53 protein-coding genes, 1 tRNA gene, 1 other RNA gene and 2 pseudogenes (2 of these 57 cut by a window edge) are annotated in these 57,671 nt (G+C 39.3%); 32 read left to right on the forward strand and 25 right to left on the reverse strand.

The window, feature by feature from the left end:
- Positions 1-36: the 5' portion of a phosphoribosyltransferase gene (locus tag HG567_RS03450; RefSeq protein ID WP_202140159.1), read on the reverse strand. Its footprint begins 426 nt before the window's first position; the window shows 36 of its 462 coding nt (coding positions 1-36); its start codon is at positions 34-36; its stop codon lies beyond the left edge, outside the window.
- Between the two features lie 8 nt (positions 37-44).
- The gene (locus tag HG567_RS03455; protein ID WP_202140160.1) at positions 45-1,154 is read right to left on the reverse strand and encodes a pyridoxal-phosphate-dependent aminotransferase family protein; all 1,110 of its coding nucleotides are present in this window, start codon (positions 1,152-1,154) and stop codon (positions 45-47) included.
- 148 nt (positions 1,155-1,302) lie between these two features.
- On the opposite strand from HG567_RS03455, the gene HG567_RS03460 reads away from it, so the two are divergent.
- From HG567_RS03460 to HG567_RS03485, 6 genes are all read left to right on the forward strand, one after another.
- A complete protein-coding gene (locus HG567_RS03460; protein WP_202140161.1) occupies positions 1,303-1,779 on the forward strand; it encodes a phosphatidylglycerophosphatase A family protein in 477 nt (158 codons plus the stop codon).
- A 77-nt stretch (positions 1,780-1,856) separates the two neighbouring features.
- Complete coding sequence (locus HG567_RS03465) at positions 1,857-2,900, forward strand: D-alanine--D-alanine ligase (RefSeq protein ID WP_202140232.1); 1,044 nt, start codon at positions 1,857-1,859, stop codon at positions 2,898-2,900.
- Positions 2,901-3,626, forward strand: coding sequence for a lipase EstV (gene estV, locus HG567_RS03470; protein WP_128078240.1), 726 nt, complete (start codon positions 2,901-2,903; stop codon positions 3,624-3,626).
- Positions 3,613-5,094, forward strand: a complete 1,482-nt coding sequence (locus HG567_RS03475) for a Mur ligase family protein (RefSeq protein ID WP_202163998.1) — start codon at positions 3,613-3,615, stop codon at positions 5,092-5,094. The genes estV and HG567_RS03475 overlap by 14 nt, the downstream gene beginning before the upstream one ends.
- A 9-nt stretch (positions 5,095-5,103) precedes the next feature.
- Positions 5,104-5,589, forward strand: a complete 486-nt coding sequence (locus HG567_RS03480) for an HIT family protein (protein ID WP_202163999.1) — start codon at positions 5,104-5,106, stop codon at positions 5,587-5,589.
- Positions 5,590-5,653: 64 nt separating this feature from the next.
- Positions 5,654-6,610: a ribose-phosphate pyrophosphokinase gene (locus HG567_RS03485; protein WP_000647456.1), complete on the forward strand. Its 957-nt coding sequence runs from the start codon at positions 5,654-5,656 to the stop codon at positions 6,608-6,610.
- A 22-nt stretch (positions 6,611-6,632) separates the two neighbouring features.
- On the opposite strand, the gene HG567_RS03490 is transcribed toward HG567_RS03485, so the two are convergent.
- From HG567_RS03490 to HG567_RS03505, 4 genes are all read right to left on the reverse strand, one after another.
- A tRNA-Ile gene (locus HG567_RS03490) sits at positions 6,633-6,709 on the reverse strand.
- Positions 6,671-7,816, reverse strand: coding sequence for an FtsW/RodA/SpoVE family cell cycle protein (locus tag HG567_RS03495; RefSeq protein ID WP_202164023.1), 1,146 nt, complete (start codon positions 7,814-7,816; stop codon positions 6,671-6,673). Before HG567_RS03495 ends, HG567_RS03490 begins: the two co-directional genes overlap by 39 nt.
- Positions 7,817-7,834: 18 nt before the next feature.
- A complete protein-coding gene (locus HG567_RS03500; RefSeq protein ID WP_202164000.1) occupies positions 7,835-8,584 on the reverse strand; it encodes a YcjF family protein in 750 nt (249 codons plus the stop codon).
- Complete coding sequence (locus HG567_RS03505; RefSeq protein ID WP_202140165.1) at positions 8,578-9,006, reverse strand: GTPase; 429 nt, start codon at positions 9,004-9,006, stop codon at positions 8,578-8,580. The genes HG567_RS03500 and HG567_RS03505 overlap by 7 nt, the downstream gene beginning before the upstream one ends.
- A gap of 135 nt (positions 9,007-9,141) precedes the next feature.
- Here HG567_RS03505 and HG567_RS03510 point away from each other — a divergent pair, with 135 nt between their 5' ends.
- The 15 genes from HG567_RS03510 to HG567_RS03580 all read left to right on the forward strand — a co-directional run bounded on the left by HG567_RS03510 (position 9,142) and on the right by HG567_RS03580 (position 22,888).
- Entirely contained in the window at positions 9,142-10,125 is a 984-nt protein-coding gene (locus HG567_RS03510; RefSeq protein ID WP_202140166.1) for an RluA family pseudouridine synthase, read from the forward strand.
- On the forward strand, positions 10,088-11,335 hold the full coding sequence (locus tag HG567_RS03515) for a fibronectin type III domain-containing protein (protein WP_202164024.1): 1,248 nt from the start codon (positions 10,088-10,090) through the stop codon (positions 11,333-11,335). Before HG567_RS03510 ends, HG567_RS03515 begins: the two co-directional genes overlap by 38 nt.
- Positions 11,336-11,345: 10 nt before the next feature.
- Positions 11,346-12,524 (forward strand): tRNA (guanosine(46)-N7)-methyltransferase TrmB, encoded by a 1,179-nt coding sequence (gene trmB / locus HG567_RS03520; protein ID WP_202164001.1) that lies wholly within the window; start codon positions 11,346-11,348, stop codon positions 12,522-12,524.
- Positions 12,524-13,195, forward strand: a complete 672-nt coding sequence (locus tag HG567_RS03525; RefSeq protein WP_202140168.1) for an ABC transporter ATP-binding protein — start codon at positions 12,524-12,526, stop codon at positions 13,193-13,195. Before trmB ends, HG567_RS03525 begins: the two co-directional genes overlap by 1 nt.
- A complete protein-coding gene (locus HG567_RS03530; RefSeq protein WP_202140169.1) occupies positions 13,182-13,988 on the forward strand; it encodes an FtsX-like permease family protein in 807 nt (268 codons plus the stop codon). Before HG567_RS03525 ends, HG567_RS03530 begins: the two co-directional genes overlap by 14 nt.
- Positions 13,981-15,183, forward strand: coding sequence for a murein hydrolase activator EnvC family protein (locus HG567_RS03535; RefSeq protein WP_202140170.1), 1,203 nt, complete (start codon positions 13,981-13,983; stop codon positions 15,181-15,183). The genes HG567_RS03530 and HG567_RS03535 overlap by 8 nt, the downstream gene beginning before the upstream one ends.
- 98 nt (positions 15,184-15,281) lie before the next feature.
- Complete coding sequence (locus HG567_RS03540; protein ID WP_001876599.1) at positions 15,282-15,641, forward strand: FlaG family protein; 360 nt, start codon at positions 15,282-15,284, stop codon at positions 15,639-15,641.
- Between the two features lie 16 nt (positions 15,642-15,657).
- Positions 15,658-17,715 carry a flagellar filament capping protein FliD gene (gene fliD / locus HG567_RS03545; protein ID WP_202164002.1) on the forward strand — a complete coding sequence of 686 codons (2,058 nt, stop codon included), beginning with the start codon at positions 15,658-15,660 and terminating at the stop codon, positions 17,713-17,715.
- Between the two features lie 45 nt (positions 17,716-17,760).
- Positions 17,761-18,141, forward strand: a complete 381-nt coding sequence (gene fliS, locus HG567_RS03550; protein ID WP_001199081.1) for a flagellar export chaperone FliS — start codon at positions 17,761-17,763, stop codon at positions 18,139-18,141.
- The gene (locus tag HG567_RS03555; RefSeq protein ID WP_202140172.1) at positions 18,128-18,367 is read left to right on the forward strand and encodes a hypothetical protein; all 240 of its coding nucleotides are present in this window, start codon (positions 18,128-18,130) and stop codon (positions 18,365-18,367) included. Before fliS ends, HG567_RS03555 begins: the two co-directional genes overlap by 14 nt.
- Positions 18,368-18,419: 52 nt before the next feature.
- Positions 18,420-19,079, forward strand: coding sequence for a tRNA threonylcarbamoyladenosine dehydratase (locus HG567_RS03560; RefSeq protein ID WP_202140173.1), 660 nt, complete (start codon positions 18,420-18,422; stop codon positions 19,077-19,079).
- Positions 19,080-19,104: 25 nt separating this feature from the next.
- Complete coding sequence (locus tag HG567_RS03565) at positions 19,105-19,251, forward strand: hypothetical protein (RefSeq protein WP_000656207.1); 147 nt, start codon at positions 19,105-19,107, stop codon at positions 19,249-19,251.
- A gap of 3 nt (positions 19,252-19,254) precedes the next feature.
- Positions 19,255-20,136: a carbon-nitrogen hydrolase gene (locus HG567_RS03570; RefSeq protein ID WP_202140174.1), complete on the forward strand. Its 882-nt coding sequence runs from the start codon at positions 19,255-19,257 to the stop codon at positions 20,134-20,136.
- 122 nt (positions 20,137-20,258) lie between these two features.
- The gene (locus tag HG567_RS03575) at positions 20,259-21,572 is read left to right on the forward strand and encodes a Na+/H+ antiporter family protein (RefSeq protein ID WP_202140175.1); all 1,314 of its coding nucleotides are present in this window, start codon (positions 20,259-20,261) and stop codon (positions 21,570-21,572) included.
- A complete protein-coding gene (locus HG567_RS03580; RefSeq protein ID WP_272928046.1) occupies positions 21,572-22,888 on the forward strand; it encodes an MATE family efflux transporter in 1,317 nt (438 codons plus the stop codon). The genes HG567_RS03575 and HG567_RS03580 overlap by 1 nt, the downstream gene beginning before the upstream one ends.
- Here HG567_RS03580 and rny read toward each other — a convergent pair whose 3' ends face one another.
- Both rny and HG567_RS03590 read right to left on the reverse strand, forming a co-directional pair.
- A complete protein-coding gene (gene rny / locus HG567_RS03585) occupies positions 22,889-24,400 on the reverse strand; it encodes a ribonuclease Y (protein ID WP_237392974.1) in 1,512 nt (503 codons plus the stop codon). It abuts the gene before it with no gap.
- A complete protein-coding gene (locus HG567_RS03590; protein ID WP_202140236.1) occupies positions 24,378-25,049 on the reverse strand; it encodes a 5-formyltetrahydrofolate cyclo-ligase in 672 nt (223 codons plus the stop codon). The genes rny and HG567_RS03590 overlap by 23 nt, the downstream gene beginning before the upstream one ends.
- Positions 25,050-25,146: 97 nt before the next feature.
- Between HG567_RS03590 and HG567_RS03595 the strand changes: the two genes are divergently transcribed.
- Together HG567_RS03595 and ftsY are read left to right on the forward strand one after the other, a co-directional pair.
- The gene (locus tag HG567_RS03595) at positions 25,147-25,704 is read left to right on the forward strand and encodes a hypothetical protein (RefSeq protein WP_202164003.1); all 558 of its coding nucleotides are present in this window, start codon (positions 25,147-25,149) and stop codon (positions 25,702-25,704) included.
- Between the two features lie 5 nt (positions 25,705-25,709).
- Positions 25,710-26,591 carry a signal recognition particle-docking protein FtsY gene (gene ftsY, locus HG567_RS03600; protein WP_202140178.1) on the forward strand — a complete coding sequence of 294 codons (882 nt, stop codon included), beginning with the start codon at positions 25,710-25,712 and terminating at the stop codon, positions 26,589-26,591.
- Between the two features lie 8 nt (positions 26,592-26,599).
- Here ftsY and HG567_RS03605 read toward each other — a convergent pair whose 3' ends face one another.
- The 4 genes and pseudogenes from HG567_RS03605 to moaA form a co-directional block, all read right to left on the reverse strand.
- Positions 26,600-26,914, reverse strand: a complete 315-nt coding sequence (locus HG567_RS03605; RefSeq protein WP_202140179.1) for a YkgJ family cysteine cluster protein — start codon at positions 26,912-26,914, stop codon at positions 26,600-26,602.
- 58 nt (positions 26,915-26,972) lie between these two features.
- Positions 26,973-27,862 (reverse strand): annotated as a pseudogene (locus HG567_RS03610) (sortase).
- 11 nt (positions 27,863-27,873) lie between these two features.
- Complete coding sequence (locus tag HG567_RS03615) at positions 27,874-29,424, reverse strand: hypothetical protein (RefSeq protein ID WP_202140180.1); 1,551 nt, start codon at positions 29,422-29,424, stop codon at positions 27,874-27,876.
- Between the two features lie 246 nt (positions 29,425-29,670).
- Entirely contained in the window at positions 29,671-30,636 is a 966-nt protein-coding gene (gene moaA / locus HG567_RS03620; RefSeq protein ID WP_202140181.1) for a GTP 3',8-cyclase MoaA, read from the reverse strand.
- A gap of 86 nt (positions 30,637-30,722) precedes the next feature.
- On the opposite strand from moaA, the gene mobA reads away from it, so the two are divergent.
- Both mobA and flhB read left to right on the forward strand, forming a co-directional pair.
- Positions 30,723-31,328: a molybdenum cofactor guanylyltransferase MobA gene (gene mobA / locus HG567_RS03625; RefSeq protein ID WP_202140182.1), complete on the forward strand. Its 606-nt coding sequence runs from the start codon at positions 30,723-30,725 to the stop codon at positions 31,326-31,328.
- Positions 31,321-32,397 (forward strand): flagellar biosynthesis protein FlhB, encoded by a 1,077-nt coding sequence (flhB, locus tag HG567_RS03630; RefSeq protein WP_202140183.1) that lies wholly within the window; start codon positions 31,321-31,323, stop codon positions 32,395-32,397. Before mobA ends, flhB begins: the two co-directional genes overlap by 8 nt.
- 83 nt (positions 32,398-32,480) lie before the next feature.
- Here the strand turns inward: flhB and HG567_RS03635 are convergent, their stop codons facing one another.
- From HG567_RS03635 to HG567_RS03670, 8 genes are all read right to left on the reverse strand, one after another.
- Positions 32,481-33,218, reverse strand: a complete 738-nt coding sequence (locus HG567_RS03635) for a hypothetical protein (protein WP_202164004.1) — start codon at positions 33,216-33,218, stop codon at positions 32,481-32,483.
- Between the two features lie 18 nt (positions 33,219-33,236).
- Positions 33,237-34,658, reverse strand: coding sequence for an N-acetylmuramoyl-L-alanine amidase family protein (locus HG567_RS03640; RefSeq protein ID WP_202140185.1), 1,422 nt, complete (start codon positions 34,656-34,658; stop codon positions 33,237-33,239).
- A gap of 6 nt (positions 34,659-34,664) precedes the next feature.
- Positions 34,665-35,756, reverse strand: a complete 1,092-nt coding sequence (gene fabX / locus HG567_RS03645) for a decanoate oxidase/trans-2-decenoyl-[acyl-carrier protein] isomerase FabX (protein WP_000255218.1) — start codon at positions 35,754-35,756, stop codon at positions 34,665-34,667.
- Between the two features lie 10 nt (positions 35,757-35,766).
- A complete protein-coding gene (tyrS, locus tag HG567_RS03650) occupies positions 35,767-36,975 on the reverse strand; it encodes a tyrosine--tRNA ligase (RefSeq protein WP_202140186.1) in 1,209 nt (402 codons plus the stop codon).
- Between the two features lie 23 nt (positions 36,976-36,998).
- Positions 36,999-39,326 carry a RelA/SpoT family protein gene (locus HG567_RS03655; protein ID WP_202140187.1) on the reverse strand — a complete coding sequence of 776 codons (2,328 nt, stop codon included), beginning with the start codon at positions 39,324-39,326 and terminating at the stop codon, positions 36,999-37,001.
- Positions 39,313-39,537: a DNA-directed RNA polymerase subunit omega gene (locus HG567_RS03660; protein WP_000712202.1), complete on the reverse strand. Its 225-nt coding sequence runs from the start codon at positions 39,535-39,537 to the stop codon at positions 39,313-39,315. The genes HG567_RS03655 and HG567_RS03660 overlap by 14 nt, the downstream gene beginning before the upstream one ends.
- Before the next feature lie 41 nt (positions 39,538-39,578).
- On the reverse strand, positions 39,579-40,301 hold the full coding sequence (pyrH, locus tag HG567_RS03665; protein ID WP_001148049.1) for a UMP kinase: 723 nt from the start codon (positions 40,299-40,301) through the stop codon (positions 39,579-39,581).
- A gap of 108 nt (positions 40,302-40,409) precedes the next feature.
- Positions 40,410-41,093, reverse strand: coding sequence for an MqnA/MqnD/SBP family protein (locus HG567_RS03670; RefSeq protein WP_202140188.1), 684 nt, complete (start codon positions 41,091-41,093; stop codon positions 40,410-40,412).
- Positions 41,094-41,222: 129 nt separating this feature from the next.
- Here HG567_RS03670 and acnB point away from each other — a divergent pair, with 129 nt between their 5' ends.
- From acnB to hofE, 4 genes and pseudogenes are all read left to right on the forward strand, one after another.
- Positions 41,223-43,781: a bifunctional aconitate hydratase 2/2-methylisocitrate dehydratase gene (gene acnB, locus HG567_RS03675; protein WP_202140189.1), complete on the forward strand. Its 2,559-nt coding sequence runs from the start codon at positions 41,223-41,225 to the stop codon at positions 43,779-43,781.
- Between the two features lie 80 nt (positions 43,782-43,861).
- A pseudogene (locus HG567_RS03680) lies at positions 43,862-44,129 on the forward strand (hypothetical protein).
- Positions 44,130-44,391: 262 nt separating this feature from the next.
- Positions 44,392-45,681 carry an IS701 family transposase gene (locus HG567_RS03685; protein WP_202164005.1) on the forward strand — a complete coding sequence of 430 codons (1,290 nt, stop codon included), beginning with the start codon at positions 44,392-44,394 and terminating at the stop codon, positions 45,679-45,681.
- Positions 45,682-45,774: 93 nt separating this feature from the next.
- The gene (gene hofE / locus HG567_RS03690) at positions 45,775-47,142 is read left to right on the forward strand and encodes an outer membrane beta-barrel protein HofE (protein WP_202140191.1); all 1,368 of its coding nucleotides are present in this window, start codon (positions 45,775-45,777) and stop codon (positions 47,140-47,142) included.
- A 6-nt stretch (positions 47,143-47,148) separates the two neighbouring features.
- On the opposite strand, the gene HG567_RS03695 is transcribed toward hofE, so the two are convergent.
- The 3 genes from HG567_RS03695 to lolA form a co-directional block, all read right to left on the reverse strand.
- Positions 47,149-47,676 (reverse strand): hypothetical protein, encoded by a 528-nt coding sequence (locus HG567_RS03695; protein ID WP_001168785.1) that lies wholly within the window; start codon positions 47,674-47,676, stop codon positions 47,149-47,151.
- A gap of 41 nt (positions 47,677-47,717) precedes the next feature.
- Positions 47,718-48,103: a transfer-messenger RNA gene (gene ssrA / locus HG567_RS03700) on the reverse strand.
- Positions 48,104-48,168: 65 nt separating this feature from the next.
- Entirely contained in the window at positions 48,169-48,723 is a 555-nt protein-coding gene (gene lolA / locus HG567_RS03705) for a LolA-like outer membrane lipoprotein chaperone (protein ID WP_202164006.1), read from the reverse strand.
- A gap of 147 nt (positions 48,724-48,870) precedes the next feature.
- On the opposite strand from lolA, the gene secA reads away from it, so the two are divergent.
- The 3 genes from secA to hofF all read left to right on the forward strand — a co-directional run bounded on the left by secA (position 48,871) and on the right by hofF (position 54,471).
- Positions 48,871-51,468, forward strand: coding sequence for a preprotein translocase subunit SecA (gene secA / locus HG567_RS03710; RefSeq protein ID WP_202164007.1), 2,598 nt, complete (start codon positions 48,871-48,873; stop codon positions 51,466-51,468).
- Entirely contained in the window at positions 51,458-52,690 is a 1,233-nt protein-coding gene (locus tag HG567_RS03715; protein WP_202164008.1) for an ABC transporter permease, read from the forward strand. Before secA ends, HG567_RS03715 begins: the two co-directional genes overlap by 11 nt.
- A 281-nt stretch (positions 52,691-52,971) precedes the next feature.
- Positions 52,972-54,471: an outer membrane beta-barrel protein HofF gene (gene hofF / locus HG567_RS03720; protein WP_202164009.1), complete on the forward strand. Its 1,500-nt coding sequence runs from the start codon at positions 52,972-52,974 to the stop codon at positions 54,469-54,471.
- A gap of 438 nt (positions 54,472-54,909) precedes the next feature.
- Here hofF and HG567_RS03725 read toward each other — a convergent pair whose 3' ends face one another.
- Together HG567_RS03725 and HG567_RS03730 are read right to left on the reverse strand one after the other, a co-directional pair.
- Entirely contained in the window at positions 54,910-56,031 is a 1,122-nt protein-coding gene (locus HG567_RS03725; protein ID WP_202164010.1) for a restriction endonuclease subunit S, read from the reverse strand.
- A gap of 90 nt (positions 56,032-56,121) precedes the next feature.
- Positions 56,122-57,671 carry the 3' portion of a heavy metal translocating P-type ATPase gene (locus HG567_RS03730; protein WP_202164011.1) on the reverse strand. The gene runs 511 nt beyond the window's last position, so 1,550 of the gene's 2,061 nt are visible here — the last part of the coding sequence; its start codon lies off the right edge, out of view; its stop codon occupies positions 56,122-56,124.

Below are 57,671 nucleotides of genomic sequence, written 5' to 3' on the forward strand. Positions count from 1 at the left end.
GCTGTCTTTCAAAAAGGCTTCATAAGAATAATGCATTATAATCCTTAAATTTCATGATATTGCTTCAAAAAGGTTGTATTCGTCGCACCGTCAAATCCCCTTAAATCCAAGTCGTTTAGGGCTAATTCTAGGGCGTTTAAAGCGTAAGCGGTTTTATAAACAGGAATGATCCCCATGTGGTTGATACGAATGAGTGTGTCTTTATAAGGCTCTTGACCGCCCGCAAATTGCACCTGGTATTTTTCTTTTAAAAGGTTTCTCAATTCTTTGGCATGCTCGCTAATAATCGTTGTCATGCTCAAGCTCGGGCTTTTAGGGAAAATCTTTAAACCTAGCGCTAAAACGGCTTTTTGAGTGGCTAAAGCGACTCTTTTAGTCTCCTTATAGAGCGCTTCAAAGCCCCCTAAATTTTGCACCAATTCAAAATAGCGTTGCAACCCTAAAGTGTGTAAAATAGGAGCGGTGTAGCTTGTGGTGTTGTTTCTTTGGTTTTTCAATTCGCTCTTCAAATTGAAATAAAACCCCACATCGCGTTCTTCTATGCGTTCAATCGCCTTTTGGCTCAATGCGACTAGGCTCATCGCAGGAGGCAACATGAACGCTTTTTGACTCCCTCCAATGAGCGCATCAACATGCGTTATTTCTAAAGGCTCAACCCCTAAAGCGGTGATAGCATCTACTATCACAAAAACATTCGGGTTAGTTTCTTTGATCGCTTGAGCGATTTTTTCTACAGGGTGTCGTAACCCCCCACTAGACTCGCATGCTTGAATGCAAAACGCATCAATGTTAGGGTTGGCTTTAAGCGCGTTTAATATCCCATCCACTTGGGCCGGCGTGTCCCATTCATAGACTAATTCATGAGCTTTGATAGAATGGGCTTTAGCGATCTTGCCAAACCTTTCGCCAAACTTTCCCGCATTAACAAAAAGCAACTCTTTTTGACACAACGAAACCACGCTCGCTTCCATAGCCCCCGTCCCGCTACTATTTAAAAGCAAAACTTCTTCTAAACCGGTCATTTTTTTTAAATTTTCTCGCACGCTTTGGAAAATCTTTTCAAAATCTTTGGTGCGGTGGTGGGGCATTGGCTGAGAAAAGCTTGAGCGCATCTCTTCGCTAATGGCTACAGGGCCTGGAGTGAAAAGCAACATGTTAAAATTAACCTTTAATTTTTGAGAGAATTTAAAAGGTATCATACTAAAACGCGCTTAAAATTAAGCCTTATTGTTTAAGAAAATCGCTTTTTAATGCAAATAAAATGCTAGAATGCCATGATTTAAAAAGAATTTAAGGCAATGATTGAATAAATTTAGTCTTCGCGCGTGTTTTCTAACCCTTTTTTTTAGCGGGTATTCTAAAAAAGCTCCTGGAACGATAGGGAGTTTAGTAGCGTTATTGCTAGGCTTACCTGTTTTAATTTTTTCGGCTAACACTTTGTTTTTAGCGGCAATTTTCATTGGGCTTATCGCTATCGCTCAAATAGATAAAGAAGAAGAAGAGAGTAAGATCCATGACAGCTCTTATATTGTGATAGACGAATTAGTGGGCATGTGGTTGGCGATGGCGATTAGCGGGTTATCGTTAGCGGGCGTAATTTTGAGTTTTATCTTTTTTAGGATCTATGATATTACTAAGCCCTCACTCATTGGCAAGATAGACAAAGAAGTTAAAGGGGGCTTAGGGGTTGTGGCTGATGACGCTTTAGCGGGTGTTTTAGCCGGATTGAGCGCGTTATTAGCCATCAGTATTTTGGGATTTTTTAACATTAAACTTTAATTGTAAGAAAATTCAAAAGCCTTTTTTTAGGTAAATATAGATAGACTTTATTGCAATCGTTTTTAGGGAGTTTGATCGTGGAATTTTGCGTTTTATTTGGTGGGGCGAGTTTTGAGCATGAAATCAGTATTGTGAGCGCGATCGCGCTTAAAGAAGCGCTAAAGGATAGGATTAAATATTTTATTTTTTTAGATGAAAACCATCATTTTTACTTGATTGAAGAATCTAACATGCATTCAAAATACTTCGCTCAAATCAAAGAAAAAAAATTACCTCCCCTAATCCTTACGCACAATGGCTTGCTTAAAAACTCGTTTTTAGGCACTAAAACGATAGAATTGCCTTTAGTGATCAATCTTGTGCATGGGGGCGATGGCGAAGATGGGAAATTAGCGAGCTTGTTAGAATTTTATCGTATCGCTTTTATAGGCCCTAGGATTGAAGCGAGCGTATTGAGTTATAACAAATATTTAACCAAGCTTTACGCCAAAGACTTAGGGGTAAAGACTTTAGATCATATTCTTTTGAATGAAAAAAACCGCGCTAACGCTCTAAATTTGATTGGCTTTAATTTTCCTTTCATAATCAAGCCCAATAATGCCGGGAGCTCTTTAGGGGTGAGCGTTGTGAAAGAAGAAAAAGAATTGATTTACGCTTTAGACGGCGCGTTTGAATATTCTAAAGAGATCTTAATAGAGCCTTTCATTCAGGGAGTGAAAGAATACAATTTAGCCGGCTGCAAGATCAAAAAGGATTTCTGTTTTTCCTATATTGAAGAGCCTAACAAACAGGAATTTTTAGATTTCAAACAAAAATATTTGGATTTTTCACGCACCAAAGCCCCTAAAGCGAACCTTTCTAACGCCCTAGAAGAACAACTAAAAGAAAATTTTAAAAAACTCTATAACGATTTGTTTGATGGCGCGATCATCCGTTGCGATTTTTTTGTCATAGAAAATGAAGTGTATCTTAATGAGATCAACCCCATTCCTGGCAGTTTGGCCAATTATTTGTTTGATGATTTTAAAACAACGCTAGAACATTTAGCGCAATCGTTACCCAAAACCCCTAAAATCCAAATCAAAAACTCTTATTTGTTGCAAATCCAAAAGAATAAATGAATGGCTAAACGCAGTATCGCTTATTTGGATAGCGTTTTTGACATTTCCTACACTTTTATAGACCACCATAGCCCTTTAAACGCCTTGTTTTTGCATGGCTGGGGGAGTTCTAAAGAAATCATGCAACAAGCGTTTCAAAGCTGTTTTTTGAATTACAATCATTTGTATGTGGATTTGCCCGGCTTCAATCAAAGCCCCAACGATGAAAAAGTCTTAGAGACTAAAGATTATGCTAATATCATCAATTTATTCTTAAAAAGCGTGGATAAAAAAGCGCATGTCGTTTTTGGGCATAGCTTTGGAGGGAAAGTAGCGATCTTGTGTGAAAACGAACGGATTGTTTTATTGAGCAGCGCTGGGATCTTAGAGCCAAAACCCTTAAAAGTGCGTTGTAAAATCCTTTTAGCTAAAATCTTTAAAAAATTAGGCTTGAATTTAGGGTTTTTGAGGAGTAAGGACGCTATGGGGCTTAATCAAGTCATGTATGAAACCTTTAAAAAAGTGATTAGCGAAGACTTTAGCGAGCATTTCAAACGATGCGAGAAGGAAGTTTTATTATTTTGGGGTAAAGATGATAAAGCAACCCCCTTAAGCTCCGCTCAAACAATGCGAACCTTATTGAAAAAGAGCGAATTATTCGTTTTAGAAGGGGATCATTTCTTTTTTTTAAACCAAGCAAAAGAGATTGAAAAACTAGTGGAGAATTATCATCATGCAAAGTCTTAGTTGGCTGAATTTAGCGTTTCGTTGGCTCTTTATAACAGGGCTTGGCTATTATATAATGACTTTATTGCAATGGTATCATTACAGCGTGTTTAGGATCTTAACCAAGCACCACAAAATGCGTTGGCATGGGATTTATTTTTTATTGCCTTTAGGGGTGTTTATCCTATCGTATGCTTTCAAAATGCCGTTTGTTTTTGATTTCTTTTGTGGCGTTATTCAAATGCCCATACTCATTATCTGGGCCAAACGCAACGACAAGCCTTTAGTTTTCACGCCAAGGGTGAAGCGCTTTTTTATTTTCTTATTACTCTTTTTAATCTTGCATGAAATCTTAAATATAGAACTAGTCCCTTTGAACGGGATTTCGCTCGCGCTAGGCTATTGGTGTTTGTTTATATTCGTTTTGAGCGCTTCTTTAATCTTTGAAAAAGTCCTATCCAAGCGGTATTTGCAAACCGCTAAAGACAAAATCGCTTCTTTAAAAAACTTAAAAGTCATCGCCATTACCGGAAGCTTTGGGAAAACCAGCACCAAAAATTTCTTGCTTCAAATCTTACAAACCACATTCAACGCGCATGCAAGCCCCAAAAGCGTCAATACCCTTTTAGGGATTGCGAATGATATTAACCAGAATTTAGACGATAAGAGTGAAATCTATATCGCTGAAGCCGGGGCAAGGAATAAGGGCGATATTAAAGAAATCACCCGCCTTATTGAACCGCACCTTGCCGTGATCGCAGAAGTGGGCGAACAGCATTTAGAATATTTTAAAACTTTAGAAAATATTTGCGAGACTAAAGCGGAATTATTGGATTCCAAGCGCTTAGAAAAAGCCTTTTGTTACTCTGTGGAAAAAATCAAGCCCTATGCCCCTAAAGATAGCCCCTTAATAGATGTTTCTAGCTTGGTTAAAAACATCCAATCCACTTTAAAAGGCACTTCTTTTGAAATGCTTATAGATAGCGTTTGGGAAAGCTTTGAAACAAAGGTTTTAGGGGAGTTTAGCGCTTATAATATCGCTTCAGCTATTTTAATCGCTAAGCATTTAGGATTAGAGACCGAAAGGATCAAACGGCTTGTTTTAGAACTCAACCCTATTGCCCATCGTTTGCAACTTTTGGAAGTGAATCAAAAAATCATCATAGACGATAGCTTTAATGGGAATTTAAAGGGCATGTTAGAGGGCATTCGTTTAGCGAGTTTGTATGAAGGGCGTAAAGTCATTGTAACACCGGGATTAGTGGAAAGCAATGTGGAAAGTAATGAGGCTTTAGCGCAAAAAATAGATGGGGTTTTTGATGTCGCTATCATCACAGGGGAGTTGAATTCCAAAACGATTGCTTCCAAATTGAAAACCCCCCAAAAAATCTTACTCAAGGATAAGGCGCAATTGGAAAATATCTTACAAGCCACCACAATTCAAGGCGATTTGATTTTATTCGCTAATGACGCCCCTAATTACATTTAGGAAATGAACATGCAACATTTATACGCTCCTTGGCGCGAAAGTTATTTGAAAGAGAAAGATAAGAGTTGTGTCTTTTGTGAAATTTCTCAAAACACTACAAAGGATTCAGAAAACAGAGTGCTTTATAGAAATAGCGATCTCTTTGTTGTGATGAACGCCTACCCTTATAACCCAGGGCATTTGTTGATCATTCCCCATGCGCACAAGGCGAGCGTTGAACTTTTAGAGCTGAATACTTGGCTCAACATGAATGCATTAGTGCCTAAAGTATTAAAAGCGTTGTATGCTTATGGCGCTCAAGGGATCAATTTAGGTTTGAATTTGCACAGAAACGCCGGAGCAGGGATTCCTGAGCATTTGCACATGCATTTAGTGCCTAGGTTTTTAGGCGATAGCAATTTTATAAGCGTTATCGCTCAAACCAGGGTGTGTGGGATTGATTTAAATGAAACCTATCTTACCTTAAAAAACTTATTAGAAAAGGAGCTTGGTTGAAAACAAACGCTTTTAGTTTGGGTGCGCTACAATTGATTTTAATTCATTTTAGGGAGTGTAAGCGATGAAGGCGCGTGGGTTTAAGACAAAGATGCGTGGGTTTAAGATTTTTTCAGGGAGCGCTCACCCTGCATTTGGCAAAGAAGTGTCAAAGCATTTAGGCATTCCCTTATCCAAAGCGGTGATAGGCAAATTCAGCGATGGCGAAATCAATATCCAAATCAGCGAATCGGTGCGCGGTAAGGATATTTTTATTGTCCAGCCTACTTGCGTGCCGGTCAATGACAATTTAATGGAATTGTTAGTCATGGTAGATGCTTTAAGGCGCAGTTCGGCCAATTCTATCACAGCGGTGTTGCCGTATTTTGGCTATGCTAGACAGGACAGAAAAGCGGCTCCAAGAGTGCCTATCACGGCTAAAATGGTCGCTAATTTGATGCAAGAAGTGGGGATTGAAAGGATCATTACGATGGATTTGCATGCCGGGCAAATCCAAGGCTTTTTTGACGTGCCGGTGGATAATTTATACGGATCTATCGTCTTTAGAGATTATATCCGCTCTAAAGCGTTAAAAAACCCTGTGATCGCTAGCCCTGATGTGGGTGGGGTTACAAGAGCTAGGTATTTTGCCAATCAAATGGGCTTAGATTTAATCATCGTGGATAAGCGCCGTGAAAAAGCTAATGAAAGCGAAGTGATGAATATTATCGGCTCAGCCAAGGAGCGCGATGTGATTTTAGTGGATGATATGATTGATACTGCAGGCACGATCTGTAAAGCCGCTTTAGCTTTAAAAGAACAAGGGGCAACTTCTGTCATGGCGTTAGGCACGCATGCGGTTTTGAGCGGGAATGCGATCAAGCGCATTAAAGAAAGCGCGTTAGATGAAGTGGTGGTAACTAACTCTATCCCTTTAGTTCAAAAATGCGATAAAATCACCACCTTAAGCGTAGCGCCCTTATTTGCGGAAGTGATCAGAAGGATTTATCATAACGAAAGCGTCCAATCGCTTTTCACTTAAAAAGGGAATAAAAAAGCGGGAGTGGTGGATTCTGTAGGACTTGAACCTACGACCAATCGGTTATGAGCCGAGCGCTCTGACCAGCTGAGCTAAGAATCCAAAATTCCCAAAGGATGGTTTGCTATTGTATCCAAAAATATAGCGAAAAGCAAGCAGGTTTTCTAGGATTGCAAACAGGATCATAAAAGTGATAAAACTGCTCCCCCCATAGCTAAATAATGGCAAGGGAATCCCCACCACAGGGGCTAACCCTAAAGTCATGGCGATATTCACGCTGGAATAAACAAAGATTAAAATAGAAATCCCAAGGGCTACAATCTTTAAAAACCAATCGCTGTTGCTTTCAAACAGATAAAAAAATAAATGCAAACTCAAGCCTATATAAATCGCAAAAAGCAACATAGCCCCTAAAAACCCGAAACGCTCCACGAAGTAAGCAAAGATAAAATCGCTCGTTGCAATAGGCAAAAATTTGAATTTGGTTTGCGTGCAAGCTTCTTTAGATTTGCCTAAAAACCCGCCCGATCCTATAGCGATAATAGATTGCATGACATGGTAATTAGGCTTTTCAGAAAGAAAGTCTGCGATGCGCTTTTTTTGGTAATCATGCAAAAAATGATAAGCGATAGGCGAAGCCACTAAAAGAGCGACAAAAAGAGGGAGCCACACCCTAGTCCTTAAGCCCACGATCAATAAAATCCCAAAACCCATGATTAACACAATAAGAGCCGTGCCTAAATCAGGCTGTTTCAAAATCAAAGCCGCCGGTAAGCAAATGTAAAAACTGAGCTTCAAAAACATGCCCCAATCATAACCCTTAAAAGGAGGCGGGTTGATTTTAATCAAATGCGCTAACAATAAAAGGATAGCGATTTTCACGGGTTCGCTAGGCTGTAAGGTGATAGAAGTGAAAGGAATGACTAGCCATCGTTGCGCCCCAAGCTTGCTAGACCCAATAAAATCCACTAACGCTAATAAAATCACGCACGCCCAATAAAACACAAAGAGCCACCGATCAAGCTTTCTGAAAGGGATAAAAAACACGATCCAAAAGAGAAGAAACCCTATCGCATAATAAACCCCTTGTTTTAAGCTCAAAGCCGCACTGCTCTCAAAAATCAATAAAAAAGAAACCACAAGCAAGGGGATGATAAACACAAAAGGCAAAAAATCAAAATGCATCCAGATTCTTTTGTCTAATGCCATGCGTTTTTACCCCTAATCTTATGGTTTTAATTTTTTGATGGTATCCAAACTGAGATAACTCTCCTTAAAGAGAGATTTTATCGTATCCATTGCAGGCAATTCCACTTCGCCCGTCTCATCATTAAAGCACTTTTCTAGCACTTTCAAATAAGCAAACCCAATGCCTTCTGTAATAATCGCAGCGGTTGCACCCCCTGCAACACTCCCCACAACAGGAATGAATTTAAGGAAGCCATTAACGAGCGTTCTCCCCACTTGCGCGATAGCGGTTACGCCCAACAATCCTGTGATTAATGATGCGGCTACAGATTTTTCCAAATCCATTCCAAAAGCGTCATTCATTTTGTAGATCATTCCTGCTTGAATGGGTGCGATAGCGATCGCATCGCTAAAGGGTATGGGGATAGCCCCAGCCGCTCCAGCCGCTCCTGATGCAACATGGATAATGGTTTTACATTCCTCTATCATGGCCTGTTTTCTTTCTTGAATATTAGCTTTTTGAATACTCAAGAAATGCCTTCTCTTATTTTTTTCAGCGTCTGAAAAGCATTTTTTCGTTTCAGCTACCAATTCTTCTAAACCTTCAATACCTCTAAATGAAAAGGCAACGGAATTAACCCTCACATAAGCTTTGACAAAACCTTTAAAGCCCCATTCTTCGTCTATGATTTCTTTAGTTTCTTGGACAAACGCATCGCCGGCTTCGGCTTGAGTGCGTGTGAAAACGAAAATCGTTGGGATATTCCAATTTTTAGCAAAGCTTAACAACTCTCTCTCTCTTGAACCCTAGAAGAAATCTCATTAACGCACAAATACGCCACATCAATGGCTTCTTTTTCATCAAGCGTTTTAAAAGAATCTTCCATTTCTTTTTTAATGCTTTGCATGGTATCGTGGTAATCTTTATCTTCAATACCTTTAGTGTCCCACAAAATCAAGCCCTTCTGTTCATCAATGTATTTTTCAAGATGCTGAGTGATGGGCTTTCCTACGCCCGCTTTAGCGATTTCTTTACCAAAGAGAGCGTTAATGAGCGAGCTTTTACCCACCCCAGTAGCTCCCATAAGCAAAATATTCATTTTGCTCTCTTTAATGCCTTTGAGATTTTTAAAGTGTTTAAGAAGTTTATCCGTATTTAATTCGCCCGTTTCTTTATTGAACGCACCGCCTAAAGAGTTATCGTGTTCCATTAGAACCCCTTTTTTAAAATGATTTGAGCCACGAAATGTTGTCGCACCGATTATAGCGTATTCAAATAATGAAATAGGATTTTTTTAAGGTTTTGAGTAGAATAATGGTTTTTAAAAATGCAAAAAAGAGTTTGAATGCAAAAAGTTTTCATCGCCCCTACCCATTACAAACGCATTGATGAATTTTTAGCCAAAGAATTGCAAATTTCTAAAAACCAGGTATTGAATTTGATTAAAGAAGGGCTGGTGTTTTGTCAAAAAAAGGAGGTCAAAAAAGGGGGGCTAGCCTTAAAAGAGGGCGATGAAATCACGCTTTTAACGCCCAAAATCGCGCCCAAACCCTTAAAAAAAGAGCTTGATTTAGAAATAGAAGTCATTTTTGAAGATGAAGACTTGTTGGTGTTGAATAAGCCCCCTAATCTAGTCGTCCATAAAGCCCCAAGCGTGAAAGAGCCTACTTTAGTGGATTGGTTGGAATCTCAAAATTACGAGCTTTCTAATCTTGGCTCAAAAGAGCGCTATGGGATTGTGCATCGTTTGGATAAGGACACAAGCGGAGGGATTGTCATCGCTAAAAACAATTTTACCCATGTTCATTTGAGCGAGCAACTCAAAACTAAAACAATGGGGCGCTATTATATCGCCTTGCTTTCAACGCCCCTAAAAGAAGAAAAAATGAGCGTGGAATGCTATTTGGCAAGAAACCCTAATAACCGCTTAAAAATGATAGCGCTCAAAGCGGCCAAAAAAGAAAAAAGCCGTTATTCTAAAAGCGAATTTACTAGCCTGCTGACTTCTCAAAATGGCATGGATTTGATAGGGGCTAAATTGTTCACCGGGCGCACGCACCAGATCAGAGCGCATTTAGAATATTTGAACAGACACATCATAGGCGATAATCTTTACGGGCTTAATGGGGCACTTTCTAAAGAAGACATAAGAATCATGCTGCATGCCTATTTGATAGAGTTCAAACACCCTAGAAGCGAGCAAAAACTGCGCTTTAAAGTTCCCCTATTAAAGGATATGTTAGAATACCTTAAAAAAGTTTTTGACAAGGAGAATTTAGATGAGGTCTTGGATGAAGAAAAAATACTTCACGCTTTTATTGCAAAGTAGTGTGGTATTAGCGGTTTTTATAGGGTGTTCTTCTACCAGGAATCATACTTTTTCAGCCCTTAATAATCAAGAAAATACAGATACTAAGCTTCCGGTAGTCCATTCTATTAAAACGATTAACGATGTGAGTTCAGTGGGTTTTGAATGGCCTAAAATCGCTGATACTTATGACATTGATGGGTTTATTTTGTATCGTTTGAAAAAAGACTCCAAGCTTAAAAGAATCGCTACGATTAAGAACCCTTATGCGACCCACTATTATGATGAGGGGCTAGAAACAGAGAGTTCTTACACTTACCAACTCGCCACTTACAAGGGCGATAAAATCTCTAACCTTTCAGACCCCATTCTAGTAAAAACCTCTTTTATCAATCCTGTAGAAAGCGTGTTCGCAAGCCTTGAATACCCTAAAAGCGTGAAAGTCTTTTGGAGCCCGCACCCTAACCCTAGCGTTTCAAGATACATCATTCAAAGGCAGAATAAAGAAGGCAAATTTTTGAATGTGGGGGCTGTGAAAAACCGCTTGTTTGTGGAGTTTTTTGATAAAGATTTAGAGGATGGGAAAAAATACCGCTACCAAGTCATTGCTGAAAATTTCATGGGGGATAAATCCAGGCCTAGCGTCATAGTGGAGGGGAAAACCAAAGACTTACCCAAAGAAATCACTAATGTTAGAGTGAGCCAAAACCTCACACGACACATTGAATTGAGTTGGGACAAATCCACCCAAGAAGATGTGATAGCTTATCGCATTTACGCTTCCAATAACCGCAACGATAAATACAAATTCATCGCTCAAACCACCAACACTTCCTATGTGGATAAAATAGAAAAAGACAATCTCACTCGTTATTATAAAGTCGTTGCCCTTGATAAAACGCATCTTGAAGGGGCGTTACCCAAAGAGCCTGCCATGGGTGAGACCGCTGACAGGCCCGAAGCCCCTATCATCACTAAAGGGACTATTCAAGACTCTTCAGCTTTCATTCAATGGGAAAATAACCCAAGCGCTAAAATAGCCACCTATGCGGTGTATCGTTTTGAAGCCAATTCTAAAACCCCTTTGCGTTTTGGGAATATCACCAAAAACCAATTCGTGGATAAGGACATGAGAGTGGGCGTGGCTTACCGCTATCAAGTGGTGAGCGTGGATAAAGATGGTTTAGAGTCGCACCCAAGCAAAGAAGTGCGTTTGTTTTTAGAGCACTAAAAGGGTTTTAATGCCCCATTTTTTAGCCAAATTAAATTCCAAGCCTTTAGAATACCCCATAATCAAAGGGGATTTTTGTTTCCATAGGGAATTTTTAAGCTTAAAACACCCCACTAAAAGCTGTGTGCATGCGAGTTTTAAGGATCATATTTTTTTATTGCAAAAAATCCGGCGAGCGAATGATTTTTTGATCAAAAGCGAAAAAGCGACGCCCTTAAAAAGAGAGATTTTAAAACAAGCTTTAAGGATTTATTCGCAATCTTTTGAAGTCATTTCGCATAATTTGCAAGAAAATTCTAAACATGCGAGCGGAAAAAAAACCCTTGATTTAGAGGCTTTTGAAGACTTTATCCAAAACAATCAAGCCCCTATTCTAGCCGAAATTGGTTTTGGGAGCGGGAGACATTTGATAGAATTAGCCAAAAACAACCCCACTAAAACATGCTTAGGGATAGAGATTCACACCCCCTCTATCGCGCAAGCGTTAAAGCAAATTGAATTGTTGGATTTAAAAAATCTGCACATCTTGCAAGGCGATGGCCGTTTAATTTTAGAGAGCATGCCAAATTATAAGTGCGAGAAAATTTTTGTGCATTTCCCTGTGCCATGGAATGAGAAAAAACACCGCCGGGTGCTAAGCGAAAAGTTTTTAAACGAAGCTTTAAGGGTTTTAAAGCCTAGAGGGTTTTTGGAATTACGCACCGATGATAGCCTTTATTTTGAAGACAGCCTAAAATTAGCCCTAAAAAACTTTCAATGCGAGATAGAAATCAAAAAAAATGCTCAAATCCCGGTTATCAGCAAGTATGAAGCGCGTTGGAATAAACTCAAAAAAGATATTTATGATTTAAGAATTTATTCTTTAGAATTAAATGAAACCCCTTTTGATGACCATGCATTTGATTTTTCTTTTGATACAATAACAATGAGTAAAAAGAGCGTTAAAACGATTTTAAAAACCAAAAAAATCATCCAAGAGGGGTATTTTGTGCATGTTTGTAATATTTATGAGGATAAGGGGGATTTTTTAGTGGAATTGAGCATGGGGGATTTTGATTGGCCTGTGCGTTTGTTTGTTTTATTGGCAGAAAATCAGATTTTTTATCTCAATAAAAGCCCCTTAAAAACCTTAAACAACCACAAAGCGCACCTTTTGCTTCAAAATATCCTAAGCCAAAAGGGAGTTTGATGAGCGTGATCATCGCAGCGAATAATCTATGCTTGCAATACCAGCAAAACGAACCGGTCATTAAACATGCCAATTTGCGCATCAAACGAAAAGATTTTGTGTTCATTTCAGGGCCTAGTGGGAGCGGTAAAAGCACGCTTTTGCGTTCGTTTTATGGGGATTTAAAGGTTTTTAGCGGTAAATTAGAAGTTTGCAATACCAACATGAACAACGCTTCAAAATCAACGATTTTGGATTTGCGTAAAAATATTGGCGTGGTTTTCCAAGATTATAAATTGATCCAAGACTACACGATTGAGCAAAACATCAAACTGCCGATGATTATTTGCGGAATCAAAAAAGAAGAATGCCACTTGCAACTAGAAAAACTTTTAGGGCATATTGATTTACGCCATAAGGCTAACCGCTACCCCAAAGAGCTCAGTGGGGGCGAACAACAGCGAGTGGCTATGGCTAGGGCTATGGCGAACTGCCCTGAACTCATTTTGGCCGATGAGCCTACCGGGAATTTAGACGATTATTCTAGCGATAAAATCTGGAGTCTATTAAGGGGCATGAACACGCAATTAAACGCTACGATCGTGGTGGTTACGCACAAATTCCCTAAAAATTTTAGCGCTTATCACCGAAAATTTTACATAGAAGATGGGGAAGTTTATGAATACTCTTAAAAAGCATTTAGCCTTTATCATTCCCCTAGTGGCGTTATTGTTTAGCTTGGAGTGTGTGTTGTTTATCAATCAAGCGATCGAACAGAAAGAAAAAAAATTGATTGAAGATTATTCAGTCGTGTTAGCCAGCACGCAAAAATTAAGCTTGGAATTGTTGCATCAAAATTTTAACGAAATCATAGCGTTAAAAGAAATTGATCCTAATTATTCTTTAGAACCTCTTCAAAAAACTTTAGGTACAGACGGGCTTAAGGAATTAAAAAAAAATTTACCCTTTTTTTATTCTTTACAACTTTCCACATTCCCCACTCAAGAGCGTTTAGAAAACATTAAAGAAAAATTGCTCAAAATCCCTGGCGTTCAAAAAGTTGAAGTCTTTGCCAAAACTTACATGCAAGTGTATGATCTCTTGAGTTTTATTAAAATAGCGGTCTATATCTTTGCGTTAGTGGTCTTTGTTTTATCGGTTTTATTGATGTTTAAGCAAGTCCGCATCTGGATCTATCAATACCATGAGAGGTTAGAGATCATGGATTTATTAGGGGCTTCGGTGTCTTTTAAAAACGGGTTTTTGTATAAAATAGCTTTAATGGATTCTTTAATCGCTAGTTTTTTAGCCCCCATGCTCATGCTTTATATCACTTCGCAAAAAGGTTTTGAAAAAACGATGGATACTTTGGGTATTATAGGAGGCGCGTTTGTTTTAAACCATTTTTTATGGGGACTGCTTTTTAGCCTTGTGGTCTCATTTGTTTCTGTTTTACTTGTAGCTTGGAGGACTAGACATGTATAAATTAGGGGTGTTTTTGTTAGCCACCTTACTATCAGCTAACACGCAAAAAGTGAGCGATATTGCTAAAGATATCCAGCATAAAGAAACCCTTTTGAAAAAAACCCATGAAGAAAAAAACCAACTGAACAGCCGTTTGAGTTCTTTGGGCGAAGCGATCCGCTCTAAAGAGCTTCAAAAAGCGGAGATGGAGCGCCAAATGATCGCTTTAAAAAAGAGTCTTGAAAAAAATCGTAACGAAAGTTTGGCGCAAGAAAAAGTCCTAACCAACTACCGCAAGTCTTTAGATCATTTGCAAAAACAACGATCATTTTTACAAAAGAGGGTGTTTGATACGCTTTTAGAGGATTTTCTTTTTTCACAAGCCCTAAAGGGGCAGAATTTAGCCTCTTCTAGTGATGTGATTTTACAAGTGGCGTTTGAAAACTTGCACCAAAGCACCCTGTCTAAAATGTCGCAACTAAGCCAAGAAGAAAAAGATCTCAATACGCAAGCTTTAAAAGTCAAAAGCAGCATTCAAAAAATCTCATCTGTCATAGATGAGCAAAAAACTCGTGAAGTAACCTTAAAATCCTTGCAAACCGAACAAAATAAGCTCATTTTGAGCATGCAAAAAGATTATGCGATCTATAACCAACGGCTAACCCTTTTAGAAAAAGAGCGCCAGAATTTAAACGCTCTTTTAAAACGCTTGAATATCATCAAACAAAATAGAGAAAATGAAGAGAGGGTCAGTTTGAAAAAATCTTCTCAAGCCTTAGAAGTCAAACAAGTGGCTAGCTCTTATCAAAATATCAACACCACGAGCTATAACGGGCCAAAAACGATCGCTCCTTTGAACGATTATGAAGTGGTGCAAAAATTTGGCCCCTATATTGATCCGGTTTATAATTTAAAAATTTTTAGCGAGTCTATTACGCTAGTGTCAAAAACCCCAAACGCTTTGGTGCGTAATGTTTTGGACGGGAAAATCGTGTTCGCTAAAGAAATCAACATGCTTAAAAAAGTCGTTATCATTGAGCATAAAAACGGCATCCGCACGATTTATTCTCAACTGGATAAAATCGCCCCCACCATTAAAAGCGGCATGCGGATCCAAAAAGGCTATGTTTTAGGGCGTATTGAGCAACGCTTGGGCTTTGAAGTTACCATGAGAGAAAAGCACATTAACCCCTTAGAACTCATTGCGCGCAATTAAGATTTAACAAATCATTTTTATTGCCGATATTGGCTAAAGAGCTTATGCAAACAAAGAAATAATTATACTTGTAGGCATGGAAAAATTTGGAGGTTTTTATGGTCAATGAAGTTCAAGGGATTGGGATTCCCGCATCTCATGCAAGCGTTCAAACAACCCCTACAAAAGAGATCAGTCGCACAAACACTATAAACACTATTGATGAATCTAAGACAACAATAGATCCTGATCAATACAAACCCAAACTAGAATTATTGAGCGAGCGTCTGAATGAAGAGATGAAACGCATTGGCACGGATATTAATTTCAGTTATAACGATACGATTAAAGGGTTAGTGGTTTCAGTCAAAGACGCTAATGGGGATAAGGTGATAAGAGAAATACCCTCTAAAGAAGCCGTGGAGCTTATGCAAAGAATGCGCGATGTGATAGGCATTATCTTTGATAAAAGAGGCTAAACATTAGAGGTAAAACATGGCAATAGGTTCATTAAGCTCATTGGGGCTTGGCAGTAAGGTTTTGAATTACGATGTGATTGACAAGCTTAAGGACGCCGATGAAAAAGCGTTAATCGCCCCCTTAGACAAGAAAATGGAGCAAAATGTTGAAAAACAAAAAGCCCTAGTGGAAATTAAAACACTCCTTTCATCTCTAAAAGGCCCGGTTAAAACGCTTTCGGATTATTCCACTTATATCAGCAGGAAAAGCAATGTTACAGGCGATGCGTTGAGCGCGAGCGTGGGGGCTGGCGTGCCTATCCAGGATATTAAGGTGGATGTGCAAAATTTAGCGCAAGGCGATATTAACGAACTAGGGGCGAAATTTTCTTCAAGAGATGATATTTTCAGCCAAGTGGATACCACGCTCAAGTTTTACACGCAAAACAAGGACTACGCCGTTGATATTAAAGCGGGAATGACTTTAGGCGATGTGGCTCAAAGCATCACGGACGCTACCAATGGCGAAGTGATGGGCATTGTGATGAAAACAGGAGGGAATGACCCCTACCAATTAATGGTGAATACTAAAAACACCGGCGAAGACAACCGAGTCTATTTTGGCTCACACCTCCAATCCACACTCACTAACAAAAACGCCCTTTCTTTGGGGGTTGATGGAAGCGGAAAGAGTGAAGTGAGTTTGAATTTAAAGGGGGCTGATGGGAACATGCATGAAGTCCCCATCATGCTAGAGCTCCCTGAAAGCGCTTCTATCAAACAAAAAAACACCGCAATCCAAAAAGCGATGGAGCAGGCTTTAGAAAATGACCCTAATTTTAAAGATTTGATCGCTAATGGGGATATTTCCATAGACACTCTTCATGGGGGGGAATCTTTAATCATTAATGACAGGCGTGGGGGAAACATTGAAATTAAAGGGAATAAGGCTAAAGAGCTTGGGTTTTTGCAAACCACCACCCAAGAAAGCGATTTATTGAAAAGCTCTCGCACCATAAAAGAGGGTAAATTAGAAGGGGTGGTTAGCTTGAATGGCCAAAAATTGGATTTGAGCGCTTTAACCAAAGAAAGCAACACCAGCGAAGAAAACACAGACGCTATCATTCAAGCGATCAATTCCAAAGAAGGCTTGAATGCGTTTAAGAACGCCGAAGGCAAGCTTGTGATCAATTCTAAAACCGGGATGCTAACGATTAAGGGAGAGGACGCTTTAGGCAAGGCCAGTTTGAAGGATTTGGGTTTAAGTGCTGGCATGGTACAATCTTATGAAGCTTCACAAAACACGCTTTTTATGTCTAAAAATTTGCAAAAAGCGAGCGATTCAGCATTCACTTATAATGGGGTGAGCATCACACGCCCCACTAATGAAGTCAATGATGTGATTAGCGGGGTTAATATCACTTTAGAGCAAACCACAGAGCCTAATAAGCCTGCCATTATCAGCGTGAGCAGGGACAATCAAGCCATTATAGACAGCCTTACTGAATTTGTCAAAGCCTATAATGAGCTTATCCCTAAACTGGATGAAGACACTCGTTATGACGCTGACACCAAAATCGCTGGGATTTTTAACGGCGTGGGCGATATTCGCGCGATTCGTTCTTCTCTTAATAACGTGTTTTCTTATAGCGTGCATACGGATAATGGGGTAGAAAGCTTGATGAAATACGGGCTTAGTTTGGACGATAAAGGCGTGATGAGTTTAGATGAGGCTAAATTGAGTAGTGCGCTAAATTCTAATCCTAAAGCGACTCAAGATTTTTTCTATGGGAGCGATAGCAAGGATATGGGGGGCAGAGAGATCCACCAAGAGGGCATTTTTTCTAAATTCAATCAAGTCATCGCCAATCTCATAGATGGAGGGAACGCTAAATTAAAGATTTATGAAGATTCCCTAGACAGAGACGCTAAAAGCCTAACCAAAGACAAAGAAAACGCTCAAGAGCTTTTAAAAACCCGATACAACATCATGGCGGAGCGCTTTGCGGCTTATGATAGCCAAATTTCTAAAGCCAATCAAAAATTCAATTCCGTGCAAATGATGATCGATCAAGCGGCGGCTAAAAAGAATTAAAGAGAATTAAAAAGAATTATCAATCTTAAAGGATAAAGGAACATTATGCAATACGCTAACGCTTATCAAGCCTACCAGCATAACCGAGTGAGTGTGGAATCCCCGGCAAAACTCATTGAAATGCTTTATGAAGGGATTTTAAGATTTTCTTCGCAAGCCAAACGCTGTATTGAAAATGAAGACATTGAAAAAAAAATTTATTATATTAACAGGGTTACGGATATTTTCACAGAATTGTTGAATATTTTAGATTATGAAAAAGGGGGGGAAGTGGCGGTGTATCTTACAGGCTTATACACCCATCAAATCAAAGTTTTAACGCAGGCCAATGTGGAAAACGATGCGAGTAAGATTGATTTGGTGTTGAATGTGGCTAGGGGGTTACTAGAAGCATGGAGGGAAATCCATTCAGATGAACTCGCCTGACATGTTATTAGATCCCTTTAAAATCGCTCTCATTAAAAAAGATTCTAAACTTGCCTTTTCATTGATAGAGCACCTTTCTTTAGAGCAAATAAAAAGCTTGGATTTAGACACGCTTTTAAACCTTAAGGAAATGATAGCCCAAAGCATTGAACTATTAGAAAAAGAAAAAGAAGAACTGCAATCACAAATGCATAAGGCTAAGAAGATTCAAAAATTTTTGTCTTAGATTTTTTAAACTACGATACAATAAAAGCACTATTTTTATTGAAGGCTAAAGATTGTCTGAACCCATAGATAGATTCACGCGCATAAGGTGGTTGTTTAAAAACGATTTTGAAAAAATCCGCCAACAAAGGGTTTTAATCTGTGGCGTGGGGGGCGTTGGAGGCTTTGCGTTAGACGCTTTGTATCGTGTGGGGATAGGGCAAATCACTATCATTGATAAAGATGTGTTTGATGTTACCAATCAAAACCGCCAGATTGGATCAGAAAGGATAGGAGAATCTAAAGTGTTGGTGTTGCAAGATCTCTATAAGGGCGTTCAAGCTTTGAATTGTCGCATAGATGAAGCGTTTTTAAATTCATTTAATTTTAGAGATTATGATTACATTTTAGATTGCATGGACGATTTGCCTATTAAAACAAGCTTGGCGATAAAATGTCAAAATTTCGCTTACGGGAAGTTTATCAGCTCTATGGGGAGCGCGAAGCGTTTGAATCCTAAACACATCAAAGTGGGGAGCGTTTGGGAAAGCTATGGCGATAAATTCGGGCGTAAGTTTAGGGATTTTTTAAAAAAACGCCGTTTTAAAGGGGATTTTAAAGTGGTTTTTAGCCCTGAAATTCCGCATTGCATAGAGCTTGGGAGTTTTAATGCGGTTACGGCGAGTTTTGGTTTGCAAATAGCGAGTGAAGTCGTGCAAGACATTATCAAATAAAATATTACTAATGAAAGGAAGTGGAATGAAAGATTACGAAGACGAATTGGAAGATTTTGAAGAGGAAGAATTAGAGGGCTTTGAAGAAGAAGATGAAGAGTATAATGATTATAAGAATGTCTATGATGATGACGATTATGAAGACTATAACTCTGATTATGAAGAAGAGTGAAAAATGATTTATGCAGGCATCCTCCAGCATGCTTATTGCGGCTCTAGAAAAAAGACTATAGAGCATACAGCCAACTTGCTTGAACAAGCGCTAAAAAAACACCCTAAAACCAATTTAGTGGTGTTGCAAGAATTGAACCCTTATAGTTATTTTTGCCAGAGCGAGAACCCTAAATTTTTTGATTTGGGCGAGTATTTTGAAGAAGATAAGGCTTTTTTTAGCGCTTTAGCTCAAAAATTTCAAGTGGTGCTTATCGCTTCTTTATTTGAAAAGCGCGCTAAAGGGTTGTATCACAACAGCGCGGTTGTGTTTGAAAAAGATGGCTCAATCGCTGGAGTGTATCGCAAAATGCACATTCCTGATGACCCAGGGTTTTATGAAAAATTTTATTTCACGCCGGGGGATTTGGGCTTTGAGCCTATTGTTACAAGCGTGGGCAAATTAGGGCTTATGGTGTGCTGGGATCAGTGGTATCCTGAGGCAGCAAGGATCATGGCTTTAAAAGGTGCAGAAATTTTAATCTATCCTAGCACGATAGGGTTTTTAGAAGAAGATTCTAATGAAGAAAAAAAACGCCAGCAAAACGCATGGGAGACTATCCAAAGAGGGCATGCGATCGCTAATGGCTTGCCTTTGATTGCGACTAACAGAGTGGGCACAGAATTAGATCCTAGCGGCGCGATTAAGGGGGGTATTACTTTTTTTGGCTCTAGTTTTGTGGTGGGGGCTTTGGGCGAATTTTTAGCTAAAGCGAGCGATAAAGAAGAGATTTTGTATGCGGAAATTGATTTAGAACGCACCGAAGAAGTGCGCCGAATGTGGCCGTTTTTAAGAGACAGACGCATTGATTTTTATAACGATTTGTTGAAACGCTATATCAATTAGTCAATCAATTTAAGATTTAAAGTTAGAAAGGGTTAAACATGGTAGGTGTAATTTTTTGCGCTAAACAAGCGCAAAAGTTCTATCATTTTTGCGCGGTATCTTTATTTTAACAAGGAGCAAAAATGCTAGAAAATAGCTCTATATGGAGCAATCCTGCCTTTGTGGCTATCATTTGCATGTGCGTTCTTAGCCTTTTAAGGCTCAATGTCATGCTTTCTATGATTAGCGCGACTCTCATAGCAGGACTTATGGGAGGGCTTGGAATCACAGAGAGTTTTAATGTAATGATAGACGGCATGAAAGGCAATTTGAACATCGCTTTAAGCTACATCCTTTTAGGGGCTTTAGCGGTAGCGATCGCTAAAAGCAATCTCATTAAAGTCGCTTTGAGCAAATTAATAGGCTTGATGAATTACAAGCGATCCACTTTTTGCTTTTTGATCGCTTTCATCGCATGCTTTTCGCAGAATTTAGTGCCGGTGCATATCGCTTTTATCCCTATTTTAATCCCTCCTCTTTTGCATTTGATGAACCGGCTAGAATTGGATAGAAGAGCGGTCGCTTGCGCTTTAACCTTTGGCTTGCAAGCCCCCTACTTGGTGCTTCCTGTAGGGTTTGGCTTGATTTTTCAAACCACCATTTTAGAGCAATTAAAAGCCAATGGCGTGAGCACCACCATAGCGCAAATCACAGGAGTGATGTGGATAGCGGGGTTAGCGATGGTTGTTGGGCTATTTTTAGCGGTATTAACGCTATACAAAAAACCCAGGCGCTACAAAGAAAAATCTTTTAATATAGAAGATTACGCCTCGCTTCAATTAAACTACCATGACTACTTGACTTTTATAGGGATTATCGTGGCGTTTGTGATCCAATTGGCCACCGATTCTATGCCCTTAGCCGCCTTTTTAGCGTTAGCGATCATCTTACTAGGTCGTGGCATTAAATTTAAAGAAACAGACTCTTTAATGGACGATAGCGTAAAAATGATGGCGTTTATCGCTTTTGTGATGTTAGTGGCTAGCGGGTTTGGAGAAGTGTTGCAAAAAGTGCATGCGATAGAGGGCTTAGTGAATGCGATCACAAGCGTAGTCCAAGGGAAGTTTTTAGGGGCTTTTTTAATGCTTGTTGTAGGGCTTTTTATCACTATGGGGATAGGGACTTCTTTTGGCACTATTCCTATCATCGCTGTGTTTTATGTCCCTTTATGCGCAAAATTAGGATTCAGCATAGAATCTACGATTTTACTCATCGGCATAGCCGCAGCTTTAGGCGATGCAGGCTCACCGGCTAGCGATAGCACCATGGGGCCCACTTGCGGGCTTAACGCAGACAACCAACACAATCATATCTATGACACATGCGTGCCGACTTTTTTAGTCTATAACCTCCCTTTGATTGTTTTTGGAGTTCTTGGAGCGTTACTATTAGGCTAATCTATCAAGTTAAGAAAATCTTTTCTTTAGCCTTACCCTCTGGAATCAATGCCTTTTTAGATGTGCTGGTGGTCGCGCTCTCGGTTTTTTTTGTGGGTAAGATTTCGCACCATCACATCGTGGCTTTAGGGGTAGGCTTGCAATTTTTGATGCTTTTTTATGGCATCAATACGATTTTATACACCGGCACTAACGCCATTCTGTCTAGGCTTGTAGGAGCTAGGGATTTTGCTCAAATCAATCACGCTTTTTCCAGTATTTTTATAGGGGCGCTTGTGATTTGTTTGGGCGTGTTGTTTGTTTCTTATTTTTTGATTGAGCCTTTTTTAAATTGGATGCAATTGCAAGATCCTTCGCGCCAATTGACGCAAGATTATTTAGAAGTCTTAGTTATCGCGCTACCGAGTATTTTTTTAAAAAATGTTTTAGTTTCAGCGCTCGCTAGTTTTTCAGACACCCTAACCCCCTTTATTGTCAAAATCATCATGGTCATAGCATGCATTTTTTTGAATCAAGCCTTGATTTTTGGGGATTTTGGTTTTAAAAAAATGGGGATTGTAGGCTCTGCTTTAGCGAATGTGGTTGTCTCTTATTGGGAATTACTCGCGCTTGGCGTTTGGATACAAATCAAAAAAATCCCTTTAAAATTCAAAATAACCTTTCATTTTTCTTTTTTAAAAACCATGTTTAGAGTGGGTTGGCCGGCCGGGTTTGAGCGTTTATTGAGCTTATTTTCTTTAATCCTCTTATCCAAATTTGTAGCGAGCTATGGGGATAAGGTGTTAGCGGGCATGCAAATAGGCATTAGGGTTGAAACCTTTTCGTTCATGCCCGGATTTGGGTTTATGATCGCAGCGATGGTTTTAACAGGGCAAAATTTAGGAGCGAACAAGCCAAAGATCGCCACAGAATACGCGTATTTGATTTTAAAAATCTCTATGGGTTTAATGGGGGTTTTAGGGATTGTTTTAGTCTTATTCGCTAAAGAATTTGCGAGCCTTTTCTCTCAAGATGAAGAAGTCTTAGAAGTGGCGCGATCTTATTTGATCGCTGTTGGCCTCTCTCAAGCCCCCTTAATTGGGTATTTTGTGCTAGATGGAGTTTTTAGAGGGGCTGGCATTTCTAAAGTCTCACTATATATTAACACCCTAAGCTTATGGGGGTTAAGGATCATGCCCATTTACTTGCTTTTAATTTATCATTTTAAGGTGGAATTTATTTTTGTGGTGATCGCATCAGAAACTTTTTTGCGCTCATTCATCTACTATAAAGTTTTTTCTAAAGGCATATGGAAAAGGTGCGGGAAAAAGGCTTAATCATTGCTTGAGCGTAGCGGTCGTTTTGAAACGATTTTCTCGCACCACTTGCACGCCCACTTCACCCACATACTGAGCACTCTCTTCTATCTTTTTAGCGATCTTTCTGGCAATAATAGGCACTTGATTGTCCCTAACTTGGTTGGATTTGACAATCACTCTTAATTCTCGCCCGCTCTCCATCGCATACGCCTTTTCCACCCCATCAAATTCTAGCGCGATCTCTTCTAAAGCTTGCATGCGTTTAGCGTATTCTTCATCGCTCTTTCTTCTAGCCCCAGGACGCCCAGCAGAAAGCGCATCAGCCGCACACACGCTCGCGCACTCCACGCTCAAAATCTCTTCATGCCCATGGTGGGCATAAATCGCATTGATCACAACCGGGTCTTCTTTATGGCGCTTGCACACCTCAACGCCTAAATTCACATGGTCTCTCCCAAGCTCTTGGGTGAGCGCTTTACCAATATCATGCAAAATACCGGCTCTTCTGGCGAGCTTTTTATCCCCCCCAAGCTGCTCTGCAATCAAGCCGGCTAAAAGAGCGACTTCTTTAGAATGCTGTAAAGCGTTTTGCCCAAAACTGGAGCGGTAACGCATTTTGCCTATTAAAATTTTAAGCTCATCTTCCATAGACCCAAGCTCTAATTCTAACACCACGCTCTCCCCTTCAGAAAGCAATTCTTTTTCCATGTTGCGTGCGACTCTATGATAAACCTCTTCAATCCTGTTAGGCTGGATACGGCCGTCTTCTATTAAAATCTTAAGCGTCTCGCTCGCTACTTCACGCCGATAAAGATTGAAACTGGACAAACACAATTCGCTGCTGTCTTCGCTAAATTCTATATCCACCCCGCTGACCTTTTTAAACGCTTCAATATTTTTCCCGTCTTTGCCTATCACACGACCGATATAATCTGAACAAGGCAAAGCGATACGAGTTGTTAAATTCTCTGTCGCATAATTACCCGCAAAACGGGCTGTCGCTTCCGCTAAAATGGCATACGATTTTTTCTTGCCCTCTTCTTTGGCTTCTTTTTCATAACGCCTGATTAAGGCGCTTTTTTGGGCTTCTAATTCTTCTTCTAATTGCTCTAAAATCATGCTTTTAATTTCATCTTTAGTGTAAGCCATGTAATTGAGCATCGCATCTAGCGCTTTAGCTTGAGCTTCTTTACAAACAGCGCGCTGTTTTTTAAAATTTTCTTTTTCTTGTTCTAAAATCTGGCGTTCTTTTTCAAGCTCTTTTTTTTCCTTTTCCAAATAGCGTTTTTCATCTCTTACAAATTCTTTGTGCTGTGCTTCTAAATGCTTCAAATGCGCTTCTTTTTTATCAAAATGGGTTTGGAGTTGCAAGTTCTTGTTTTCATATTGCTGTTGCAATTTGCATTCTTGGCTTTTCATGCGTATCTCTTCAGCTTCCACAAAAGATTTCGCTTGAAACTCCATTAATTTGGCTTTAGCTGAAGCGCTTTTTAAAGTGGCTTGCCCTCTAGCGTAATAGATCTTTTTCATCACATAATACATGACTAGAGCGGTAATCAAACACGCTACTAAGACTTCTAATGAAATGTAAATTAACCCGCTGCTCATAATGTTTCCTTCTATTATTCTTCATAACGATACGAGCATTCATGTAAAGATCCGCTTCAATGTCATAGGCGTCTGTAAGAACACCATTAGCTATCGCTAACTCCCTACTCACAAACACGATTAAGGGGCGTTTTAGCCGCCTTTTGAATAATTGGGGCAAACTCCTATCATACATGCCTAGTCCAAAACCCACGCGCCTAAAGCTTGTATCCATTCCTAAAATCGGCACGACAATACAATCTAATTCTTGCTTATAATAGCGCGACAAACTCGGCTCATCAAACCACCCCAAACGCCTTAAGGGCAACCTAAAGGGTGCGATAGTAAAACCCTCTTTAGAAAAATGAGTGCCTTTTTTGATGCTTTTAGGCAACCACACGCGCTTATTTTTTTGTCTTAACTTCAAAATCAAAGGCCTGATGTCAAGCTCATGCCCTAATGGGCTATACAATAAAATATTTTGATAATCTTTGAGTTTCCAAAACAAAAGCTTGCAAGCCAGTTTATCCCTAACTGCTTTATCTTTTGCTTTAGCCCTTTTCAAGCGTTCTTTACAAAAATCTCTAAAAATCGTTTTAATGGTTATAATCCTTAAATTTTAGACTTACATTATAGTATAATTTTAGGTTATTAGTTACCATTTTATTATTCTTAAGGATGTGTTTATAATGAGAATTAAGGCTTATTTTTTGCGTTTTATCGCGCTGGTTTTGATCGTTTTGTTGGGTTTTAGCGCTTGTAAAAATTCCCAAAAACCTCAAGATTCTCAAAACAATACCACCCAACAAGATAGCCCTAAAACCTACACCGCTATGGATCTAAATAACCAAGAATACACGATTACAGGCGATTTAGATTCTCTAAATATCAGCCCGGATTCCAACACCCCTACCCTATTAGTTTTAAGCGCTTTAGATAATTCTTTAAAAGATTACGCCCCCAGCTTTAACATCTTAAAAAAAACTTTTAAAGATCGTTTGAGGGTGCTTATTTTACTCAATCAACCCTATTCAAGCGATGCAATCAAAGACTTTAGCGCGCGTTCTCAAGCTGATTTGATGATTTTAAACCCTAAAGATACCGCTCTTTTTGATCATTTAAAGTATGACGCTTTAAACCATTCTTTTAACATGCTCCTATATCACAAACACCAATTGATCAAAATGTATCAGGGGATCGTGCCAATAGAAATGCTCCAATTTGATATTTCCAATTTAAAGGATTAAAAACCATGTTTAATTTTTTCAAAAAAATTGTCAATAAAATTAAGGGCGAAGAGGTTAAAGAAAAAAAGCGCCAAAGCGTTCCTAAAGAGGAATTAGAAGAAATTTTGATTGGCTTTGATATCCAATACGATTTGATAGAGAGCTTGTTACAGCATTTAGGCGATTTGGTTACGCCCAAGCAATTAGAAGTCGCTTTGTTGCGTTTTGTGCGTGGGGAAAGCTATTATGATAAAACCCGCCTAAAGACTATCACCACAAAACCCTTAGTGCATTTGATCGTGGGGGTTAATGGGGCGGGTAAAACCACAACGATCGCTAAATTAGCCAAGCTTTCTTTAAAACAGCATAAAAAAGCGCTTTTAGGAGCCGGCGATACCTTTAGAGCGGCTGCAGTCAAACAGCTGCAATTATGGGGCGAAAAGCTTAACATTCAAGTCATTAGCACTAAAGAAGGGAGCGATCCAAGCTCTCTAGCTTATAACACCATAGAAAGTGCGATCGCTAAAAATATAGATGAAGTTTTTATAGACACCGCCGGGAGGCTACACAACCAGACCAATCTTAAAAACGAGCTTTCTAAAATCGCGCGCACCTGCTCTAAAGTTTTAAAAGACGCCCCCTTTTATAAATTCCTTATTTTAGACGGCACGCAAGGGAGTTCTGGGCTAACGCAAGCCAAAATTTTCCATGAGACTTTGGCGCTAGATGGCGTGATTATGACTAAGCTTGATGGCACTTCTAAAGGCGGAGCGATTTTAAGCGTGCTGTATGAGTTGAAATTACCCATTCTTTATTTAGGAATGGGCGAAAAAGAAGACGATTTGATCGCTTTTGATGAAGAACGCTTTATAGAAGATTTGGTTGATGCGGTGTTTGTGGAACAATAAATTAAAAATTATTGATTAAGAATAACCCTAAAACTTGCATCCATGTGGTTTGCTTCTTGTAAAGCGTTACAAACCTCTGCGTTTTTGGCATAAAACTCCTTCAGTGGGATATGGGAATAAAGTTTTTTGTGTGCTTCATCAATCCTGCAAATTAACGGGCGTGATTCATAAATCTTGCACAGATTGGTTTCTAAATCCAAAAACTTGCACACCCCATTGCCAGCATCAAACCCAATAAGCTCAATAATCCCGGTGATATTTTTACAGCAAAGCCCACAAGAGGTGCAAGGGAAACGATCAAGCTTTTCTTGTGATCCTTTCATCTTTTTATATCCTCACATTTAAAGCCCTTCATCTTTCAAACCCCTAGGCGATCCCTTTTCACAAGTTTTTAAGACCTTTTTGATTGGATTGGATCATCGCCACATCATAATGCCCGCTTTTTTGCCCGCTTTCTAGGGTATTTATCTGATTTCGCATGAGATTGAGAGCATTTTGTGCTTTTTTATTAAGTTTTTGGTGTTCGTCCATGATAGAGACTTTCAAAAAAGCACTCAAACTAAAGAGCGTTGAAACGGTAACGCAGAGCTGATCTTTTTCTTCTTGATCGTAACGAGAGGTATCGTAGTGATGCTTTTTCATCGTGGCGATGGCGTCTTGAGAAAGCGAGAAAAACAGCGCATCAAACAGTAATAAGCCTTGGTATCGTCTCGCTTTTTTTCCATTTCATCAGCGCTAATAGCCCCCAAAATAGCGAGTGCAGGAGCTGCTAACAAGCCTCCAACCACTGCCATACCCGCAAGACCACTCGCAGCGAGTCCTCCACCCAACACAGCACCAGTAGTAAAACTAGAAACGCCTAAGCTACCACAGCCTGCAATCACTCCTAGAGCAGAGTCTCCATCAATACCGTTGGTGTTAAGTTGGTTAAGGAGATTTCGCGTGCCTAAGACTTGTTTTTGAATGTCTTGCATATCAGTATCTTTGGTACCGATAGTAATCCTAAGGCGATTCAATTGGTGGAAATGATCCAAAAAGTTTGAAACCGTATGGCTTAAAACATGGAGTTTTTTCTTACCCAATCTCACTAAAGCTTGATTGCGACTAGACTGTGCACTATCAACTTTTCTTTTTGCTTCCTCTTTTAAATTCTCTGCCTTTTTGATAAATTCATCAGCTTCGCAATCGGCATCGAGCGCATCAATCCCTTTTTTGACTCCGTATCCTGCTGCCGCTAGGGCTAACCCTCCTAAAATGAATGGTAATGGCATGTTTTTCTCCTTTAAATTTCTATTTCTTTATTGCTAGTAATGAGTTCCCAGCATTCCTGTTTATTATTAAACAACGGCTTTTGGCCTAGTCTTTCTTGAATTTTGTTATTAACTCCTATACCTAGATTTGCATCCCCTGTATAACTTGCTCTCCAAAGCTCATCAAAACTCTGATTGAAAAACTTGGTGGTTTCATGAAAATATTTCTCAAACACCTCCTTAAATTGATTTTGATAAATCTCTAACAGCTTGATGAGTTCACGGCATTCTTTTTCAATCTCAATACGCCTTTGGCGCACCAATTTAGCCTCTTCACGAGCCTTTAGAAAAGCGTTAAAACAAGTTTCGCTCAAGATCGCACCCACAAAGCCCCCAACCAACGCCCCAACCACAGGAATGGGGATGAGCGCTTGACCAGCAAATGCCATAGCCCCACTACTTACAAGAGTGGTGTTGGCTTTCCCAAGCTGTTTAAGAAGCTCTGTTTTATCAATCTTTCCAGAAAAATAGCGGCCTAATATCGTGGCGTTTGCCATACAAGCACCCACAATCATTGCAGGTAATGAACCCTTGCCAAGGCTTTGGATGATTTTATTAGCGCTGCTTTGCATCCAACCTCCCAAAGAGGAGCTTGCAAACGCACTACCATAAATAAGCGCTCCACCCTTTAGAGTAGCAATGGTGGTGTGCTTGATCGCTTTCACAGGATCCTTGCCATTTGCGATACATTCATAGATATTTGTTATTGCTGAGATCCCACCACCTATCAACGCACCGGTTTGTGCAGCGTTCATTCCTGCTTGATGCGAAACGCTGGCAACATCTTTGGCAGTGGAGAGCTTTGGGTTCAATCTGGCTTCAATTGCCTCTCTTTTAGTGGCGCTCGCAGGTCTTGTATGGGCTTTGATTGTTTTGCATTTTTGGAGTTTTTCCTCTAAATGAGCGGCTTTTTGAAAATCGCCAAGCCCCTTTTGTTTAGCGATTTGAGACTCTAGGCTCTTGATCCTAGTATTGACCGCTCTTTGAAAATCCCCATAATGATTCCTAGCGATTTTCATCTTCGCACCGTTTTCAAAGTATTTTTTATAGGGTTTAGATAAGAGTTTTTTAAAACACTCCTCACCATTTCTGCCCACAAATTTACTTTGCGTGAGCGTTCCAGGAATGACATTCCCCTTTTCATCCACACTGACATAATCCACGATTTCGTGGTTCTTCTTGGGCGTAGCATAGTTTGGGAAAAGATTCTTAACCTGAGCCTTTTGCTCACTAGAAAGATTGTCATACTGCACTATCCTTTCTCTTTTTCCTGCAAGAATATTATGCACATTAACATGGGCTTGCTCTTTGATTTCAGCAGAATACCCCGCCTGTTGGTTGATATTTTGTTTAATATAGTTAGGGTTTACCTTCCTTTTTGAGATCTCTTCTAATCTATCAAAGGCAGAAAAATGCTCTCTATTGGCACTAGCATGAAGTGCACTTTCTTCGCCAGTTGAACCCATGATAGTGGCATCTGTAATGTTGCTGTATTGTTGTTTTTTCTCTCGATCTTTTTTCATGACTCAACTCCAAAAAAGAGGGATTTAAAAAAAGCGAGAGATTTTGGGGATTTTAAAAGGTTTAGGGTAGGCTTATAAGTAACCCCTCCCCAGAAAGACCGGAAACTAAAAAAGCCGGAAATAAAAAAACGCTAGGACTTTTTCCATAAAGACCTCCTTATTGTTTGATCCTAGCCACTATAACCAAAAATCCTAAGCAAACCGCCTTATTTTTAATAAAAAGGTTTAAAATAATAAATATTTTCCCTACCCCCCTGTGTAGTAAAACGCCCTTGTGGGAGTTTCGCTGTTTTTATCATTCCACATGTTTTTTTCTGGTTTATTGATGACAGATTGTTTTAAAAGCCTTTTCATCATTTTTGTATCTTTATTGATGATCGCTTCTTTAGCGTCTATGGCGTCTTGATAGTATAAACATGGGCAAATCTTGCCATCAGAAGCCAAACGGATACGATTGCAAGATTGGCAAAAATCATCGCTATGCGGAGCGATAATGCCAAATTGATAGCCATTTTCTAGCATGTAGATTTTAGAAGACCCTTTTTTAGGGTTTTCTGTTTCAATGATTTTGTATTTTTGAGCGATCAAATCTAAAATTTCTCGCTCTTTCAAGCCTTTAACCAAATCCTTAGCATGCGTATTTTCCATAAATTCAATGTAGCGGATTTGTATGCGCCTGTTTTTCGCGTATTCTAAAAGCTCTAAGATTTCATCATCATTAACGCTTTTTATCACAACCGTATTTAATTTGAGTTTTAAACCCACTTTTAAGGACTCTTCAATCCCTTCTAGCGCATTTTTAAGGGCGTCTTTTTGAGAGATTTTTAAGACCCTATCGCTTTTTAAAGAATCTAATGAAACATTCACCCGTGATAACCCGGCATCTTTTAAACCCTTAGCCATTTTTTTGAGTAAAAAACCATTAGTGCTTAAAACTAACGCCACTTCCTTATTGTAAGCGTGCAATTTAGCGATAAATTCGTCTAAACCCTTGCGTAACAATGGCTCCCCACCCGTGATTCTAATTTTTTTAACGCCTTCATCAATGGCGATTTTAAGAAATTCTAAAACATCATCCAAAGGCAATAATTCTTCATCATCAAAAAAATTTAATGGCGTAGCAGGCATGCAATACTGACACCTGAAATTGCATTGTTTGGTTACAGACACCCTAATATAATCAATAACCCTATTAAAACTATCTACTAACACTCCCTTTATTCCTTATGCCCTTTATTTAAGCTTTTAGTGTAACATAATAAACAACGACTTAACAATATTAAACATGGATAGATCTTTTGAAAAACCCTATCATTGATAACATTCCTTGCGTTTTATTAGCTGGGGGCAAAAGCTCTCGTTTTACCATCAATAATATTCAAATCAATAAGGCTCTCATGCCTTTTGAGTCGTATTCTAGCCTTTTAGAATACCAATACTCGCGCCTTTTAAAACTTTTCAAACAAGTCATTATCAGCACTAAGAAATCGTATGAATTAAACGCTCCCTATCTTTTAGAAAGAGAAAGCGGTCTTTTTTCACCCCTTTTTGGCATTCATAACGCTTTTTTAATGCTACAAACCCCTTATATTTTTTTTATCCCTATAGATACGCCTTTAGTGTCCTTTGAGAGCATTAAAACTCTTTGTGGGATTCAAAACTTTAGCGTAATCTATGCTAAAAGCCCTACAAAAGAACATTATTTAATTTCTCTGTGGCATCAAAATACCCTTAACGCTCTTTTTTACGCTCTTAAAACACAAAATTATCGCCTTAGCGATCTTGTGAAAAATACCTCTTCTGTCGCTATCAATTTTGATCAAGAAGAAGAATTTTTAAACCTAAACACCCTAAAAGACTATGAATTAGCCGTTCAAATTTTAAAAAAGAGGGCCAATGGCTGAAGAAGAAAAGACCGAACTCCCTAGCGCGAAAAAAATCCAAAAAGCCAGAGAAGAAGGCAATGTGCCTAAGAGCATGGAAGTGGTGGGGGTTTTGGGGTTATTAGCCGGGCTAATGAGTATTTTTGTTTTTTTCATATGGTGGGTAGATGGCTTTAGCGAAATGTATCGCCATGTGTTGAAAGATTTTTCCCTAGATTTCAGTAAAGAAAGCGTTCAAGAGCTGTTTAACCAGCTGGCTAAAGACACTTTTTTATTGCTTTTACCGATTTTAATCATTTTAATGGTGGTGGCGTTTTTATCCAATGTCTTGCAATTTGGCTGGCTCTTTGCCCCTAAAGTCATTGAGCCTAAATTTTCTAAAATCAACCCTATCAATGGCGTCAAAAACCTTTTTTCTTTAAAAAAACTCCTTGATGGGAGTTTGATCACTTTAAAAGTTTTTTTAGCTTTTTTCCTGGGGTTTTTTATCTTTTCCTTATTTTTAGGGGAATTAAACCATGCGGCTCTTTTGAATTTGCAAGGCCAGTTGTTATGGTTTAAAAGCAAGGCGTTATTACTCATTTCTTCGCTTTTGTTTTTATTTTTTGTCTTGGCTTTTGTGGATTTAGTGATCAAACGCCGCCAATACACTAACTCTTTAAAAATGACTAAACAAGAAGTTAAAGACGAATACAAACAGCAAGAAGGGAACCCAGAAATCAAAGCCAAAATCCGCCAAATGATGGTAAAAAACGCCACGAATAAAATGATGCAAGAAATCCCTAAAGCCAATGTCGTGGTGACTAACCCTACCCATTATGCCGTCGCTCTTCAATTTGATGAAGAACACCCTGTGCCTGTGGTGGTGGCTAAAGGCACGGATTATTTAGCCATTAGGATTAAGGGAATCGCTAGAGAGCATGACATAGAAATTATAGAAAATAAAACGCTCGCTAGAGAGCTTTATAGGGATGTGAAATTAAACGCCGCCATACCAGAAGAATTGTTTGAAGCGGTAGCGATTGTCTTCGCTCAAGTGGCTAAATTAGAGCAAGAACGCCAAAAACAAAAGATCATTAAACCTCTTTAAGATTTTTGTAAACCCGCTTTTAAGCCCTAAAAAGACACTCAATCAAAGACACTCAAAAAACTTTAACAATCCCTACTTGAGCTTTAAATCTTATGCTCCAAACGCCTTAAAGTGTTATGCACATATTCTAAAAGCCACCCCAATAAGCCTAAAAAGTAAAAACCCAACCGCATGCCATAATATTCTTTAGTTTGAATGAACATGCTAGAACATAGCACCACCACGCTAAGCCCCACGATCAAAATAAGCGTGTTAGCGTATTCATACAGCCCAAAAAGGCGTTTGCAATAGATTAAAACCAGTATCAATAAAATAAGAGCGAGTGTAAAAAGGGAAAAATCCACGCAATCAGACACGCTTAAAAATCTAAAACTCTGTAAAGAAGAAGCAAAAACCCACACGATGCAAATATTCATAGAGGGCAAGAAAGATTGCTTCATGCTAGCCCCTAAAAAACGCCACAATAAAGTCGCTAACAGCACAAAATAGAAAATATAAAGCGCCATTAAAGAATCTTTAACCGGAAAATTCCAAGCGTAAAAAGAAAGGCATAATATCCCTACGCAAGCGCATTTTTGGCGCGTGAGGGTGAAAGGCTTTAGAATAAGCACAAGCAGATAAATTAAAGAAACGCCTATTAACCCCAAGTAATCTAATTTGACAATGAAATCATAAACATGGTTTTCAAACAAAAAAAACAATTGCGAAAAATCGTCGCTGAAATGCGAAAGCAACAAAGTTTCCACATTGAACAAAAACAACAAAAAAAACAATGAAGAAAAAACGACTTTATGCGTGTGTATTTTTTGATAAAAATTCATCTACAACCTAATCATTGCCTAATCATTCTTGCTGAAGAAACTATCAATGCCATCAGCAATACCCTTAGCCAAGATCTTTTGATACGGTTTGCTTTGGATGCGTTTAGATTCTATCGCATGGGAATTATAACCAATTTCTATTAAGATTGAAGGCATTAAAGCCCCGGCTAACACCCAAAAAGGCCCCTCTCTCACGCCCCCATCCACCACATCAGGGTAATTTTTGCGGATACTTTGGAGCATGCCGTATTGCACATCAATCGCCAGTTTGTTAGAAACAATCAATCGCTGCGTGTTTAATGAATTTAAAAGCAAACTTTTAGAAAAATAATCCATTAAATTCACATCGTCTTTATTTTCTTGCTCAGCCACTTTCCTAGCCCTTTCACTCCTTGCGGTGGATAAAAAATAAGTCTCTATACCATGAGCGTTAGAGGTGGAATGCTTGGGGATGGAATTGGCATGCACTGAGATGAATAAATCCGCGCTTTTTTTATTGGCTAATTCCGTGCGAGCCACTAAATCAATATAAATGTCCTTATCCCTTGTCAATAAAACGCTATAGCCTCTTTTTTTAAGCTCTTTGTGTAAAAACTTCACCACTTCTAAAACAATGTCTTTTTCACACACCAAATTCGCGCTCATCGCCCCGCAATCTTTCCCCCCATGCCCAGCGTCTAAAACGATTTTTTTGTGTTTTTTGCGTTTGGTTTTGATGAAAGTATCATTTTTTTCTGCTATAAAAATTTGGTTCTTACTCTCATTTTCCGCTTCTTTTTTAGGAATTTCTTTTTTAGGAATTTCTTTTTTAGGAATTTCTTTTTTAGGAATTTCTTTTTTAGGAATTTCTTTTTTAGGAATTTCTTTTTTAGGAATTTCTTTTTTAGGAATTTCTTTTTTAGCGCTCCTTTCGTTCAATGGAGAGTGCACGTGTTTTGAGTGCGCATGCTTAGTTGGCGTTTTTTCTTTGGTCTCTTTAGACTTTTTAGCCTCTTTTTTAATGGGCTTAGGGGTGGGTTTTGGCGTTGTGTGTTTGAGCGCATGGTGTTTGGGTGGTTTTAACACCATTTGATGCCTAATTAAGGGCTTTTTCTCCACGATAGAAACATAGAGCTTGTCTTTAAGGATTTTAATCTCATAAGTCATCTTAGGAGCATAGCCGATAACCACTCGCACTAATTTAGGGCTGAATTGCGCGATCGTGATAAAAGATTGTTTGGAAAATTGGTAATGCTTTTTAGGAATGGTTAAAATGGCTTCTAATTCCAAATAACTCTTAAAATTTTTGAGCGAAACTTCTTTGAATTTTTTAACCTCTTGATTGAACACCATTTTAACGCTGCTAGAGCCAAAAGGCACAATGTTGGTAATTTTAAGGGTTGTAGCGTAAGCGTAATGAAGCCAAAAAAGACAAGCAACAACCCCTAACCTCACAAGCACTACAAATTAACCCTCTGTAAGCTCTTTGATCAATTCATGCACGCTGATAATCTTATCCACTCTATAGCCGTTAGCCCCGGTAAAATAAAGCCCCTCTTCTCTGTTTCCTAAATAACTGCGCCCCAAGCCATCAGCGATGCAATAGCCCACCTTTTTAGCCTCTTCACCCCTGTTACAAGGAGCTACACAATTGCTCACGCATGCGATTTTGGGCGCATTCCCCTCTTCAATGCGTTTGATCACTCCGGTATTGATAGCCCTAGCCGGATAGCCTACAGGCGATTTAATGAGCAAAATATCTTCTTTTTTGAGCGTGGGCAAAAGATCGGCATACACTTTAGCGTCGCATTCTTTCGTGCCTAAAAAACGAGTCGCCATTTGCACCCCACTCGCTCCAAGACTTAGCATGGTGTCTATATCCTTCCTATCCCAAATCCCCCCAGCAGCGATGATAGGGATATTCCCCCATTCCTTAGAAGCTTCCACGACTTTAGGCACTAAGTTTTCTAATCGGAATTCTTCTTTGAAACAATCTTCGTATTTAAAGCCCTGATGCCCCCCACTCAAAGGCCCCTCCACAATGAATGCGTCCGGGATTCTTTTATAGCGATCGCTCCATCTTTTACAAAGGATTTTTAAAGCCTTCGCTGAAGAAATGATAGGGATGAGCGCCACATCGCTAAAATCCTTAGCGAATTCAGGCATGTTAGTGGGCAAACCAGCCCCTGTTATAATGATATTCGCTCCCGCTTCACAAGCGTCCCTTAAAACACGGCCGTAGTCATTGATAGCGTATAAAATATTCGCTCCCAAAGGTTTGTTCCCGCAAATCTTCCTAGCGTTTGCAAAAATCTCATTCAACGCTTTTTTAGAGTAAAAATTCAAGGCTTCAAAGGGTTTTTTAGCCACAATCCTTTCTACAAAACGCATGTTTTTATAATAACCAGTCCCTACGGCTGAAATCACTCCTAAAGCCCCTTCTTTGGCAACATTTCCAGCTAGTTCATCCCAACTAATCCCCACACCCATTCCCCCTTGAAAGATAGGGAATTTTATGGTGTGCTTACCGATTTTTAGCGGTTTGAGTGTTGATACCATAGCTCTTTCCTTAGTTAATATTTAATTTCATAAATCTTTTCTTACCAAGCTGTATAACATAATTTCCTTTAACAAAACGATAACTCTCATTTTTTACCACTTCTTGATTAATCTTTACCCCTCCCCCTTGAATATCACGCCTGGCTTGTGAAGTGGATGGGCAAAAGCCAATCTGTTTTAAAACATCTAAAATCCCAACTCCCTCATCAAAATCGCTCTCTGATAAAATTTCAGGCAAAAGGTTTGCACTAAACACTTTAGAAAATTGCTCTTTAGCCTTGAATGCTTGATCGTTGTCGTAATAACGAGCCACGATTTCACTAGCGAGATCCTCTTTAACGGCTTTAGGGTGCAGGGTTTGGTTTAAAATACCATGTTTTAAGTCTTCAATTTCTTCTAAAGTCTTAGCGCTCAAAAGGGTGTAGTAGCGCCACATGAGATCATCGCTCACGCTCATGATCTTCCCAAACATCGCGTTAGGCTCTTCAGTGATCCCCACATAATTCCCCAAGCTTTTACTCATTTTTTGCACCCCATCAAGCCCCTCCAATAAAGGCATGGTAATGACAGACTGCTCTTTATTCAAGCCGTAAGCCCGTTGCAAAAAGCGCCCTACCAGCAAATTAAACTTTTGATCATTGCCCCCAAGCTCAATATCCGCATCCATCGCTACTGAATCATAGCCTTGCAACAAAGGGTATAAAAATTCCACGATGCTAATGGGGCGATTTTCTTTATAGCGTTTAGTGAAATCGTCCCTTTCTAGCATTCTAGCGACTGAAAACTTCGCGCACAATTCTATCATGCCCTTTGCGCCTAAAGCATCCAACCAAGTGGAATTAAAGCACACTTCGGTGTGTTGTTGATCTAAAATTTTATAGATTTGCTCTTCATAAGTTTTAGCGTTTTCTAAGACTTGCTCCCGGTTTAAGGGTTTTCTCGTTTCATTTTTCCCTGTAGGATCGCCTATCATAGCGGTAAAATCCCCAATCAAAAACTTAACCCTAGCCCCATATTGTTGCAATAAAGCTAATTTTTGGATCAATACCGTATGCCCTAAATGCAAATCGGGAGCGGTAGGATCAAACCCGGCTTTAACGATAAAGCGTTCATTGGTTTCGTAATATTTCCTCACCAGCTTTTCAATGTATTCTAATCCAATGATTTCATTAGCGCCTCTTTTGATCTCTTTTAAGGCGATAGCGATTTTTTGTTCCATGTTTATTCCTTAATTAGGGCTTATTATGACTCATAAGCGTCATCTAGACTGGATAATTCTACAATCCTATCCTGATATTTGCGATTGATTAAGGCTCTGATCCAATCCGCCTTATCCGTGGCTATTTCAAAACTCACTTCACAATGGCTAGAATACTTGTCTTTATAGCCCAAGTAAGACACGCCCACAATGTTGCATTCATTCCTGTTTAAAAAAGTTAACAAACCCGCTAAAACCGACTTTTTTTCGCCTAAATAAAACATCATTTTATAAATCGTTCGATCGCGCTTGTGCCATTCTATATAAACCATAGGCGCTTTAGCGTCCACTTCCGCTATCGCTTTTTTGCAAAATTTATGGTGTGCAACCGCCTTTGGATCTTTTAAATCCGTTACAATCGCAATGATTTCATCGCCATATTTAGGGTAACAACAATCATTCAACAACACCTGTTTGATTTCTAAAGCGTTGCTTGAACAAACGCTGAAATGTTCTAATTCCTTGCACTGCCATTGCCGGTTTGGGGTTAAAAAATTCAAAACATTGGTTTTAAAACCCAAATACCTTAAACCTCGAGTCCATAAACTCATCTCTTGGTATTCTAAAATCGCATCTTCTTTTAAAGAAAATACTTTATTTTCAATTTCTTCAGTGAGTTTGGCTAAATTCTCAAAGCTTTTCATCGCTTCTGTTAAAGTGGTCTCCACCCCACAATCTGTTAATTTTTCTTCAAAGTTTTTATAATCTTTCAAATCCACATCTTCAAAAACAGAACGCCCAAAAAAAGTCGCTAAAATATTAATCATGCTTTTAGTGTCAATCTCTTTCAAGCGGTTTCTTCTTTGGATGCGCAAATGGTTTTTAGCCTTAGAAGTTTTAAGCTGATCCATCCAAATGAAACGAGGTATTATTTTATCGCCTTTAATGATTTTAACCACATCTCCGCTTCTTAATTCCTGATTAAGTAAGGCTTTTTTACTATTGATATAAGCGTCCGTGGCTTTATCGCCCAAATCACTATGCACCATGTAAGCGAAATCTAAAGCGATCGCACCTACCGGTAAGGTGTAAGTGTCCCCATGAGGCGAAAAAACGACAATATCTTCACGATACAAATCGTTCTTAGCGAGTTCGTAAAATTCCTTAGGGTCGTTTTTCAAATCGCTGTCATGGTATTTAAAATTTTGCAACCACCTCATGCCCTCATGGTGATCTTCATTATCCACGCCCCCAGCCTTATACTTCCAGTGGGCTGAATTACCATACTCCGCCCCCATATGCATATCAAAGGTGCGGATCTGCACTTCATAAACAGAAGATTCATCAAAAATGGTCGTGTGTATCGTCTTATAGCCATTTTCTTTGGGTAAAGCGATGTAATCTTTAAAACGAGAGACAATGGGTTTGAAATTCAAATGGATGATCCCTAAAACTTTATAGCAATCAATCGGGTTTTTCAATAAAATCCTAATGGCTAACAAGTCCAAAATTTCATCAATATTAACCGCGCCCTTTCGTTGCATCTTAAGATAAATAGAATAAGGGCGCTTCACCCTTGTAACGAGTTTGAAATCCGAATGGCTAAACCCGCTATCAAAAAGTTTTTTTTCTAACTTGCTCGCAAAAGCGTTGAGTTTTAAGAGCAAAGACTGCTTGTTTTTGTGCAAATATTCCTTGATATTTTTATACTCTTCTGGATAAATATAATAAAAGCTCTTGTCTTCTAATTCATTTTTGATTGAAGACATGCCCAATCGGCTCGCTATGGGGGCATACACCGCTAGAGTTTCTTTAGAAATACGCACTTGCTTGTCATGAGGCAAGGCGTCTAAGGTGAGCATGTTGTGCAACCTGTCGCTAATCTTTACCACTAAGGCTCTTGGATCTTGTATCGCGCTAATAAGGATCTTTCTAAAAGTGAGAGCTGAAACCACCATTCTGGGATCTTGAGAACTCACGCCTAATTCTTCTTTCCTGATTTCAGTGATTTTAGTGAGCGCATCCACTAAATTGGCCACATCTTGCCCAAATTCTCGCTCAATCGTTTCAATCTCACAAGGCGTGTCTTCTACCACATCATGCAAAAGCGCAGCGCACACCATCGCCTCATCGCCCCCACAAAACGCTACCAAGCTTGCCACACAAATAGGATGGACAATATAAGGCTCGCCGCTTTTTCTGTATTGCCCCTTATGGCTTTTGGTCGCTAGATTTAGGGCGTTTTCAATTTTGGGCGTGGAATCAATTAAAGTCCTTAAGATTTCAATGCCACCCTTTGGGGTCGTAACTTTTTTAATAACATCAAGAATCCGTAAGAATCCGATATCAACGGATTTGTCAATTTCGTTCATCTATCCTGTCTATATCAATTTTCCCTTCAGCGATTTCTCTGATGGCAATATCCACTAATTTATGGCGTTTAGGGTCCATATTCACTAAAGTTTTGGCTCCGGCGTTTAATTGCTTCACACGAGCGAAAACTAAATTATCCAGCATGTAGCGGTCGTTCCCAATATTTTTTAAGGCTTGAGCGACTAAACTCTCTGTTCTCTCTTTTTTCAAACTGATCCTTTTATTTTGAACTCTATCCAATTTTAAAGGGCTTATTTTACCATAGAAAATACGCCTTGTTGGTGCTTGATCACTTGCAATAAATTCCCTTTTTTGAACATGTTGCACACCACGATGGGGAGCTTATTGTCTTTAGCTAAAGAAATAGCGGTATCGTCCATCACTTCAATATCCCCTATCAAGGCATCGTTATAGCTTAAAGTGTCTAATTTTTTAGCGTCTTTGAATTTGTTAGGGTCTTTGTCATAAATGCCATCCACTTTAGTCGCTTTAATGATTAGATCCGATCCAATTTCAATCGCTCTTAAAGTAGCTGCCGTATCCGTAGTGAAAAACGGGTTTCCCGTGCCAGCGCCAAAAATCACCACCCTACCCTTTTCTAAATGTCTGATCGCTTTTCTGTAAATGTAACTTTCACAAATTTCTTTGATTTCAATCGCGCTCTGCACTCTTGTGTCTAAGCCGATATGCTCTAAAGCTTCTTGCATGGCTACTGCATTAATCACGGTGGCTAACATGCCCATATAATCCCCACTAGTGCGCCTGATAATCCCCCCTTGAGCCGCACTAACCCCCCTAATGATATTGCCTCCACCAATCACAATACCCACTTCAATAGCGTTTTCCACTAAGCTTTTGATCTCTTTAGCGATGTGATCTAACACATGAATGTCAATCCCAAACTGGTTGTCCCCAGCTAACGCTTCCCCAGAAAATTTCACCAAAACCCGTTTGTTTTTTATCTTTGCTTGCATGATCCCTTCTTAATTAATTAATAAAATTTTAATAAAACTTGTGATTGTAACCTAATCTTGCTTAAAAACACCCTTTCTGAATTTTAAGCCTGCATTCTCAGCGAATCGCTAAAACCGCTTGGGTTTTTGAATGCGTTTGAACAACAATTCACGATAGAACGCTTTAAGGCCTGATTGTTCCTTTTTGCCTAAAGTGTAGTAAATTTTTTGCAAGTAATTTAGAATGTCTTGGCGTTTCAAGTTGGTTTTTAAAGCGGCTTCTTTAAGGATATAGTAAGGGATTTTTGTTTTTTGATGTTTGAAGGCTAAAGACAAGCGTTTGTAAAAATCCTTGTTTTTATAGTAACACAAACGCCCAAAAACAAACGGCAAGCGTTTTTTTTCATACCACAGAGCGGCTAAATCTATAAAATCTTTTTTGGGGTTGGAATAATAAAACTGCAGCGCTTTATTGCCGATTAAAACTTCGCCTTTTAACCCTAGCGCTTGAGAGAGGGCGTTTGAAGAAGCGCTCTCTTTATCAAAAGCGTTTTTTGCATCCACAACCAGCACGCTTAAAACTTCTTTATAAGCCACAATGCCTAGAGAATAGGAATGAAGAGCGAATGAATAGCCAGCGATAGAAGAAATAAAGCCCGCATCAATGCGCCTGAATAAAAAACTCTCATTGAGTTTGGAGGGGTAGGTTTTTTTAAGCCGTAAAAATTGTTTGAAATAACAAGGGGTGGGGTAGGATTTGATAAACACATCAAAAGGGAGCATGTTCAAATAATCAATTTTACCAAAACGCACTTAAAATCCTTTTTTGTATCGCATGGTAGCTAAAGTTTCTTACAACTTAACTAAAAGTAAAAAGAGTTTTGTTATCATGGGGCAAACGATTAGGGCATTAGTAAATAATGCTATTTAAAAGGAGAAATGATGAAAGATTTTTTAGAAGATTACAAAAAAAGCGTTTCAGAGAGAGAAAGTGAGGGTATCCCGCCACTCCCCTTAAGCGCTAAACAAGTTCAAGCGGTTGTTGAAATTTTGATGAAAGATCCCACAAACGCCGCTTTTGCTAAAGAATTACTCATTCATAGAGTAAGCCCTGGGGTTGATGAGGGGGCGAAAGTCAAAGCGGAATTTTTAGCTAAATTGTCTCAAAAAAAACTAGAATGCGTGCACATTAGCGCTTTAGAAGCGACCACTCTTTTAGGCACGATGCTTGGGGGGTATAATGTAGAGCCTTTGATTATGGGATTAGAGAGTCAAGACAAAAACATCGCTAAAGAGAGCGCGAAAGCGTTAAAAACCACTCTTTTAGTCTATGGATCGTTTGATAAAATCGTCGCAATGAGCAAAACTAACGCTTTGGCTAAAGAAGTGCTAGAGTCTTGGGCGAACGCCGAATGGTTTTTGAATAAAGAGCCTTTGAATGAATGCATTGAAGCGTGCGTGTTTAAGATTGATGGCGAAACCAATACCGATGATTTAAGCCCGGCGAGCGACGCTTTCACACGAAGCGATATTCCTTTACATGCTAAAGCGATGCTCAAAAACAGGATTGAAAATTACGAACAACGCGTCAAAGCCATTAAAGCTAAAGGCGTTCCTGTAGCGTATGTGGGCGATGTGGTTGGCACAGGAAGCTCTAGAAAAAGCGCGACTAACTCTATCATGTGGCATTTTGGTAAGGACATTCCTTTTGTGCCTAATAAAAGGAGTGGGGGCATTGTGATTGGGGGGGTGATCGCTCCGATTTTCTTTGCGACTTGTGAAGATAGCGGGGCGTTACCCATTGTGGCTGATGTTAAGGATCTAAAGGAGGGCGACATCATTAAAATTTACCCTTATAAAGGCGAAATCACGCTGAACGATAAAGTGGTTAGCACTTTTAAACTAGAGCCTGAAACTTTATTAGATGAAGTTAGGGCTTCTGGGCGTATCCCTTTAATCATTGGCAGGGGTTTGACGAATAAAGCGCGTAAATTTTTAGGGCTAGGCGAATCGGAAGCGTTCAAAAAACCATCCGCTCCTAAAAGCGACGCCAAAGGCTACACTTTAGCCCAAAAAATTGTAGGCCATGCTTGCGGGGTAAAAGGGATCTTACCTGGTGCTTATTGTGAGCCAAAGGTTACCACCGTGGGCAGTCAAGACACCACAGGGGCGATGACTAGAGATGAGGTTAAAGAATTAGCGAGTTTGAAATTTGATGCGCCTTTTGTGTTGCAGAGTTTTTGCCATACCGCCGCTTACCCAAAACCTAGCGATGTGAGTTTGCATGCGAGTTTGCCTAGCTTTATCACTCAAAGAGGCGGTGTGGCGTTGCATCCGGGCGATGGCGTGATCCATACATGGCTGAATCGCATGGGATTGCCTGACACTTTAGGCACAGGGGGGGATAGCCACACTCGTTTCCCTTTAGGCATTAGTTTCCCGGCAGGGAGCGGGTTAGTCGCTTTTGCAGCGGTTACAGGCACGATGCCCTTGAACATGCCAGAATCCGTGTTGGTGCGTTTCAAAGGGGAAATGAATCCTGGGATCACCTTAAGGGATTTAGTGAATGCGATTCCTTATTATGCCATTAAAAAAGGGTTACTCACGGTGGAGAAAAAGGGTAAAATCAATGTCTTTAACGGGCGTATTTTAGAGATTGAAGGCTTGCCTGATATTAAAATGGAGCAGGCTTTTGAACTAAGCGATGCGAGTGCAGAAAGGAGTGCGGCTGCTTGCGTGGTGCGTTTGAATAAAGAGCCAATGATTGAATACTTGAAATCCAATATCAAGCTTATTGATGAGATGATTGCGAGCGGTTATGAAGACAAAGAAACTTTGAAAAAACGCAAAGATGCGATGCAAGCTTGGGTGGATAATCCGGTATTGTTAGAGCCAGATAGTAACGCTCAATACGCCGCTGTCATTGAAATTGATGTGGCAGAAATCACTGAGCCTATTTTGGCATGCCCTAATGACCCTGATGATGTCGCTACTTTGAGCGAAGTTTTAGCGGATACGACCGGCAAAAGACCGCACGCTATTGATGAAGTGTTTATTGGCTCTTGCATGACCAATATCGGGCATTTTAGAGCCTTTGGTGAAATCGTTAAAAACGCCCCCCCTAGTCAAGCACGCCTTTGGGTAGTGCCACCCAGTAAAATGGACGAACAAGAGCTTATTAATGAGGGCTATTATGCGATTTTTGGGGCTGCTGGGGCAAGGACTGAAGTCCCAGGCTGTAGCTTGTGCATGGGCAATCAAGCGAGGGTTAGAGATAATGCGGTCGTCTTTTCTACTTCTACGCGCAATTTTGATAATCGCATGGGTAGAGGGGCTAAAGTGTATTTAGGCAGCGCGGAGCTTGGGGCGGCGTGCGCTTTACTAGGGAGAATCCCTACTAAAGAAGAATACATGAATTTAGTGAGCGAAAAACTAGAGAGCCAAAAAGACAAGATCTATCGCTACATGAACTTTAATTTAATGGAGAATTTCAGGCTCTAGTTTTGTTTCCATTAAAAGGGGCGATCCCTTTTGTTTGGCTATGGCTGAGTGTTGAGAGAGGATAAAAAAGGAGAGTGGTGATGAAAAAAATCGTTGTGAGTTGGTGTGTGGCGTTGGCTTTTTTAAGCGCGGATCCAGTGCAAGCCGATAAAGCGATCAGTAATGCGGATTTGATTAAAGAAATAAGGGATTTAAAAAAAAATCATCAGTGCGCAAAACACGGAGATTAACCAATTAAGAAAAGTGCAAGAAGTCTTATCTGGGCAATTAGGGGACATGCGTAAGGATATATTAAGCACTAGAGATTATTGCATTAGCTTAAGGCCTTATATTTATAATTGGCGCTAGAGGATTCAAAGCATGAAAGCATGCACCATTCAATGATGCAATCCTTTAATGGATTAAAGAAATTAAAGTTGGTGGGGTTTGGTTCTCGCTTTGTGTCCTTATAATAGGGATTTTACAGGGTTTGAGTGTCCAATGCGTTCGATCCCAACACGCCTTGAAAAAAGTCCTCTTGTTGGATTGTAGGGGTAAAATCAGTCTCTTTGTTAGGGTTAAATATTCTATAATAAAATTTTAGGAAATTCAGTTTAAAAGATATTAAAAAATGCCATACGCCTTAAGAAAAAGATTTTTCAAACGCCTTTTATTGTTTTTTTTAATTGTTTGTATGATAAATTTGCATGCCAAAAGCTATCTGTTTTCCCCTTTGCCCCCAGCGCACCAGCAAATCATTAAGACAGAGCCTTGCTCTTTGGAATGCTTGAAAGACTTGATGTTGCAAAATCAAATCTTTTCTTTTGTGTCTCAATACGATAACAACAACCAAGATGAGAGTCTTAAAACTTATTACAAAGACATACTCAATAAACTCAACCCCGTATTCATCGCTTCTCAAACTCCAGCTAAAGAAAGCTATGAGCCTAAGATTGAATTAGCGGTTTTACTGCCTAAAAAGGTGGTGGGGCGTTATGCCATTTCGGTGATGAACACCCTTTTAGCGTATTTGAACACCAGAAACAACGATTTCAATATCCAAGTCTTTGACAGCGATGAAGAAAGTCCTGAAAAATTAGAGCAAACCTATAAAGAAATTGAAAAAGAAAAATTCCCTTTTGTGATAGCCTTATTGACTAAAGAGGGCGTGGAAAATTTGCTCCAAAACACCACCATTAGCACCCCCACTTATGTGCCTACGGTGAATAAAGCGCAATTAGCAAATCATACCGAGCCTTCTTTAAGCGAGCGCTTGTATTTTGGGGGGATTGATTATAAAGAGCAATTAGGCATGCTCACGGCTTTCATTAACCCTAATTCACCCGTGATTGAATACGATGATGATGGCCTAATAGGCGAACGCTTGAGGCAAATCACGGAGTCTTTAAACATTGAAGTCAAACACCAAGAAAACATTTCTTACAAACAAGCCACGAGCTTTTCTAAAAATTTTAGAAAAAACGATGCGTTTTTTAAAAATTCTACCTTGATTTTGAACACCCCTACCACTAAAAGCGGTCTTATTCTTTCTCAAATAGGGCTTTTAGAATATAAGCCTCTTAAAATCCTTTCCACACAAATCAATTTCAACCCCTCTTTACTCTTGCTCACTCAGCCTAAAGACAGAAAAGATTTATTCATTGTCAATGCTTTGCAAAATAGCGATGAAACGCTGATAGAATACGCTTCCTTATTAGAGAGCGATTTAAGGCATGATTGGGTGAATTATTCCAGCGCGATCGGGCTAGAGGTGTTTTTAAACACACTGGATCCGCATTTTAAAAAATCTTTTCAAGAGAGTTTAGAAGACAATCAAGTCCGTTACCACAATCAAATTTATCAGGCTTTAGGGTATTCTTTTGAGCCGATAAAAAATGAAAGCGGAACAAAAAAAGAATAATATTTAGATAATTATTTGAATACTTTCATTTTTAATCAGTTTTTTAATGAAATTGGAATATGATACGAGCGAAAATTAAACAAAGGTTATTCTGTGTTAAAATTTCAAAAATTACCCTTATTGTTTGTTTCCATTCTTTACAATCAAAGCCCTTTATTGGCTTTTGATTATAAGTTTAGCGGGGTAGCGGAATCCTTTTCTAAAGTGGGGTTTAACCATTCCAAACTCAATTCCAAAGAAGGGATTTTCCCTACAGCCACTTTTGTAACCGCCACGATCAAGCTTCAAGTGGATTCCAATCTGCTCCCTAAAAACATAGAAAAACACAGCTTAAAAATAGGCGTTGGCGGGATTTTAGGAGCGCTCGCTTACGATTCTACCAAAACGCTCATAGACCAAGCCACGCATCAAGTCTATGGCTCAGAACTTTTTTACTTCATAGGGCGTTGGTGGGGGTATTTAGGTAACGCTCCTTGGAAAGACTCTCGCATAGAATCTGACGCTCACACCCGTAATTATGTGCTGTATAATTCCTATTTGTTTTATTCTTACGGCGATAAATTCCACATCAAATTAGGGCGTTACCTTTCTAACATGGATTTTATGAGCGGTTATACAGAGGGTTTTGAAGTAGAATACAAAATCAAATCTAAGGTGTCGTTAAAATGGTTCAGCTCTTTTGGGAGGGCTTTAGCTGCGGGGCAATGGATACGAGATTGGTATGCCCCTATTGTAACTGAAGACGGCAGAAAAGATGTTAATGATGGCATTCATGCGGTGCAACTCTATTTTTCTAGCAAACATGTTCAAGCCACGCCCTTTTTTTATTTTTCACCTAAGACTTACGAAGCGCCCGGGATTAAAATCCATATTGATAGCAACCCGAAATTTAGAGGTTTAGGGTTACGATCTCAAACCCTTATCAATGTGATTTTCCCCGTTTATGCTAAAGATTTATACGATGTGGTTTGGCGTAACTCTAAGATTGGCGAATGGGGCGCATCGCTTTTAATCCACCAACGCTTTGACTACAACGAGTTTAACTTTGGCTTTGGTTATTACCAAAATTTTGGCAACGCTAACGCAAGGATTGGCTGGTATGGTAACCCAATCCCTTTTGACATAAGAAGCAACAGCATTTATGGTTTGGTTTTTAGTAACGCTGTTACCGCAGACTCTGTTAGCGGGTATGTCTTTGGTGGGGGGGTGTATAGAGGGTTTTTATGGGGGATTTTAGGCAGATACACTTACGCCACTAGAGCGAGCGAAAGATCCATTAACTTGAACTTGGGCTATAAATGGGGTTCTTTTGCTAGCGTTGATGTGAATTTACAATACTATGCGGTGAGCATGCACAACGGCTATAAGGTTAATGATCTCACTAGCCCTTTTGATAAAGCCTTTAAAGCGAACACACAAGACAGAAGCAATCTCTTGGTGAGTTTGAAATTCTTTTTTTAAACCCTATCAATTAGGCTTGGTAGAATTGAGCCATTGTTTTTGGAAATTAATGGCTTTTCTCAATTCGGCTTCTAGCTGGGCTAAAACATCTTTTAAAGGCTTAACATCAATTAAATTATCTTGCTTGAAAGAATCCAGCTGTTTGTCAATTTGCAAAGCGGCGTCTAGCGCGTCTTGGGGGAATACCGGCTCGCCTAAAGCCTTCTTAACCGCTTCGCCGATTTCAATCGTTTCAGAGCCTTGATGATCTTTTAAGTTAGGATTATTTTCTTTGTCCTTAGGCTTAGGCTCTAAGATCAAGCGCAAATGTTTGATTTTTTCATGCAAATCGCTAAGATCTTTTAAGTGATCGGTATTGCGCCCCCTATCCACCGCTTTTTCTAAAAGCTTATCGCTCAGGCTCACTAACTGATCGCTTAATTTAACGCTGTTAGCTTGAGCTTCTGTCACTTCATCAATATCAATCGCTGCTAAAGCGCTCACAAAATAAAAGGGCAACGCCCACCTTCTAAAACGAGAGAAAAACTTCTGCATTTACCTTCCTTAAATACGCTATAAAATGATACTTTTTAATATGGTGGAGCTGTGGGGAATCGAACCCCAGTCCAAAAATCTTGCCCTAAACACAAACTTCTACAATGCTTAGAAAATTGGTTAGTTTTTTAGCCTTAAAACTAGCTCTGGTCCAACTTTCTAAAACCTTGAGGTAGTTTCAAGAGTTCTTGTTTCTTAGTTTAAAAGGCGAACCACCTTTTAAAAGCGTCTAGCTTAAGGTTATGGAGTGATTAAAACGCTAGAAATTCTAATCAGTCCAGCTCCAAAAGGAGATTAACTCACGCGGCTTTAGCGTAAGCTGGAGCGTAATCTGCGTTGTTTACAGTTATTTTTGTTGCTGTTTTACAAGCAGCGCTTGGCATGCTGTCTGTGCGACAAGAAATCTGTCGAAATCCAAGTCAGCCCCATGATTTTAAAAGCTTGTTTATTTTAGCTAACTTTTGCTAACAAAACGCAATGAATCATCAAAAATCATTGGCGCACAATATCAATATTTTCATCTTTAGGCTTAAAAACAAAGATTTCATTAGCAATGGTGGGGTTGATTTCTGCTTGAGAAAAAGTGATTGTAACGAGATTGTTCATTTCATCTTTAAATTCCAGCGAAAAAGGCTTGCCGTCTTTAAAAACCAAACGATAAGTGGTCTTGTTGATAGTCGTTTGAAACGATCCGTCAGTCTGCTTTTTTAGCCGCTTGAGAATGGTGAAAAAATCCGTCTTGTCTTTTAAGGGCGTGATAGTCGCTTGAAACAAATTAGGCTCATAAACCACCACTTCTTTATCGTTCATGTAAATTTCTTTTTTTAAAGGCTTTTCATAAACCCATAAAGCCCAATTAGGGGCTTTAGCCTTTAAAACCCCGTAATAAACTAGAGGCTTTTCATTTTTTAACACTTGCTTGAAATGCGCGCTAAAACTTTGCAAATTTTGCAAAACCTCTTCTTCTTTAGAAAGGGTTGAAGGACTTTTAGCACAAGCAACGCTTATAAAAATCAAAACCATGCAAATCTTTAAAAAAGCTTTCATTAATCAAACCTTAAAACAATCTCTCATCTTTAATAAAACCCTTTATTTTACAAGACTTTTATTTTATCCATGCTAAAATGGGATTAAAAACTGACGCTTTAACAAAATAAATGAGATTGAAGCACTCTTAATAAGGTTATTACTACTATGATAAAAGCAATCATTGGAAAAATCATTGGCACCAGAAACGATCGCTGGATCAAACAATACAAAAAACAAGTCCTAGCCATCAACGCCTTAGAGCCTACTTATGAAAAAATGAGCGATGTTGAACTGCAAAACGCTTTTGAAGAGTTAAAAAAACGAGTGCGATCCACAGAAAAAGATTTGCAAGAAAAAACCCTTTTAGAAGTCTTACCAGAAAGTTTTGCTATCACTAGAGAAGCGAGTAAAAGGATCTTAAAGATGCGCCATTTTGACGTGCAGCTCATTGGGGGCATGGTCTTAAACGATGGCAAAATCGCTGAAATGAAAACCGGCGAGGGTAAAACTTTAGTCGCTACTTTAGCGGTGGCTTTGAACGCTTTAAAGGGCGAGAGCGTGTATGTGGTAACGGTCAATGATTACCTAGCCCATAGGGACTCTAAAGAAATGGAGCCGTTGTATCAATTCTTAGGTTATAGCGTAGGCACGATCAGCGCAAGCGTGCGAGATGATGATGAGCGTTTAGAAATTTATTCTAAAGACATTGTTTATGGCACTAATAATGAATTTGGCTTTGATTATCTAAGGGATAACATGAAATATTCTTTAGAGCATAAGGTGCAAAAATCCCATGCGTTCGCTATTGTTGATGAAGTGGATTCTATTTTAATTGATGAAGCGAGAACCCCCTTAATCATTTCAGGGCCTGTGGATAGGCGCATGGAAAATTACAACAAGGCTGATGAAGTCGCTAAAAGCATGCAGGTGGAAGTGGATTTCACCATAGATGAAAAAAACCGCGCGATTTTAATCACTGAAGAGGGGATTAAAAAAGCCGAAAACCTCTTTGGCGTGGATAATTTATACAAGATTGAAAACGCCGCCTTATCGCACCATTTAGACCAGGCTTTGAAAGCGAATTACCTCTTTTTTATTGATAAAGATTATATTGTAGCCAATAATGAAGTGGTGATTGTAGATGAATTTACCGGCCGTTTGTCTGAGGGGAGACGCTTTAGTGAGGGCTTGCATCAGGCATTAGAAGCTAAAGAGGGCGTGAGCATTAAAGAAGAGAGCCAAACCTTAGCCGATATTACTTTCCAAAATTATTTCAGGATGTTTTCTAAACTCGCTGGCATGACAGGCACGGCTCAAACCGAAGCCACAGAATTTTTAGAAATCTATAATTTAGAAGTGGTGTCTATCCCTACTAATCTAGCGATCAAGCGAAAAGATTTGAACGATCTCATCTATAAGAGTGAAAAAGAAAAATTTGACGCTGTGATCCTTAAGATTAAAGAATTGCACGATAAGGGTCAGCCCGTTCTAGTTGGCACGGCTAGCATTGAAAAGAGTGAAACCTTACACGCTTTACTCAAAAAAGAGCGCATCCCTCACACCGTTTTAAACGCCAAGCAACACACTAAAGAAGCTGAAATCATTAAAGACGCTGGGCTTAAAGGGGCGGTTACGATTGCGACTAACATGGCAGGAAGAGGCGTTGATATTAAACTCACCGATGAGGTTAAAGAGCTTGGGGGGCTGTATATCATTGGCACTGAAAGGCATGAGAGCCGTAGGATTGACAACCAATTAAGGGGGCGAAGCGGGCGCCAAGGCGATCCGGGGGTGAGTCAATTTTATTTGAGTTTAGAAGACAATCTGTTGCGCATTTTTGGGAGCGATAGGATTAAGGGGGTGATGGAAAAATTAGGGCTTAAAGACGGCGAACACATTGAATCCAAGCTCGTAACAAGAGCGGTGGAAAACGCGCAAAAAAAAGTGGAAAACTTGCATTTTGAAAGCCGTAAGCATTTGTTAGAATACGATGATGTGGCTAATGAGCAACGAAAAAGCGTGTATAAATTTAGAGATGAATTATTAGACGTCAATTACGATATTAGCGCTAAAATCGCTGAAAACAGAGAATACGTGCTCAATCAAATCTTTTCTAAACTCAAAGCCTTTGACCATCAAAACCTATCTGAAGAGGAACTTTTAGGGCTTAAAAATGTCTTAAAAGAAGATTTTAACGCTCATGTTACATTAGAGGATTTAGAAAAAGCCTCCCCTATTGAAAAGTTTGTGGCTGAAAAACTCAAAAGCGATTATGAAAACAAAATGAAAGTTTTGGATAGCGAACAAAGAAGCCGGATTGAACGCATCGTGTATTTGCAGATTTTAGACAACGCATGGCGAGAGCACCTTTACACGATGGATAATCTCAAAACCGGAATTAATTTAAGAGGCTATAACCAAAAAGACCCCCTTGTAGAATACAAAAAAGAGAGTTACAACCTTTTCTTAGAACTCATTGAAGACATTAAAATAGAAGCGATCAAAACCTTTTCTAAGATCCAGTTTGAAAACGAGCAAGATTCTAGCGATGCGGATCGTTACTTAGAGAACTTTAGCGAAGAAAGAGAGCATGAGAGCGTAACTTACCGCCATGAAGAAGCTTTAGATGAAGATTTGAATGTGGCCATGAAAGCTTTTTCTAAAACCCCTAAAAGAAACGAGCCTTGCCCTTGCGGGAGCGGTAAGAAATACAAAGATTGTTGCGCTAAAAGCGGGCCTAAAAAGGGCTTATTTGCCAAATAGATCCTTAATCTTTTTCCTTATCAAGCGTTATTTGCGTTTTGATAAAAGCCAGCCATTTATTAGCATCACCGCTTTGTTGGCTTTTTTTGGCGTGGCGGTTGGCGTGATGGTTTTGATTGTGGCTATGGCGATCATGAACGGCATGAGTAAGGAATTTGAAAAAAAGCTTTTTGTGATGAATTACCCCTTAACGCTCTATACCACAAGCCCTTATGGGATCAGCGAAGAAGTGGTTCAAGCTTTAGAAAAAAAGTTCCCTAATTTGCTTTTTAGCCCCTATTTGCAAACCCAAAGCCTGATTAAAAGCGTGCATTCCATGAATGGCGGCGTGGTGTTTGGGGTTGATTTTTCTAAAGAAAGGCGCATCAATGAAGTTTTAAACGACGCTTTAAAAAACACCAATGAAAACGATCTTTTTAAAAACCCTTTTAATTTGATTGTGGGGAAAAGCTTGAGATACAGCTTGAATTTAGATCTCAATCAAAAAGCCGATTTGTTTTTCACCGAATTAGAGCCAACCGGTCTCACGCTCTCCCCTATCATGAAGCGTTTTACCATAAAAGGCGATTTTGATTCAGGGCTAAAATCTTATGACATGAGCTACATGTATTCTAGCCTTCAAGCCATAAGCGCGATCAGGAGATTGCCCTTAGGGCTTTATGATGGGGTGCATGTCTATTCTAAAGCGCCCATGAAGGATATTGAAAATTTACGCAACGCTTTAAAAACCATCAACCACCATGGCATAGGCATTGAAGGGTGGTGGCAGCAAAACGGGAATTTTTTCTCGGCTATGGAATTGGAAAAAAGAGCGTTATTCATTGTGCTCATGCTCATTATTTTAATGGCGTCTTTGAATATCATCAGCTCGCTTTTAATGGTGGTGATGAACAGGCGTAAAGAAATCGCTTTGCTTTTTAGCATGGGGAGCAGCCAAAAAGAAATCCAAAAAACCTTTTTTTATTTGGGTAATATCATTGGTTTGGGCGGTGTGATTCTTGGGGTGGTTTTAGCGTTTTTAAGCATGTATCTTTTAAGCGTGTTCCCTATCATCTCGCTCCCGGCGGATGTTTATGGTATTAACACTTTGCCTTTAGATTTGTCTTTAATGGATTTTACGCTCACTCTAATAGGCTCTATCATTATCGTAGGGCTTTCTTCTTATTACCCGTCTAAAAAAGCTTCTACTATTGACGCTTTAAGCGTGTTAAGGAATGAATAAATTAAAAAATTAAATAATATTGAGATGAAATAAGGCTTTGAGTGTCTGTATTTGACTAACAAAGAAAAATTTTATTCTCAAAATTAAAAAAAACCATAATATTATGCTAGTATTAACGCACGACTTAGTTAAGAATTAACTTTGTAAGTCGGACTTCGTAGAAAAAAGGACGGAAGATGAACAGACTGATTAGATGTTTAAGATCTGTAAGAAAAAATTTTCTTTGAATGGTGTTGGCTTACTCTATTTAGAATTTTTGGTTTATACTAAAGGTTAAACGCATGAACTATAAGATTGCATCTGCTAAAAATATCGCAACGCTTCTTTTTTTATTCTCTTCTCAAAGTGAAGCTCTTGATTTGGGTAAAATCGCTAAAATCAAAGCGGGTGCTGAAAGTTTCTCTAAAGTCGGTTTCAACAACAAACCTATCAACACTAATAAAGGGCTTTACCCTACCGAAACCTTTATGACGGTCATGGCTTACATGCAAGTGGATTTTACGGAGCTTTTGCCCAAAAGCGCTACGGCTAACGGGCACCATTTAGACGGGAGTCTTGGGGGTTGGGGGGGTGCTGTTATTTATGATACCACTAAGGATTTTATTAACGAAGTTACAGGGAAAACCTATGGGGCTATGGCTTGGAACTATGTGGGCTATTGGGGCGGTCTTGTGGGGCAAAAACCATGGGCTAGTTGCGGGTTAGCCACAGGGAATTTGACTCGAGGCCAATACGATAAGATGACTCAAGCTGAAATGACACAGTTGTCTAATCAAGAAGCTTTAGCGGCTTCCACTTGTGCAAAAGGTTATGCCGCTCACACCAGAAACTATGTGATTTATAACGCTTACTTGCGCTACAACTACAAAGATATTTTTGAAATTAGGGGCGGGAGATACGAATCCCCAGCGGATTACATGAGCGGTTACAACCAAGGCTTGGATATGACCTTAAACTTAGGGAATTTCAAATTCTGGTGGTTTAGCTCGTTTGGTCGTGGCTTTGCCTATAATGAGTGGCTTTATAATTTCTATTCGCCTAAAACCTACACTCTTAAAAACGGGCAAACCATAAACCCAGGGGTGCATGCCTTTTATATCATTTGGAATTACAAGGGTTTCAGCATTCAGCCTTTTGTCTATTTTTCACCCTTTAACGAATACGACCCTAACTTTACGATCACTTATGATAGTAACCCCACTTTTACTGGCTTGGGGTTTCGCTCTCAAACGGATGTTACCGTGCTTAATCCCTTTTATGCTAAAAGATTTTGGGACACCTATCAATTTGGCATGCCAGCCGGTAAAAACGCGCACAGCTTGATGATCAAACAAAAGTTTGAATGGAATGAATACAATTTTGGTTTTGGGATTTATAAATCCTTTGGGAACGCTAACTGGATGATAGGCTACCATGGTAACCGCTTGGGCTTTGACTTTTGGACGAACACCGTTTATGCAAACACCCTTAACTCTTTGTCTTACATGATGGACGCGAACGCTTTTACCGTGTTTGCCTTTGGCGGTGGGGTGCATAGGAAATTCCTTTGGGGCTTATTGGGGCGTTTGACTTATGGGCCTAGAGCTAATGAACAAGTCTTATCGCTCAACTTGGGCTATAAATTCACTAAAAATTTCTCAGCCGACATTAAATTTGAATATTATAATGTTTTGATGCATCAAGGCTATAAAATGGGGTGGAACGGGCCAAAATTAGACAGCCAGCCTGCCACCGATCAAGACAGGAGCCATATTTTCACCGAAATCGTGTGGAAGCTTTAAACCCTCTTTTAAATAACAACCCTTTAAGGGTTTGTTAAAAACGCCCAGCCATAAAACAGCCATTAAAAACCGCTCTATCGCTTATTTTAGGGCTTGTTTTTAAAATTAGAATTTTTAAACTTTTTTTATTACGCTATTTTTGGCTCTGTGATACTAAAACTTTTATTTTTAAAAATGGGCTTTTTTGTTTTGTCATTTTAAAATTTGTTTTATTAAACTTATCACAAAACTCAAAAACTCATTTCAAACTTTTATCTAAAACTCATTTTATAAGGGGATAGGGGGTATTTTGAAATAATTCTCCCCTTACAATTAAGTATCCCCTAACCCCAAGAAGACCGCCTTAAGAAATTATCGCTTGATTAAAATCAAGCTCTTTTATTATTGATTGTAAAAATGCTTTTTAGCCTTTTTTAGGTTTTATTCTTGTTGTAAAACTTATTGTTTTAAAACCCTGATTTTAGCGCTCATTAAATCGTGGTTTAAAGCTTTTTTGATGTTTTCAAATTGGCGTTTTTTGTTTTTAAGGCTAATGATTTCATTATCCAAAGCACTTAAAATGTTAGCGATAGCGATTTGTTCGTTTAGAGGGGGTAAAAAAATAGTCTTTTCTTTATAATCTTTGAAATAAATATGCGGTATTATGCTACCGCTTGTGAAATTTTTAAAATCAAAATTAGATAACAAATAAAATAAAAACTCTGTTGTTGTCTTATAATTAGCAATTAACGCCCCCATAGTAGATAAAATATTTGTTTTAGGCGGCAAAATCCTTACTCTGCCTACACTGCCATCTTTAACAATAGAAATATAAGGCTTATCACTAATGAAAGTTGTATCTGTATAGCCTATGAAATTATTCACATCATAGACTTTAATTTTTCCTTGTTGCGTGATTTGTTCTACGTTTAAATTTGATGTTAAATAGTTGGCAACATCCCCAAGTCTCACTCTTTGCCAATTTTGATTGAAGCCTTTCAAGCGTTTTCTTTGGCTCAATAGTTCAAAGCTTAAAGCTTTTTTAACGCCCTCTTTTTTAAGAATGAGGGCGTCTAAAGAATAAAGATAACGATCCACATCGCTTAAAATGTTAGCGATAGCGATTTGTTCGTTTAGGGGAGGTAGGGGGATTAAAGTATTTCTAAAATTATCGTTATAAAGTCTTAAGATAGTTGTATGTTCTGTATTCCATTTAATATTAGAATAAGCATAAAATAAAAAATCATTTTTTACTAATGTTTCATCGTTGTCAATCCAAACAATATTTGAGTCTTGAAAATAAGCGGGTTTTCCATCATAAATGACTGCCCTACCAATAGTTCCGGAAGCAGAGATTAAAATATCGCCTTTTTTTGGAAAAGAATATTTTGTTTTGTATTCTAAAAATAGCTTTTTTGAAATAAAGGCATCAGCGGTGTTGCCAAATGTGCCTATTTTATAGAATGGAATTTCGCCATATCGTGTTGTTTGATGTTTCATAACTCTTTTACACATGCATGGTTTGCCAATATCCCCAAGCCTTACTCTTTGCCAATTTGAGGGCAGCATTAATGCGTCCATGCGTTCTTTTGAATGGTTTTAAAAAAGATAACGCGCTCTATTTTATGCATTTTGCCCCCCTTCTAAATGGCTAATGATACGATCAAGGCTTTAAGCCCTCATCGCGCGCATGGAATTGGCTAAGGCTAAAAGCGTAACCCCCACATCGCCAAAAACCGCTTCCCACAAGCTCGCTACCCCCATAAGCCCTAGCACGATAAAAACCGCCTTAATCCCTAAAGCAAACAAAATATTTTGCCAAATAATGCTTTTAGTTTTTCTAGCGATCGCTAAAACTTTCACTAAAGAGCTTAAGGAGTCATTAGTGATCACAATGTCTGCGCTTTGCTTGCTCAATTCTGAGCCTTTCCCCATGCCAATCCCCACGTCAGCGCTCGCTAGAGTCGGAGCGTCATTGATGCCATCGCCTACAAAAATCGCCGGGGCTTTATAGCGTTCTTTAAAGGTTTTAAACACGCTCGTTTTTTCTTCAGGCAACAAGCTCGCATGATATTCACAGCCTAGAGTTTGAGCGATGCTTTCAGTCGCGCTTTTCCTGTCCCCGCTCAAAATGCAAAAATTTTCTATCCCTTGCGCTTTCAAATCCCTTAAGCACTCTATGGCGTCATCTTTAATCTCATCGCTAATGACGATGTAGCCGATATAAGTTTGGTTAAAAGCCACATGCACGATCGTGCCGTTTTCTTTGGAAGGGCTGTGCGCGATATGGAATTGATCGAGCATTTTTTCATTCCCTGCGATGATTAGATCCGTATGGCATTGCACTTTAACCCCCATCCCGCTCAATTCTTCATAATTTTTAATGTCATGCTGGTGCTTATCGTCCTTTAACATTTCTTCGCATGCTTTTTGAATGGATAAAGCGATCGGGTGCGTGGATAAAAGCTGCGAGCAAGAAGCGTAATGCAAAACTTCTTCTTTAGAATGCCCGTTTTGCGGCACAATATCTGTTACTTTAAAAACGCCTTTAGTCAAAGTGCCGGTTTTATCAAAAGCGATGCTTTTAACTTGGGTAAGCACCTCTAAAACATGCACGCCTTTCATTAAAATGCCCTTTCGGCTCGCTGCTCCCACGCCTCCAAAATACCCTAAAGGCACAGAAATCACTAACGCGCAAGGACAGCTCACCATTAAAGCCACAAGCCCCCTATAAATCCACTCATCAAAGCTCCCCATAGAAAACAAGGGCGGTAATACAGCAATCATTAAAGCAATGAATAAAACGCTCGGGGTGTAGTAGCGTGAAAATTTAGTGATAAATTTCTCCGTTTCGCTCTTTTCATTCGTGGCTTGTTGGACTAAATCCACCACTTTAGCGATAGAAGAATCTTTATAAAGTTTTTCTACTTGAATTTCAAGGACCGCCTTTAAATTCAAGCTCCCCCCTAAAACTTTAGAGCGTTCGCTGACATTAACAGGCATGGACTCCCCACTCAACGCCCTTTCATCTAGCAAACTTTCGCCCTTGATCACCACGCCATCAACAGGCACTTTTTCGCCGACTTTCACCACCACAATGTCATTAATTCTTAAATCTTCAGGCGCAACGCTCACTAATGCATCGCCCTTTTTCAAGTAGGCTAAATTAGGGGCGACATCCACCAAAGCCTTAAGGGATTTTTTAGAGCGAGCGATAGCGA

The organism is Helicobacter pylori (assembly GCF_016755635.1).
In the GTDB taxonomy this organism is placed as follows: Bacteria; Campylobacterota; Campylobacteria; order Campylobacterales; family Helicobacteraceae; genus Helicobacter; species Helicobacter pylori_CQ.

What these genes read in the sequence shown, in the direction of transcription:
- HG567_RS03455 (WP_202140160.1), bottom strand. Translation starts at nt 1,154, where the DNA reads ATGTTGCTTTTCACTCCAGGCCCTGTAGCCATTAGCGAAGAGATGCGC.
- estV (WP_128078240.1), top strand. Translation starts at nt 2,901, where the DNA reads ATGGCTAAACGCAGTATCGCTTATTTGGATAGCGTTTTTGACATTTCC.
- HG567_RS03475 (WP_202163998.1), top strand. Translation starts at nt 3,613, where the DNA reads ATGCAAAGTCTTAGTTGGCTGAATTTAGCGTTTCGTTGGCTCTTTATA.
- HG567_RS03480 (WP_202163999.1), top strand. Translation starts at nt 5,104, where the DNA reads ATGCAACATTTATACGCTCCTTGGCGCGAAAGTTATTTGAAAGAGAAA.
- HG567_RS03485 (WP_000647456.1), top strand. Translation starts at nt 5,654, where the DNA reads ATGAAGGCGCGTGGGTTTAAGACAAAGATGCGTGGGTTTAAGATTTTT.
- HG567_RS03495 (WP_202164023.1), bottom strand. Translation starts at nt 7,816, where the DNA reads ATGGCATTAGACAAAAGAATCTGGATGCATTTTGATTTTTTGCCTTTT.
- HG567_RS03505 (WP_202140165.1), bottom strand. Translation starts at nt 9,006, where the DNA reads ATGGAACACGATAACTCTTTAGGCGGTGCGTTCAATAAAGAAACGGGC.
- HG567_RS03510 (WP_202140166.1), top strand. Translation starts at nt 9,142, where the DNA reads ATGCAAAAAGTTTTCATCGCCCCTACCCATTACAAACGCATTGATGAA.
- HG567_RS03515 (WP_202164024.1), top strand. Translation starts at nt 10,088, where the DNA reads ATGAAGAAAAAATACTTCACGCTTTTATTGCAAAGTAGTGTGGTATTA.
- trmB (WP_202164001.1), top strand. Translation starts at nt 11,346, where the DNA reads ATGCCCCATTTTTTAGCCAAATTAAATTCCAAGCCTTTAGAATACCCC.
- HG567_RS03525 (WP_202140168.1), top strand. Translation starts at nt 12,524, where the DNA reads ATGAGCGTGATCATCGCAGCGAATAATCTATGCTTGCAATACCAGCAA.
- HG567_RS03530 (WP_202140169.1), top strand. Translation starts at nt 13,182, where the DNA reads ATGAATACTCTTAAAAAGCATTTAGCCTTTATCATTCCCCTAGTGGCG.
- HG567_RS03535 (WP_202140170.1), top strand. Translation starts at nt 13,981, where the DNA reads ATGTATAAATTAGGGGTGTTTTTGTTAGCCACCTTACTATCAGCTAAC.
- HG567_RS03540 (WP_001876599.1), top strand. Translation starts at nt 15,282, where the DNA reads ATGGTCAATGAAGTTCAAGGGATTGGGATTCCCGCATCTCATGCAAGC.
- fliD (WP_202164002.1), top strand. Translation starts at nt 15,658, where the DNA reads ATGGCAATAGGTTCATTAAGCTCATTGGGGCTTGGCAGTAAGGTTTTG.
- fliS (WP_001199081.1), top strand. Translation starts at nt 17,761, where the DNA reads ATGCAATACGCTAACGCTTATCAAGCCTACCAGCATAACCGAGTGAGT.
- HG567_RS03555 (WP_202140172.1), top strand. Translation starts at nt 18,128, where the DNA reads ATGAACTCGCCTGACATGTTATTAGATCCCTTTAAAATCGCTCTCATT.
- HG567_RS03565 (WP_000656207.1), top strand. Translation starts at nt 19,105, where the DNA reads ATGAAAGATTACGAAGACGAATTGGAAGATTTTGAAGAGGAAGAATTA.
- HG567_RS03570 (WP_202140174.1), top strand. Translation starts at nt 19,255, where the DNA reads ATGATTTATGCAGGCATCCTCCAGCATGCTTATTGCGGCTCTAGAAAA.
- HG567_RS03575 (WP_202140175.1), top strand. Translation starts at nt 20,259, where the DNA reads ATGCTAGAAAATAGCTCTATATGGAGCAATCCTGCCTTTGTGGCTATC.
- rny (WP_237392974.1), bottom strand. Translation starts at nt 24,400, where the DNA reads ATGAAAAAGATCTATTACGCTAGAGGGCAAGCCACTTTAAAAAGCGCT.
- HG567_RS03595 (WP_202164003.1), top strand. Translation starts at nt 25,147, where the DNA reads ATGAGAATTAAGGCTTATTTTTTGCGTTTTATCGCGCTGGTTTTGATC.
- ftsY (WP_202140178.1), top strand. Translation starts at nt 25,710, where the DNA reads ATGTTTAATTTTTTCAAAAAAATTGTCAATAAAATTAAGGGCGAAGAG.
- HG567_RS03605 (WP_202140179.1), bottom strand. Translation starts at nt 26,914, where the DNA reads ATGAAAGGATCACAAGAAAAGCTTGATCGTTTCCCTTGCACCTCTTGT.
- HG567_RS03615 (WP_202140180.1), bottom strand. Translation starts at nt 29,424, where the DNA reads ATGAAAAAAGATCGAGAGAAAAAACAACAATACAGCAACATTACAGAT.
- flhB (WP_202140183.1), top strand. Translation starts at nt 31,321, where the DNA reads ATGGCTGAAGAAGAAAAGACCGAACTCCCTAGCGCGAAAAAAATCCAA.
- HG567_RS03635 (WP_202164004.1), bottom strand. Translation starts at nt 33,218, where the DNA reads ATGAATTTTTATCAAAAAATACACACGCATAAAGTCGTTTTTTCTTCA.
- fabX (WP_000255218.1), bottom strand. Translation starts at nt 35,756, where the DNA reads ATGGTATCAACACTCAAACCGCTAAAAATCGGTAAGCACACCATAAAA.
- tyrS (WP_202140186.1), bottom strand. Translation starts at nt 36,975, where the DNA reads ATGGAACAAAAAATCGCTATCGCCTTAAAAGAGATCAAAAGAGGCGCT.
- HG567_RS03655 (WP_202140187.1), bottom strand. Translation starts at nt 39,326, where the DNA reads ATGAACGAAATTGACAAATCCGTTGATATCGGATTCTTACGGATTCTT.
- pyrH (WP_001148049.1), bottom strand. Translation starts at nt 40,301, where the DNA reads ATGCAAGCAAAGATAAAAAACAAACGGGTTTTGGTGAAATTTTCTGGG.
- acnB (WP_202140189.1), top strand. Translation starts at nt 41,223, where the DNA reads ATGAAAGATTTTTTAGAAGATTACAAAAAAAGCGTTTCAGAGAGAGAA.
- HG567_RS03685 (WP_202164005.1), top strand. Translation starts at nt 44,392, where the DNA reads ATGCCATACGCCTTAAGAAAAAGATTTTTCAAACGCCTTTTATTGTTT.
- HG567_RS03695 (WP_001168785.1), bottom strand. Translation starts at nt 47,676, where the DNA reads ATGCAGAAGTTTTTCTCTCGTTTTAGAAGGTGGGCGTTGCCCTTTTAT.
- lolA (WP_202164006.1), bottom strand. Translation starts at nt 48,723, where the DNA reads ATGAAAGCTTTTTTAAAGATTTGCATGGTTTTGATTTTTATAAGCGTT.
- secA (WP_202164007.1), top strand. Translation starts at nt 48,871, where the DNA reads ATGATAAAAGCAATCATTGGAAAAATCATTGGCACCAGAAACGATCGC.
- hofF (WP_202164009.1), top strand. Translation starts at nt 52,972, where the DNA reads ATGAACTATAAGATTGCATCTGCTAAAAATATCGCAACGCTTCTTTTT.
- HG567_RS03725 (WP_202164010.1), bottom strand. Translation starts at nt 56,031, where the DNA reads ATGGACGCATTAATGCTGCCCTCAAATTGGCAAAGAGTAAGGCTTGGG.